We start from the raw sequence: 56,729 nt of genomic DNA, 5'->3' as shown, positions 1-56,729 counted from the left end.
GCCGCCGCTCTCGGCGAGCTGGCGGAGTCCCTGCGCGAGCTGGCGCGCGCCCGCCGGGACATCGAGGTGGCTCTGGCCGGTCCCTCCGCCACCGGGAGGGTCGTGAGCGCGCTGCCGCTGGCGGCGCTGGGTCTGGGGGCACTGCTGGGCTTCGACGTGGTCGGCGTGCTCCTCGGGACGGTGCCCGGTGCGGTCTGCCTGGTCGGGGGAGCCGGGTTGATGGCGGCCGCGCACGCGTGGGCGCGGCGCCTCGTCCGAAGCGCGGCCCCGGCCGATCCGGCGCCCGGGCTCGCGCTCGACCTCCTCTCGGTGGCGCTGGCCGGTGGCGGCTCGATCGAGTCGTCGCGCGCCCGGGTCGTGGCGGCGCTCGCCGAGTGCGGGCTCGACTCGGGCGAGCGCGTGCTCTCCGACGCGGACCCGGTGCTCGCCCTCTCCGCGGCGGCGGGTGTGCCGGCCGGACGCCTGCTCCGGAGCGAGGCGGCTCTGGTCCGGGCACGGGCGTCCTCCGGGGCGCGGGAGCGAGCCGCTCGGCTCGGCGTGACCCTGATGCTGCCGCTCGGGATCTGCGTGCTGCCGGCGTTCCTGCTGCTCGGAGTGGCTCCGATGGTCGTCTCGGTGCTGCTCTCGACGTTCTCGGTGGCGGCGTGACGCGGTCGACCGCTCCTCCACAGGGGCGGGATCGGGAGGCGTCTCCACGGATCGGCCGGAGGGTCGATCGGTGGGATCGGGAGTCAGCGATCCTCGGAGGAGGGGCACGGAGCGGGGCGGAACGGAGCAGGACGGATGAGAAGTGACACGGCGATCAGCGGCGGGGGAGGCTCCCGGAGTCGAGGACTCGGTAGGAGCAGGGATGCGGGAAGTGGTGTGCCCGGAACGAGCCGGGGCTCGAGGAGCGGCGGAGGTGCGGCGTCCGGCGGAGGAACGGGCATCGACGTCTCCGCGGGGCGCGTCGAGTGGCGCCGACCCGGGTGGGGAGGTCTCGGCGCTCTGGGCGACGAGGAGGGGTCGGCGACGGCGGAGTACGCGATCGCGACGATGGCCGCAGTCGGTTTCGCCGGGCTGCTGGTGGTCATCCTCAAGGGCGACGAGGTGCGGAGCATCCTGACCGACCTGGTGACCCGCGCGCTCACCGCGGCGGGATGAGAGGCCTTCCGCTGCTGCGCGGGCGGCTCGTCCAGGAGGAGGGCTCGGCCACTGCCGAGCTCGCGCTCGTGCTCCCGGCGGTGGTCGCGGTGCTGGCGCTGTGCCTGGGGTCGGTAGCGGCCTCGGCGCAGTACGTCCGGCTCGTCGACGCGGCCGCCGACGCGGCCCGGTCCGCGGCCCGGGGCGACGACCCCCGCGCGCCGCTCGCCCGGGTGACGGGGGCGTCGCTCACGGCGGGGGAGCAGGACGGACTGGTCTGCGTCGACGTCGCGGCCCGGCTGCGCCCGCTCCCGGCGGTCTCGCTCCCGGTCTCGGTCCGGTCCTGCGCGCTGGGCGGGGGCGGATGATCCGCCGGCTCCCCGGGGCTGTCCGCGACCGGGAGGAGGGATCGGCCGCGGTCGTGGCGATCGGAGTCGTCGCGGGCACGATCCTGGTGACGGCCGCCGTCCTCGCCGGCTGCGCAGGAGTCGTCGGGCACCAGCGAGCGGTCGCCGCCGCGGACGCCTCGTCCCTGGCAGCGGCCGACGTCGCCTCCGGCCTGCTGGCCGGGGATCCGTGCGGACGTGCCGCCGCCGTAGCCCGCGCGAACGGCGCCGAGCTCGTCCTCTGCGACGTCGACGGCGGCGTCGCGAGAACGGAGGCGGCCGTCACCGCGGGTCCGCTCTCCCTCACGGCGCGGTCGAGGGCCGGCCCGCCGCCCTGAGGGCGGGGGCAGCAGCGGGCGTCGTCCGGACCGAGGTCCGGACGACGCCGCGGGAGCGCGTCAGTCGGAGGAGAGTCGCTGGTACCGGTACGCGGCGGCGGTCGGCAGGGCGCCCGCGCCCTCGTCGTGCTCGAGGCCGCCGGCGAGGAGGTAGATGTAGCGGGAGCCCGCCCTCGCCCCGGGGATCTCGAGGCGTGCGGCGGGGGCCTGATCGTCGCCGTATCCCCGGCGGAGGGTCTTGCCCTCCAGCGGTCCGTCGAGGAGCTTGGCCGTGTAGGCGGAGGTCGTGGTGGTGTGCGTCGTTGCCATGCCTCATCATGCGCCGATCGGCGCCGCGCGTCACCCCCGTCGACGGCAGGCCGGGCAGGCGGCTCCGAGGCCGTGTCCAGCGTCCTCCCGAGGTCCCCGTGTCCTCGGGAGGGGGCAGCACGTCCGGGGTCAGTGTGTATGGTGTGCCTGTCGGGCGCCCCCGCCGATGGGGACGCGTCGCCGTTCCCCGCACCACGTCGCCGCGCACCGTCTCCCCGCAGCAGGGGACGTCGGACCACTGGTCGTCCGACCCGACAGCACCAATCGAGGAGAACTGTGTCCGGCACGAAGAAGCTGGTGATCGTCGAGTCGCCGGCGAAAGCCAAGACCATCGCCCAGTACCTGGGCGACGGCTACGAGGTGCTCGCCTCCGTCGGGCACATCCGCGATCTCATCGAGCCGAAGAACCTCCCCCCGGAGCTGAAGAAGGGCCCGCTGGGCAAGTTCTCCGTCGACGTCGACAACGGCTTCGAGCCCTATTACGTCGTGTCCGACCAGAAGAAGAAGACGGTCGCCGACCTCAAGCGCGCGCTGAAGAACGCCGACGAGCTCTACCTCGCCACTGATGAGGACCGCGAGGGCGAGGCCATCGCGTGGCACCTCCTCGAGGAGCTCAAGCCCAAGGTCCCCGTGCACCGCATGGTCTTCCACGAGATCACGAAGGACGCGATCCAGAAGGCGCGCGACAACACCCGGGACATCGACACCTCCCTGGTCGACGCCCAGGAGACCCGCCGCATCCTCGACCGCCTCTACGGCTACGAGATCTCGCCCGTGCTGTGGCGCAAGGTCGGCCCCGGGCTCTCGGCCGGCCGGGTGCAGTCGGCCGCGACCCGCCTGGTGGTCGACCGCGAGCGGGAGCGCCTGGCGTTCGTGTCGGCGAGCTACTGGGACCTCGCCACCGTGCTGGCGCCCGAGTCGGACGCCGCGGCGGGCTTCGACGCCCGCCTGGCCCGGCTCGACGGCAAGCGGATCGGAAGCGGCCGCGACTTCGACGACCGCGGTCAGCTGAAGGGCGACGTCACCGTCCTCGACGAGTCCACCGCCGGTGCCCTCGCCGAGGCGCTGCGCGACCCCGCCACCACGGTCCGGGTCTCGAACCTCGAGTCCAAGCCGTACTCGCGCCGCCCCGCCGCCCCGTTCACCACGTCCACGCTCCAGCAGGAGGCGGCGCGCAAGCTCCGCTTCTCGGCGCGCCAGACGATGAGCGTCGCGCAGTCGCTCTACGAGAACGGCTTCATCACCTACATGAGGACCGACTCGCCCGGGCTCTCGCAGCAGGCGCTGAACGCCGCACGCACTCAGGCCGCGTCCCTCTACGGAGCCGAGACCGTCCCGGACAAGCCCCGGCTGTACTCCGGCAAGAACAAGAACGCGCAGGAGGCGCACGAGGCCATCCGGCCAGCGGGCGAGACCTTCCGCACCCCGGACCAGCTCTCGGGCACCCTCCGCGGCAACGACCTCCGCCTCTACGAGCTCATCTGGAAGCGCACCGTCGCCTCGCAGATGGCCGACGCCAAGGGCTCGACCGCCACCGTGACGCTGCTCGCCGAGCCGGCCGGCGACGTCGCGAAGACCGCCGAGTTCACCGCCTCCGGAACCGTCATCACCTTCCGCGGATTCCTCCTCGCCTACGAGGAGGGGCGCGACGAGGAGCGTCACGGCGCCCGCGACGAGAAGGACGCCAAGCTGCCGGTGCTCGAGGTCGGCCAGAGCCTGGTCGTCGCCGCGGTCGAGGCCAAGGGCCACGAGACCTCGCCGCCCCCGCGCTACACGGAGGCGAGCCTGGTCAAGGCGCTCGAGGAGCTCGGCATCGGCCGGCCCTCCACCTACGCGTCGATCATCTCCACCATCGTCGACCGCGGCTACGTCACTCCGCGCGGCACCGCCCTCGTGCCCAACTGGATCGCCTTCTCGGTGGTCCGGCTGCTCGAGGACTTCTTCTCCGACCTGGTGGAGTACGACTTCACCGCCGAGATGGAGGGCGACCTCGACCGCATCGCCGGCGGCGAGGAGGACCGCGTCGCCTGGCTCAACCGCTTCTACTTCGGCGGAGGCACGCACCCCGGGCTCCGACACGTCGTGGACAACCTCGGCGAGATCGATGCGAAGAGCATCAACTCCGTCCGGATCACCGACGACATCACCCTGCGCATCGGCAAGTACGGCCCCTACCTCGAGGTGGCCCAGGAGGAGGGGCAGGAGACGCCGCGTCGCGTCAACCTGCCGCTCGAGCTGGCTCCCGACGAGCTCACGCCCGCCAAGGCGCAGGAGCTCGTCGACGCCCCGGTGCAGACCGACCGCGTGCTGGGAAGCAACCCCGACTCGGGCAAGACCGTCGTCGTCAAGGACGGGCGCTTCGGCCCCTACGTGACCGAGGTCGATCCGGAGCCGGAGACCGCGGCGGATCCCGCCACCGGGGAGGTCGTCGAGCCCGTGCCCGCGAAGCGCGGCGCGAAGAAGCCCGCTGTCGTGAAGCCGCGCACCTCCTCCCTCTTCAAATCCATGGACGTCGCGTCGATCGACCTGGCGACGGCGCTGCGCCTGCTCGACCTGCCGCGCACGGTCGGTGACGACCCCGAGAGCGGCGAGCCGATCACGGCTCAGAACGGCCGGTACGGCCCGTACATCAAGAAGGGCACCGACAGCCGGTCGCTCACCAGCGAGGACCAGATCTTCGAGGTCGACCTGCCGACGGCGCTCGAGATCTTCGCCCAGCCGAAGTACGGGGCGCGACGCGCGTCGAGCGCGCTGAAGGAGTTCGAGGCGGACCCCGTCAGCGGCAAGCCGATCCGGATCCGCGACGGACGCTTCGGCGCCTACGTGACCGACGGCGAGACCAACGTCACGATCTCCAAGGGCCTGACGATCGAGGAGATCGACTTCGAGCAGGCGGTCCAGATGCTCGCCGACAAGCGCGCGAAGGGCCCGGCCAAGAAGGCTCCGGCCAAGCGCGCGCCGGCCAGGAAGCCCGCGGCCAAGACCACGGCGGCCAAGACCACGGCGGCCAAGACGACCGCGGCGAAGACGACGGCGGCCGCCAAGAAGACGACCGCAGCGAAGAAGCCCGCCGCGCCCCGCGCCACCGCCGCCAGCCGCGCGGCCGCGGCGGCCGCCGCCGAGACGTCGGACGCGACGGAGTCGTGACCGGGCTGTTCGTCACCCTCGAGGGCGGGGACGGCGCGGGCAAGACCACGCAGGCCCGGCTGCTCGAGGAGTGGCTGGGCACGCGGGGCGAGACCGTCGTCCGCACCCGCGAGCCCGGAGGCACCGAGGTGGGCCTGCAGATCCGCGAGATCGTTCTGCACCACCGCGGCGAGATCGACCCGCGTGCCGAGGCCCTGCTCTACGCGGCGGACCGCGCCCAGCACATCGGCACGCTCGTGCGACCGGCGCTCGAGCGCGGAGAGGTCGTCGTGCAGGACCGCTACATCGACTCCTCCGTCGCCTACCAGGGAGCCGGGCGGGTCCTCGACGCCGTCGAGGTCCGGCGGCTCTCGGAGTGGGCCACCCACGACCTGAGGCCAGACCTCACCGTCCTGCTCGACCTCGACCCCGCCGTCGCGCGGGGCCGGCTCGACGCGGCCCGCACCCGCTTCGACCGGCTGGAGGCCGAGAAGGCGGAGTTCCACGGGCGCGTGCGCGAGGCGTTCCTGGCGATCGCCGAGACGGACGCCGAGCGCTTCCTCGTCGTGGACGCCGCTCTCCCCGTCGAGGAGATCGCGGCCGCGGTGCGGGAGCGGGTCGCCGTCCTCCTCGACGGCGCGTCGGCTGTCGGTGCTCGCGGTTAGCCTGGTTGCATGACCGTCTGGAGCCAGCTCGTCGGGCAGGAGCACGCCATCGGCGCCCTGCAGGACGCCTCGACGCCCCGGGACGACCGTGGCCGGGAGTCGTCGTCGATGACGCACTCCTGGCTCATCACCGGCCCTCCCGGGTCCGGCCGCTCGAACCTCGCCTACGCGTTCGCCTCCGCACTGCTCTGCCGCCACGGCGGCTGCGGGGAGTGCCCCGACTGCCGCCAGGTCGCCGCCCGCTCCCATCCCGACCTCGCCGTGCTGACCACCGAGCGCGTGATCATCTCGATCGACGAGGTGCGGCGGCTGGTCAGCAGCTCGCAGTACTCGCCCTCGGTGTCGCGCTACCGCGTCATGGTCATCGAGGACGCCGACCGGATGAGCGAGCGCACGTCCAACGTGCTGCTGAAGGCGCTCGAAGAGCCGCCGGAGCGCACTGTCTGGATCCTGTGCGCCCCGAGCGAGGCCGATCTGCTCCCCACCATCCGCTCCCGCGTCCGCTCCGTGCGGCTCCGCGTGCCGAGTGTCGAGGACGTCGCCGGTCTCCTCGAGCGCCGCGACGGGGTCGACCCCGAGACCGCCGAGCGCGCCGCCCGCCAGGCTCAGAGCCACATCGGGATGGCGCACCGCCTGGCGACCGACGCGAACGCGCGCGAGCGGCGCGAGGAGACGCTCCGCATCGCCCTGCGCCTCCGCGGCGTCTCGGACGCGGTGCTCGGCGCGGCGCGGATGATCGAGGTCGCGACCGAGGACGCCAAGGCGATCACCCTCGAGCGCGACGAGGCCGAGCGGCAGCAGGCGCTGCGCTCGCTCGGCGTCGAGCCCGGGGGCACCGTGCCCGCGCAGCTCCGCTCGCAGCTGCGGGCGCTCGAGGAGGACCAGAAGCGACGCGCGACGCGGAGCCTCCGCGACGGCCTCGACCGGATCCTCGTCGACCTGCTCTCCCTCTACCGCGACGTGGTGCGCCTCCAGCTCGGAGCGCCCGGAGGCGTCATCAACGAGGAGGTCCGGACCGAGATGACCGCGCTCGCCGACGCGACTCCGCCCGACCGCACGCTCGCCGTCCTCGACGCGATCGCGACCGCCCGGCAGCGGATCGACGCGAACGTCTCCCCGGTCCTCGCTCTCGAGGCGCTGCTCGTCGTCGCGGCGCGCCGTCCGGTGGCCGCGTGAGGCGGGGGCGCCGTTCGGCCGTCGTCGTCGCGCTCGTCGCGGCCGCGTCCCTCCTGACCGGCTGCTTCGCGCCCGGCCCGAGCGTCGACCGGACCTCCACCCCCTATCCGCAGACCGTCGACGACTCCCTGGAGCGCTACTACTCGCAGGTGCTGGTCTGGGACGACTGCGGCGACGGCGCTCTCTGCACCGACGCGACCGTCCCGCTCGACTGGGACGACCCCTCGGGGGAGATCGCGTCGATCGCTCTGGTGCGCCGACCCGCGACGAAGGGCCCGGCGATCGGGTCCCTGCTCGTGAATCCGGGCGGACCGGGAGCGTCGGGCGTCGACTTCGTCCGCGACAGCGCCGACTACGCGGTCGACTCCGCGCTCGCCGCCCGGTACGACGTCGTCGGCTTCGATCCGCGCGGGGTGGGCGCCTCCACCGCGGTCTCCTGCCTCGACGCCGCGGGGCTCGACTCCTACCTCTACGACATCACGCCGGGGGAGCGGGGCAGCGACGAGTGGATCCAGGCGCAGCGCACGACCGCTGCCGCGTTCGCCGCCGCTTGCGAGGAGCGTAGCGGGCCGCTGCTGCCCGAGGTCGGCACCCCGAGCGCCGCCCGTGATCTCGACGTGCTGCGCGCGGCGCTCGGCGACGAGACGCTGCACTACCTCGGCTACTCCTACGGCACGTTCCTCGGAGCGACCTACGCCGGGCTGTTCCCGGACCGGGTCGGCCGCCTCGTCCTCGACGGCGCGATCGACCCGGCGGCCACCTCGTTCGACGTGGTGCGCGAGCAGGCGAAGGGGTTCGAGAGCGCACTGCGCGCCTACCTCTCCGACTGCCTCCGCTCGGACGACTGCCCGTTCACCGGCACTGTCGACGCGGGGATGGCCCAGCTGAAGCGCATGCTCGAGGACGTGGACGCCTCGCCGATCCGGGCCGCCGACGGCCGTGAGCTCGGCGCGAGCACGCTGTTCACCGCGATCGTCTACCCGCTCTACGACGCCACGGCGTGGGGAGCGCTGAGCGAGATGCTGGCCGGCGTCCGCCGGGGCGACCCCGCGGTCGCGTTCCAGTACGCGGACGCCTACAACGGGCGCGACGCGGACGGCCGGTACGCGGACAACACCACCGAGGCGTTCCTCGCGATCAACTGCGTCGACTACTCCTACGACGCCGACACCGCCTCGATGCGCGCCGACGAGGCCGCTCTCGAGCAGGCCGCGCCGACGATCGGCCGCTACATGGCCTACGGCGACATCCTCTGCAGCGAGTGGCCGGCGGCGTTCGAGGGCTCCCGCGAGCCGATCACCGCGGAGGGCTCGGCGCCCATCCTGGTCGTGGGCACCACGAACGATCCCGCGACGCCCTACGTATGGGCGCAGGCGCTCGCGGGCGAGCTCTCCGCCGGTCACCTGGTCACCTACGACGGCGAGGGCCACACGGCCTACAACAAGTCGACGTCCTGCGTGAACGACGCGGTCGACGCGTACCTGCTCGAGGGGACCGTCCCGGAGGTGGATCCGCAGTGCTGACCGAGCAGGAGCGGTCCCGCGAGCAGCAGCCCGGGCTCCGCGAGCGCAAGCGCCTGGCCACGCGGCGGGCGATCGAGATCGCCGTCCTCCGCCTGGCGAGCGAGCGCGGGCCGGAGCGGGTGACCATCGACGACGTCTCGCGCGCCGCCGACGTCTCCACGCGCACCTTCTTCAACTACTTCGCCTCGAAGGAGGACGCGCTGGTCGGCGGGCTCCCGGTCATCGCCGACGAGACGGCGGCGGCGTTCGTCGCGGGCCGGGGCGCCGTGCTCGAGGACCTGCAGCGGGTCTTCGTCGCCGCGATGGAGGAGCCGCTCGAGGAGGATCGGGAGCTGCACGTCCTCCGCCGCGCGCTCTTCCGCGAGCACCCGCATCTGGTCGGTCTGAAGATCGCGGGCATGCGCGAGTTCGAGCTCGCGGTCGAGGGGCTCGTCGCCGAGCGTCTCGGCCAGGAGGACGACGACGCGGAGCGGGTGCGCAGCCGGGCGCGGATGCTGACGCTCCTCGGGCTCGCCGCCGTCCGCCACGCCTGGGCGGCCTGGGTCGATCACGACGGCCGGGAGGCCCTGCCCGGACGCATCGCCCGCTCCTTCGAGGAGCTCCGCGGCGCGCTCGCCTGAGCCGAGCGCGGCGGTCGCCGCCGCCGTCGCGGAGCCTCTGCTCGACCGCGCCGTCCTGATTCACGCCCGGGGGCGCGAGCAGGCTATGCTGTGTAATCGTGTCCGGGGCTCAGGCCCCGCGTGCACGCCGCCTTAGCTCAGTCGGCAGAGCGTCTCACTCGTAATGAGAAGGTCGTGGGTTCGATTCCCACAGGCGGCTCCCTCTCCCGTCATCCGCGACGTCCCGGCCGGATCCGCGAGTTCCCGGCCTCATCCGCGGCGTCCAGGTCGCGTCGAACTCGCGTCGCTACCCTGTTGCGGATGACCGACACGCCTCCTCCCCGCCGTCGCCGCACTCTCGTGGTCGCCGCGGTGCTCGTGGCCGCCGTGCTCGGTGGCGGCGCCTTCGGCGTGGGGACGGCCCTCGGCAGCGCCGCGGAGCCCGGGGCGCTGCCCGTCGCCTCGACCCCGACCGCCACCGCGACTCCCGCACCGACGCCGACGGCCACGGCGCGGCCCACCGCCGAAGCGGCGGCCGAGGCGCTCCGCACCTGCTCGGTGGCGGGGCTCGCCGCCGACCCGCGCCTGGGCTCGATGCAGGCGCGTGTGGTCGACGCCGCGACGGGCGAGGTCCTGTTCGACCGCGGGGGCGGGACCGCGTCCCGCACCGCCTCCGCCCTCAAGATCCTCACGGCCGCGTCGGCGCTCGCGGTCCTCGGCCCGGACACGCGCATCGCCACCACCGTGGTCCGCGGGAGCGAGCCCGGAAGCGTCGTCCTCGTCGGCGGGGGAGACCTCACCTTGACCCGGCTCCCGACCGGCCGGGAGTCGACCTACGCCGGAGCGGCCCACCTCGACGATCTCGCGGCGCAGGTCGAGAGCGCCTGGGAGGCCGACCCCTCCACCGCCGGGACGCCGATCACGTCGCTGGTGCTCGACTCCTCCCTGTACTCGGGCGAGACCTGGCAGCCGAGCTGGAACCGCAAGGAGCAGGTCGACGGCTACATGCCCGAGATCACGGCGCTCCAGGTGGACGGCGATCGCGAGGACCCCACGGCCTCGACCTCCGAGCGCGGCACGGATCCGGTCGGCCGGGCCGGAGAGGCGTTCGCCGACGAGCTGGACGGCTCGCCCGTGGTCTCCACCGGGACCGCTCCCGCGGGCGCCGCGGTTCTCGGCTCGGTCGAGTCGGCCCCGGTCGGCACGCTCGTGCAGCAGATGCTGCTCGTCTCCGACAATGCGATCGCCGAGATGCTCGCGCGGCTCGTCGCGATCCGCACCGGCGCGGGCAGCGACTTCGCTGCCGAGCAGGCCGGTGTGCTGCAGGGGCTCGCCGGTTACGGTGTCGACACGTCCGGGATCGCGATCGTCGACGGCTCCGGCCTGAGCGACGACAACGCGGTCGCGCCGGCGTACTTCACCGAGCTGCTCCGGAAGGTGCAGGCCCGCGAGGGGCAGCTGGGGATCCTCCTGGACGGCCTGCCGGTGTCGGGCCGGACGGGCTCGCTCTCATACTCCGACCGCTTCGCCGGCGACAACGCCGCGGCCGACGGCGCGGTGCGGGCGAAGACGGGCTGGATCGACACCGGCTACACCCTGGCCGGCGTGGTCACCGCGGCGGACGGCACCGAGCTGACCTTCGCGGTCTACGCTCTCGGCGACGTCTCCGACTCGGCGAAGACCGCGATCGACACTCTCGTGACGGGCGTCTACCGCTGCGGATCCTCGCTCTCCGACTCCTGACCCGGGCGGGTCGACCTCCCGCTCCTCCTCGCCACCTCCTCCCGGAAGGCCCACGATGACCACCGCACTCCTGATCGTCGACGTGCAGAACGACTTCACCGAGGGCGGCGCGCTCGCCGTCACAGGCGGCGCGGCCGTCGCCCGGGGAATCACCGAGCATCTGGCGGCGCACGCCGACCGCTACTCCGCGGTGCTGGCCTCCCGCGACTGGCACGAGGGCGATTCCGACAACGGCGGCCACTTCGCGGTGGAGCCGGACTTCGTCGACAGTTGGCCCGTCCACTGCGTCGCCGGCACGGACGGCGCGCGGTTCCACCCGGCCCTGGACACCGCTCTGATCGACGTGCAGATCCTCAAGGGGCAGGGCCGCCCCTCCTACTCGGCCTTCGAGGGCACGACGGAGGCGGGCGAGGAGCTCGGCGCCGTGCTCGCGGAGCGGGGCGTCACTGCGCTCGACGTCGTGGGACTCGCGACCGACCACTGCGTGCGCGCCTCGGCGCTCGACGCGCGACGGGCGGGGCTCGAGGTCCGCGTGCTCCAGGACCTGGTCGCAGGCGTCTCCGAGGAGGCGAGTGCCGCGGCGCTGCGCGAGCTGACGGAGGCGGGAGTCCGCGTCGAGCGGTCCGTCTGAGGGCTCGTCCCTCCACAGGGCTCACGGAGGCGCAGGTCCTCGCGGCTCCCGGCGACCCCGCCCCCGGAGCGATCGCCCGTCCTACACTGGGAGGACGAGAAGCTCCTCCCGGCGCGGTCTGCGCGCTCCGATCCGAAGAAGTGGTTCCCTCCTGTGACTGATTCCGTCGCGTCCCGCGCCGCCGAGACCGCTCTGCTCGCCCGCATCCCCACGCAGCTGCTGATCGGCGGTGAGTGGGTGGACGCCTCCGGCGGCGGCTCGATCGACGTCGAGGACCCGGCCACCGGAGCGGTCCTGGTCTCGATCGCCGACGCGACTCCGGAGGACGGGGTCCGGGCGCTCGACGCCGCCGTCGCCGCCGGTCCGTCGTGGGCCGCGACGGCGCCGCGGAAGCGGGGCGAGATCCTCCGGCGGGCGTTCGACCTCCTGCAGGAGCGCACCGAGGAGTTCGCGCTCCTGATGGCGCTCGAGATGGGCAAGCCGGTCGCGGAGGCGAGGGGCGAGGTCGTGTACGGCGGCGAGTTCCTCCGCTGGTTCAGCGAGGAGGCGGTGCGCATCAGCGGACGCTACGGTGTCTCGCCCGAGGGCAGCGGCCGGATGATCGTCTCGCAGCACCCGGTGGGCCCCTGCTACCTGATCACCCCCTGGAACTTCCCGCTCGCGATGGCGACGCGGAAGATCGCTCCGGCGCTGGCGGCGGGCTGCACCGTCGTCGTGAAGCCGGCCGAGCTCACTCCGCTCACCACGCTCGCCTTCGCGGCGCTGCTCGCCGAGGCGGGGCTCCCCGACGGCGTACTTAACGTGGTCACCACGTCCTCGGCGGGAGCCGTGTCGGCTCCGATCCTGTCGGATCCCCGCCTGCGGAAGGTGTCCTTCACCGGCTCCACTCCCGTCGGGCGCACGCTGCTGCAGCAGGCGTCCGAGAACGTGCTGCGGACCTCGATGGAGCTGGGCGGCAACGCGCCCTTCGTCGTGTTCGAGGACGCCGACCTCGACCGGGCGGTCGAGGGCGCGATGCTCGCGAAGTTCCGCAACATCGGCCAGGCCTGCACGGCCGCCAACCGCTTCTTCGTGCACGAGTCGATCGCCGAGGAGTTCGCCGCGCGGATCGTGGAGCGCGTGCGCGCTCTGCGCGTCGGCCGCGGCACCGAGGACGGGGTGACCATCGGCCCGCTGATCGACGAGCGCGCGGTCGAGAAGGCGTCCGCGCTGGTGGAGGACGCCGTCTCCCGCGGCGCGCGCCTGCTCACCGGCGGCGATCGGATCGAGGGGGCCGGCCACTTCTACCGGCCGACCGTGCTCGCGGGGGTCGACCGGGAGAGCGAGATCCTGCGCACGGAGATCTTCGGCCCGGTGCTCGCGATCGTGCCGTTCACCGACGAGGACGACGCCGTCGAGCTCGCCAACGACACCGAGTACGGACTGGTGTCCTACGTCTTCACGCGCGACCTCGCCCGCGGTCAGCGGATGATCGAGCGGCTCGCCACCGGGATGATGGGCCTCAACGTCGGCGTGGTGTCGAACGCGGCGGCGCCCTTCGGCGGGGTGAAGCAGTCGGGCCTCGGCCGCGAGGGCGGACTCGAGGGGATCCACGAGTACCTCAGCACCAAGTACACGCTCACCCCCGACCCCTTCGCCTGATCCGGTGGAGCGGATCGAGGTCACCGCGCTCGACGACCCGAGGCTGCGCGACTACGCCCACGCCACGGACGTCGCGCTGAAGAACGCCCGCGGCCCGCACGGCCTGTACATCGCGGAGTCGGCGCTCGTGCTCGAGCGTGCGCTCGCCGCCGGGCACCGGCCGCGCTCGGTGCTCGCCCTCGGCGGATCGGCAGGCGAGGCCGAGCGCCTGGTCGGCTGCTTCGACGTCCCCGTCTTCACGGGCCCGGGTGAGCTCCTGGCCGAGCTCACCGGGTACACCCTGCACCGCGGCCTGATCGCGGCGATGGACCGGCCCGTGCTGCCCGACCCGTCCGACCTGCTCGCGGGAGCGCGCCGCGTCGTCGTGCTCGAGGACGTGGTCGACCCGACGAACGTCGGCGCGATCTTCCGCTCCGTCGGGGCCATCGGAGCCGATGCCGTGCTGGTGACGCCGCGCTGCTCCGATCCGTACTACCGCCGCGCCATCCGCGTGAGCATGGGAACGGTCCTCCAGGTGCCCTGGACACGCGTCGGCGACTGGCCGTCGACGCAGCGGCTCCTGCACGGAGCGGGCTTCACGATCGCGGCGATGGCTCTGACCCCGGAGGCGGTGCCCCTGCGGGAATTCGCCGCCCGCGCTCCGGAGCGCGTCGCCCTCGTGCTCGGCACCGAGGGGCAGGGTCTCACCGCCGACGCGCTCGCCGCCGCCGATGTCGCCGTCCAGATCCCGATGCGGCACGGGATCGACTCGCTCAACGTCGCTGCGGCGTCGGCGGTCGCGATGTGGGCGCTCGCCGAGCCCTCCTGACAGGCGCGCCTGTGCCCCGTTGGGGGTGCCACTGGGGCGTGAGAGCGCGCCCAGCGCTCGCCGGAAGCATCGACTGCGCTACCGTGGCCGCACTCCTGCCCGCAGCCGTCACGAACGAGGTCGTCCATGCTCCTGCGCACGACGCTCCGCCCGCCCGTCGCGCTGCTCGTCGGAGTCGCGCTCGCACTGAGCCTCACCGCCTGCTCCGGTCCCGCCGCGGAGGTGCCGGACGGGTCCGTGCGCGACTCGGGCTCCGTCGCGACCGCCGCCCCGGCGCCCACCGGCACAGCCGATCCCGAGAGCGGCGCGCGCATGACCCGCCTGATCAGCGACTGCCTCGCCCGCTACGGCCTGAGCGACCGGCCGCCGCTCGCGAGCCCGCTCGCGGAGGAGGAGGTCCGCCTGGCGGCGCAGCGCGCCCGTGACGCCTACGACGCCACCCTGACCGACTGCTCGGCGCAGGCGCTCGCGTCCGGAGAGCCGAGCAGTGATCCGACGGGGGAGCCCGGCAGCGAGCCGACCGACGAGCCCGACGCCGACTCCACCCCCGCTCCGGCGGGCTGACCGTGCGACTCGAGGGGACGTCCGCGCTGATCGCGGGGGGAGCATCCGGACTGGGAGCCGCGACGGCGACGGCGCTCGACGCCGCAGGAGCGCACGTGGTCGTGCTCGACCTGCCGCACGCGGTGGAGGCCGCGCGTCTGCCCGCCTCCGTGCAGCTGATCGCCGGGGACGTCCTCGATCCGGACGCCGTCTCGCGCGCCGTGGAGGCGGCGGGGGAGCTGCGCGTCGCCGTGAGCTGTGCGGGCGTGGCCACGCCCGGGCGGCTGCTCGGACGCGACGGGCCGCTGCCGCTCGAGCAGTTCGAGCAGGTGCTGCGGATCAACACGACCGGGACGCTCAACGTGCTGCGCCTCGCCGCGGCGTCGATCGCCGAGCGGGAGCCGGTCGACGGTGAGCGGGGAGTCCTCGTCACGACCGCCTCCGTCGCCGCCTTCGAGGGGCAGATCGGGCAGGCGGCCTACGCCGCGTCGAAGGGAGCCGTGGCGGCGATGACCCTGCCGCTCGCGCGCGAGCTCGCGGCCCGGCTCGTGCGCGTGGTGTCGATCGCACCGGGCACGTTCGACACGCCCCTGCTCGCCGGGCTGCCGGACAGGGCCCGCGAGGCGCTCGGCTCGGCGACGCCGCATCCGGCCCGCCTCGGACGCCCCGAGGAGTTCGCGGCCCTGGTGCGGCACATCGTCGAGAACCCCATGATCAACGGCGAGACCATCCGGCTCGACGGGGCCCTGCGGCTGCCGCCGCGCTGAGGGACGAGCGGGCGCAGGCTGCTGGTCGAGACGTGCGGGCGTCTCGAGACGCCGCTGCGCGGCTGGTCGACCGGCATGAGGCAGCGGCGGTCGCGAGACGCCGCTGCGGCGTCCGTCAGACGAGCAGCTGGTGCTTGGCGAGGTCCCGGTAGAGCGGCGTCGACTCGACGAGCTCGGAGTGGGTGCCGACTCCCACGACCTCGCCCTTCTGCAGCACGACGATGCGGTCGGAATCGACCACCGTCGACAGGCGGTGCGCGATCACCAGCAGGGTCCGGTTCTCGGCGACCGCGTCGATCGCCAGGCGCAGGCGCTGCTCGTTGAGGCCGTCGAGGCTCGACGTGGACTCGTCCAGCAGCAGGATCGGCGGGGCCGCCAGGAGCGCGCGGCCGATCGCGAGGCGCTGACGCTCGCCGCCCGAGAGCATCACTCCGCTCTCGCCCACCGGCGCGTGCAGGCCGAGCGGGTTGCGCTCGAGCACGTCGGTCAGGTTCACCGCCTCGAGCACCCGGAGGCAGTCGGCGTCGTCGGCGTCGGGGCGGCCGAGGACGAGGTTCTCGCGGATGGTGCCGGCCAGGACGGGGGCGTCCTGCTCGACGTAGCCGATCTGCGCGCGGAGCGCGTCGCGGTCGATGGCCGTGATGTCGACGCCGCCGAGTCGGACGACGCCGGCCTCCGGGTCGTAGAACCGCTCGATGAGGGCGAGGATCGTGCTCTTGCCCGCTCCCGACGGTCCGACCAGGGCGGTGCGCTTGCCGCGCGGCACGGTGAAGGAGACGCCGCGCAGGACGGTGCGGTCGCGCTCGTCCGCTACGGCCGCCGCGTCGGGCACGGCGCCCTCCTCGTAGGAGAACACCACGTCCTCGAAGGAGATGGCCTCCTCCGCCACGCCGGCGCCGAGGCCGCCCGCGGAGGCGTCGCCGTCGCCCTCGATCGGCAGATCGATGATCTCCTGGATGCGGCCGAGGGCGCCCAGCGCCGAGTTCACCGAGGTGATGGCGCCGATGAAGTTGCCGAGCGGCATCACCATCATGAAGAGGAAGAGGATGAACGAGACCAGCTGGGCGATGTCGATCGCGCCGGACGCGACGCGGTAGCCGCCGACGCCGAGGACGGCGAGGAAGGCGACCTGCATGGCGATCCCCGCCACCGGCACCACGAGGGCCGAGACGTGCGCGACGCGGATCCCGAGGCGGTACGCCTCCGTCGCGTGCTGATCGACGACCGCGATCTCGCGATCGGTGGCTCCGGCGGCACGGATCGTCCGGACGGCGCTGATGGCGCGCTCGACGGCCGCGGCCAGATCGCCGACCTTCTCCTGCGCCTTGCGGCTGGCGGTGCGGATGCCGCGGCCGAGGGTCAGTGCGAGCCCGAGGGCCACCGCCACCACCGCCACGATGATCAGCAGCAGCACCCAGTCGATGACGGCCATCGCGATGATCGCGCCGACGAAGACGAGGGAGCCTGCGATCGAGTCGACGAGCCCCTGGGTCAGCACCGCGCGCAGGAGCGTGGAGTCGGAGCCGACGCGCGAGACGAGGTCGCCGGTGCGGCGCGCGTCGAACTCCCGGATGGGGAGGCGCAGCAGCCGCGCGACGAGGCGGCGGCGGCTCGAGAGCACGATCCCCTCGCCGGTGCGCTGGAGCAGGTAGTGCGCGAAGCCCGAGATCAGCCCGGAGGCCACGACCAGGCCGACGAGGGCCCACACCAGCGGGCCGAGATCGAGACCGGACTGGACCCGGGTGATGACCTGGCCGACGAGCAGGGGCTGGCCGAGGCTCGCCGCCGCTCCGAACAGGCTGAGGACCACGACGACCGAGAGGATGCCGCGGTGCTCGAGCAGGTAGGGCACGAGCTGCGAGAAGGAGGCGCGGGGTCCGTCGTCGCGGGAGGGTCGTCGTCCGCCGCGCCGGGAGGTGGTGGTGCTCATCGCCGTCCATTCTGCCCCGTCGTCGCTGCGAGCAGGCCGCCAGAGGGCGGGCCCGGTGCTCAGGGAGGGAGCGGAGACGCGGACGGCCCGCCGGGGGATCCCGTCGGGCCGTCCTCTGCAGGGAGTCCTACGAGACGTTGTCGTGGTACGACGCGTTCTTCGTCTCCTTGGAGAGCAGGAGCGCGATCAGCGTCAGCACGGCCGCGGCGCTGAGGTAGAGGCCGACCAGCACGGTGCTGCCGCCCGCCGCCCTCCAGAGCGCGACCGCGATGATCGGCGCGAGGGCCGCTCCGAGGATCGACGCGAGGTTGTACGCCATCGCCGAGCCGGTGTAGCGGACGTTGGTCGGGAACAGCTCGGGGAGGACGGCGCCCATCGGGCCGAAGGTCAGGCCCATCAGCGTGAAGCCGAGGATCAGGACGGCCATGACGCCCGCGAAGCCGGCGCTGAACAGGGGCACGAAGAGCAGGCCGAACACGAGGATCGCCGCGGTCACCACGAGCAGCGTCCGCCGGCGGCCGAAGCGCTCCGCGAGCGGGCCGGAGACGAGCGTGAAGATCCCGAAGAACACCACGCCGACGATCAGCATGACGAGGAAGTCGTTGCGCGTGTAGCCGAGGCCCGGAACCGCGCCGTCGACGGGTGAGGTGCCGTAGGTCAGCGTGAACGTGGTCATCAGGTAGAAGAGCACGTAGGTCGCCAGCATGATGAAGGTGCCCAGGATGAGCGGGCGCCAGCTGGTGACGAAGACGCGGGCGAGGGGCAGCTTGGCGACCTCGCCCTTCTCGACGACCTTCTGGAACGCGGGCGTCTCGACGAGCTTGAACCGCACGTAGAGCCCGATGATCACGAGCACGGCGCTCGCCAGGAACGGCACGCGCCAGCCCCAGGCCGCGAACGTCTCGTCGCTCATCGTGCTCGCGAGCACCAGGAACAGGACGTTGGCGACGATGAAGCCGATCGGTGCGCCCAGCTGCGGGAAGGTGCCGTAGATGGCGCGCTTGCCGGCCGGTGCGTTCTCGGTCGCGAGCAGCGCGGCTCCGGACCACTCGCCGCCGAGGCCGAGGCCCTGGCAGAAGCGCATCACCACGAGCAGGAACGGAGCGAGGAACTCCCAGCCGGGCGTGAGCGCGGTGGGCAGGCAGCCGATCAGGAAGGTCGCGACGCCCATGGTGAGCAGTGAGGCGACGAGGGTGCCCTTGCGGCCGACGCGGTCGCCGAAGTGGCCGAAGATGATCGACCCGATCGGGCGCGCGATGAACGCGACGCCGAAGACGGCGAAGGAGGCGAGGAGGGCCGTGGCCGGGTCCTCGTTGACGAAGAAGAGCGACGGGAAGACCAGGACGGCGGCGGTCGCGTAGGCGTAGAAGTCGTAGAACTCGATCGAGGTGCCGATGAGGCTGGCGAGGATGACGCGGCCGCGGGAGTTCTGCGGGGCGGCTGCTGGCGCGTCGGAGACGGCGGGAGAGGACATGAGGGAGGGGCTCCGTGTGGACGGCGACTCCCCCTGAGCCGGCGGGGCGGGGCGTCGATCGGGCGTCGCGGACCGCTGGGGCGAGGGGGAGGAGAGAGGGGTCGCTCGTGACGACCCGACCACTTTACTCCGTGTTCTCCCAGGTTCGTGTGCGGGCGGCCACAGGACGGGGGCCGCCCGCAGTGGTTCAGCTGCGCAGCGAGCGGAGGAGCAGAGCGGTCGAGACCGCCGCCTCGGCCGCCTCGCGCCCCTTGTCCTCCTTCGAGCCGGGAAGGCCCGCGCGATCGATGCCCTGCTGCTCGGTGTCGAGGGTGAGCACGCCGAAGCCGACCGGCTTGCCCGTCAGGATCGAGACGGTGGTGAGCCCGGAGGTGGCGGCGTCCGAGACGTACTCGAAGTGCGGGGTGCCGCCGCGGATGATCACGCCGAGGGCGACGACCGCGTCGGCCCCCGCCTCCAGGGCCGCCTTCGAGGCGACGGGCAGCTCGAACGAGCCGGGCACGCGCACGAGCGACCAGGATGCTCCGGCCTCGTCGAGGGCTCGGCCCGCTCCGGCGATCAGGCCGTCGCTGATCTGCTCGTGCCAGGTGCCCGCGATGACGACGACGCGCAGTCCCGCGCCGTCGAGAGGGGAGGTGGTGGGGGCGCCGCTACCGGCCATTGCTACTCCTTCGTGGTGGCGCCGGCGATCCCGGCGTCGAGGGCGAGGCCGGAGATCCCGGCGTCGAGGGGGTCGTGGTCGAGGACGCTGTCGAGGGTGTGGCCCATGCGGTCGCGCTTGGTCTCGAGGTAGCCCTCGTTGAAGGCGCCGACTCCGACGACGAGCGGCACGCGCTCGGCGACGACGATGCCGCGGTCGGTGAGCTGGCGGACCTTCTCGGGGTTGTTGGTGAGCAGGCGCACCTCGGTGAGGCCGAGGTCCTCGAGGATCCCGACCGCCGCTCCGTAGTCCCGCGCGTCGGCGGGGAGCCCGAGGGCGAGGTTCGCGTCGAGGGTGTCGAGGCCGTCCTCCTGCAGGCGGTAAGCGCGCAGCTTGTTGATCAGGCCGATGCCCCGGCCCTCGTGCCCGCGGAGGTAGACGACGACGCCGCCGTCCCGCTGGATCGTGTCGAGGGCGGCGTCGAGCTGGGGTCCGCACTCGCACTTCAGCGAGCCGAACGCCTCGCCGGTCAGGCACTCGGAGTGCACGCGCACCAGTGCGGGCCGCCCCGCGGCGACCTCTCCCGCGAGGATCGCGACGTGATCCGCTCCGGTCTGCCGGTCGCGGTAGGCGCGGATGCGGAACGGGCCGTGGGTGGTCGGCACCGTGGTCTCGACCTCGAAGCTCACCCGCGCGCTCTCCGGGACCGCGACCGTGACGGGCACCTCCGCGTCGCAGTGGAACTCCTGCAGGTACGCGATGAGGGCCGCGACCGTGGTCACCGGCACGCCCTCGCGCTCGCCGAGAGCGATCAGCCCGGGCAGCCGCATCATCTCGCCGTCCTCGGCGACGATCTCGGAGATCGCGCCCACGGGGTACAGGCCGGCGAGCTTCATCAGGTCGACCGCCGCCTCCGTGTGCCCGTCGCGCTCGCGCACGCCGCCGTCGACGGCGCGCAGCGGCAGGATGTGGCCGGGGCGGTTCAGGCGGGACGGGGTCGCCTCGGGGTCGGCCAGCACGCGGAGGGTGTGCGCGCGGTCGGAGGCGCTGATGCCGGTGGAGAGCCGGTCGGCCGCGTCGACGGACAGCGTGTAGGCGGTGCCGCGCGGGTCCTCGTTCTCGACCACCATCAGCGGCAGGGCGAGGCGGTCGGCGATCTCGTTGGTCATCGGCGCGCAGATGAACCCGGAGGAGTGGCGGACCATCCAGGCGATCGTCTCCTGGCTGGCGAGCTGGGCCGAGACGATGACGTCGCCCTCGTTCTCGCGGCCCTCGTCGTCCGCGACGATGATCGGGCGCCCGGCGCGCAGCGCCTCGACGGCCTCGGGGATGGTGGCGAGGCTCATGAGCGGGCCTCCGCGATCGAGCGCAGTGCGAGCATCCGCTCGACGTGGCGGGCCAGGACGTCGGTCTCGATGTTGACCTGATCGCCGATCGCGCGCGCGCCGAGCGTGGTGACGGCGAGCGTCTCGGGGATCAGCGAGACCTCGAACCACTGCTCCGGCTCGGCGGCGGGGCTGATCGCCGAGACGGTCAGCGAGACGCCGTCGACCGCGATCGAGCCCTTGTCGACGACGAGCGGAGCGATCTCCGCCGGCAGCGAGAACCGCAGCACCCGCCAGGCCTCGCCCGGTGCGATCGCGAGCAGCGTCGCCGTGCCGTCGATGTGGCCCTGGACGATGTGGCCGCCGAGCCGGTCGCCGACCAGCGCGGCGCGCTCGAGGTTCACGGGGTCGCCGACGCCCACGGTGTCGAGGGTCGACATCCGCAGGGTCTGCGCCATGACGTCGGCGGTGAAGCCCTGGTCGGTGTGCTCGACCACGGTGAGGCAGACGCCCGAGACCGCGATCGAGTCGCCGTGCCGCACGCCCTCGACGGCGAGGGGCCCGCGGATGCTGAGGCGGATCGCGTCGGCGCCCGCCTCGACAGCGGTCACGACGCCCTTCTCCTCGATGATTCCGGTGAACATCAGTGGGTCTCCATCTGCAGGGCGTGGGGGAGGCGGGCCGGGGTGCCGGCACCGCCCGCGGGGAGGACGTCGGGGCGCGCGGTCACGAAGAGGTCGTCGCCGAGGATCTCGACCGAGCGGAGGGAGAGGCGCCGGGCCCCGCCGATGCTCTCCACGCCGAGGTCGCCGAGCGCGAGGCGGGGGCCGCCGAGGAGCGCGGGCGCGAGGAACACGAGGTACTCGTCGACCAGTCCGGCGGCGACGAGCGCGGAGGCGAGGGTCGGTCCGGCCTCGACGTAGACGCTGCGGATCTCGGCGGAGTAGAGGTGCGCGAGGACCGCGGCGAGGTCGCGGGTGCGCTCGACCACGACGGCGCGGGGGTGCTCGTGCAGGCGGGCGCCCGGCGGCACGGGGCGCGTGCCGACGACGACGGGCACCGGCTGGTGGGCGAGGAGCTCGCCTCCGTCGCCGCGGGCGGTGAGCGCGGGATCGTCGGCGAGGACGGTCCCGGTGCCGACGAGGATCGCGTCGTGCGCGGCACGCTGCTCGTGCACGCGCTGCCGGGCCGCCGCTCCGGTGATCCAGCGGCTGCTGCCGTCCGCCGCCGCGGTGCGGCCGTCGAGGGTCGAGGCCCACTTGAGCGTGACGAAGGGGCGGTGCAGGCGGGTCGCGGTGAGCCACGGGTGGAGGAACTGCTCTCCCTCCTCGGCGAGCACGCCCTCGATCACCTCGACGCCGGCCTCGCGGAGGGTGCGACCGCCGCCGGCCGAGCGCTCGCCCGGGTCCGGCACGGCGTAGACGACGCGGGAGACGCCCGCCTCGATCAGGGCGCGGCTGCAGGGACCCGTGCGCCCGGTGTGGTCGCACGGCTCGAGCGAGACGACGGCCGTCGCGCCCTCGGCGGCGCCCGCCGCGACGTGCGACAGGGCGTCGACCTCGGCGTGCGCGGTGCCGGCTCCGTGGTGCCAGCCCTCGCCGAGGACGGTGCCGTCGGGCGCGAGGATCACGCAGCCCACGCGCGGGTTGGGTCCGCGGGCGGGCCCGCGCTCGGCGAGCGCCAGCGCCCGGCGCATCGCGTGCTCGTAGTCGATCGTCATTCCCGGTTCTTCCGTTCGTCGCCGAACTCCGGGGTCTCGATCGACGGTGCGCGGGCACCGTCGCTCAGCATCGCGCGGTGATGCGCGACGCTCGTGCTGCCTCTCCTCCGGACTTTCACCGTCGGTCCTGGAGTTCCACCAGGTCAACCGCCGCCCCTCTCGAGGGGCTGCGGCTCGCGGACTGTGACCGCCGGTTCGGAATTCCCACCGACCCCGGAGCACGTGCTGTCCGGTCAGCCTACCCACCCGCCGCCCGGCGGGAGCCTCCGCGCGTCACACTCCCGGCGCACGGTCGGCTGGCGCGGGGCGGGCGGCGCTCGGACGCAGGGGCCGGGTCGCGCTCGTCGAGTCCCGCGCGACGGAGGGCGCTCGGTTCAGTTCCGGTGCTCGTCCACCCAGCGCGGGAAGGGGTCCGCGTACTCCGCCCAGGCGGCGGGGCCGGCCAGCAGCTCCTCGGGGGTGAGCAGGCAGCTCTGCAGGACGGCGGTCAGCCTCCCGGTGTCCAGGCCCGTCCCGAAGAAGGCGAGCTCCTGGCCGAGAGGCGCGTCCTCGTCCCAGCTGAGCAGGCTGGTCGGGTCCAGCGTCAGCACGTCGCCGGCGACCGACCACGAGCCGACCCGGTCGGCGCGCGTCGCCAGGCGCACCAGGCCGCGGGAGCGGAGGATGCGGCCCACCTTCTCCGCCACCAGCTCCCCGTGGACCGCCGTGCTCAGGCGGCCGGGGTGGAAGGGCAGCGGATCGCGGAACACGAACTCCTCGACGGTCGTGCCCGAGGCGCGGCGCCGCGAGGTCCCGTTGAGGGCGCACTGCCAGCCCATCGAGGAGGCGATCGCGTGCGCGCGCCGGGGGTGGAGCCTCCGTGGCGCCGCCGGGAGCTCACCGGCGGGGAGGAGATCGGCGGTGGGGGCGAGTGCTCGCAGGAGGTCGCGGACGAGTGCGGTCCGCTCGGGGTCGCTCTCGGAGAGGGGCTCGGCGAGGGCGACGAGGCTCGAGAACTCCAGGCGGGCGGCGAGGCGCTCCGCCGAGTCGAAGGAGGGGCCCGCGCCGCCGCAGAGCACGCGCAGGATCTCCTCCGTCGACGTCACGGCGACCACGTCGAGGATCGCGATGCGGGTGTCGGCGGGATGCCGCTGCGCGCAGAGGTGCTCGAGCACGAGTCCGATCTCGAGCGGGTCGGCCTGGCCATCGAGGGCGACGACCGTGTGACCGCGGTGGCCGTCGTCGGCGTCGGCCGCGAGGCGCCGGTGGAGCTCCTCGGCGAGAGCGGGACCGTCGGCGCCGGGCGGATCGACCTCGAAGGCGATCCGGGACTCGGGCCTGCCGGCGAGGAGCGCGGCGGTCCGCCCGGCGTCCTGGGGGTCGGTCGCGCTGACGAGGGTGACGGCGAGGACGGGGGGTGCGGGGTGGTGGGGCTCCATGGACCGCTACTCTATCGATAACAGTTCTCATTAACGACAGGAGCATCCGTGAAGGTCCGCAACTCCCTCAGGTCGATGAAGGCGCAGCCCGGCTCGCAGGTGGTCCGCCGCCGGGGCCGCGTCTTCGTGATCAACAAGCTGAACCCGCGCTTCAAGGCCCGTCAGGGCTGAGCGCCGACGGGAGGGTGCGAGCCCTCCCGTCGCGCACGGCCTCAGTGCTCGTCGTAGTGGCCGGCGTGAGCGGCGTGCTTGTGGCCGTCGTGGACGAAGTCCACGTGGTCGTCGTGCTGCACGGTCTCGTGGCCGCAGGCGTCGCCGTGCTCGTGGTCGGCGGTCGAGTGCTCGGCCTCCGACTCGTGCTCGTCGTAGTGGTCGCCGTGCAGGGCGTGGTGGTGCGTGCCGTGGACGTAGTCGACGTGGTCCTCGTGCTGCACGGCCGGATGGCCGCAGCCCTCGCCGTGCTCGTGCTCGGTGACGGGGTGCTCGGCGTGGAGATCGGTGGTGCTCATGGTGCTGCCTTTCCGGATGCGGGGGCCGCGGACGCGACGGGCTCGAGTCGACCAGATCCATAAACGCATTGCAATGGATGCGCCTAATCGAGAGCGATCATCGTTCCCGACAGGGACGGAGGTCACCCCTCCAGGGCGTGCCGGACAGCGTCGTCGACGATGTGCGTGACGTGGGTGTCGGCGACGGAGTAGTGCGCCTCGCGGCCCACGCGCTCGACCGCGACCAGCCCGGCGGTGCGGAGCATCCGCAGGTGCTGCGAGACCAGCGGCTGCGAGAGCCCGGTCACCTCGGCCAGCCGCCCGACCGTCGACGTCTCCTCGGCGAGGGCCCGGAGCAGGCGCAGCCGGGAGGAGGAGGACAGCACCTTGAAGAGCTCGGCGGCGGGTTCGAGGTCCTCGGTCATCTGCTCATGTAAGCAGAGGTGCATGCGCCGTGTCCGCGCGGCGCCCCGCGCGCCTCCGGCTACCCTCGGTGCGATGGACGAGGACAGGTACGGGCAGGACGTGCTCGCCGGCGACTGGCGCGCCCGCGGCAGGGTCGAGGTGGCGGTGGTCGAGGCCGAGCGCGATCTGGTGGTCGAGGAGGTCGCCTCCGGCTTCGTGGGTGCCGTGCTCGGCGTGGAGCTGCGGATGGTGCGGCTGGAGGACCGGTTCGGCAAGGTCCGCGTGTTCCCGCTGGGGCCCGGGTTCCTCCTCGAGGGGAAGCCCGTGTCGCTGAAGGCGCCCGGGCTGAAGCGCGACGCCGGCCTCGGTCGCGCGCGCTCCGCCTCCGGCTCCTTCCACGTCGCCGACGCGAAGGCGCGGGTCGCCCTGCCCAGCCGCATCTACGTCGAGGGACGGCACGACGCCGAGCTGGTCGAGAAGGTCTGGGGCCACGACCTGCGGGTCGAGGGCGTCGTCGTCGAGTACATCGAGGGCGTCGACAACCTCGACGAGCTGGTGCGCGAGTTCCGGCCCGGTCCGGGGCGCCGCATCGGCGTGCTCGTCGACCACCTGGTGCGCGGCTCGAAGGAGTCGCGGATCGCCGAGCAGGTCGCCGCCGGTCCGCACGGCGCCCACGTCCTCGTCGTCGGCCACCCCTACATCGACGTCTGGCAGGCCGTGAAGCCCGGCCGGATCGGCCTGGAGCGCTGGCCCGAGATCCCTCGCGGAACCGAGTGGAAGCACGGGATCTGCGAGGCGCTCGGCTGGCCGCACGAGGAGCAGGCCGACATCGCGCGCGCCTGGCAGCGCATCCTCGGCCGGGTGCGCACCTTCCAGGACCTGGAGCCGGCGCTGCTGGGCCGGGTCGAGCAGCTCATCGACTTCGTGACGGAGCCCGCATGACCCGGCACGCGGGCCTCGGCCTCGCCCTCGACGCCGTGCTCGTCCTGGTCTTCGTGCTGATCGGCCGCGGGAGCCACGACGAGGGGTCGGCGCTGATCGGCCTGCTCACCACGCTCTGGCCGTTCCTGGCGGCGCTCCTGCTCGGCTGGGTCGTCACGCGCTCGTGGCGCTCCCCGGACCGGATCGTGCCCGCCGGGCTCGTCGTCTGGGCGGTGACCGTCGCGGGCGGGATGCTCCTGCGGATCGCCTCCGGGCAGGGCGTGCAGTGGAGCTTCGTGATCGTGACGGCCGTCGTGCTGGCCGTGTTCCTCCTCGGCCGCCGCGCTCTGACGCGGCTGATCGCCCGCCGGCGCTAGGCGGACCGGCGGCTCAGCCCACCCGCACCCCGAAGTGCTCCGCGAACAGCGGCAGCAGCAGGCTGAGCTGCAGCTCGGAGAGGGTGGCGCCGCGGAGGCCGTCCAGCCCGGTGAGCACGTGCAGCTCGGCGCCGCGCAGATCGAGGTGCTCGATCCGGGCCCGGGAGAGATCGAGGGAGCGGACGTCGCAGTCGACCAGGCGCAGCCGCGTGCCGGTCGCACCCGCCAGGTCGAGCTCGTCGATCGTGCAGCGCTCGAGCAGCACGTCGCGCACCGCGGCTCCGCGGAGGTTCAGGTAGCCGAGCTTGCAGTCGGCCACGCGCACCTGCTCCCAGGTGCTCTCGTAGAGCTCGGCCGAGCCCAGCCGCGAGGCGAGCAGCTCGACGGATCGGAGCCGGCTCCGCGGCGCCGAGAGTCCGGGGACGTCCAGCCGCTCGAGCCGCGACTCCGCGATCGACGCGGCCCGCAGCTGGGCGCCGTCCAGGACCACTCCCTCCAGCACGCACTCGCTGAAGGAGGCCGCGGTGAGATCGGCGCCGGTGAGGTCGGTGCCGGCGAAGCGCAGTCCTTCGGCGTGCTCCCGGGCGCCCGTGTCCCCGGCGTACCCCTCGGCGAGGCCGTCGAGGAGGAGGGGGTCGAGCCGGGGAGGAGCGGTCGCGTCGCGCACGCGGCGAGCCTAGTGCTGGCACCATGGCGGCATGCCCCGCCTGCTCGCCGTGTGCCGCGTCGCCCGCCTCCTGCCCGACTCCGGCACGGTCGGCGTGACCGCGATCGACAAGCGGCCGGTCGAGGGTCCCGTCGGAGTGCGCGACTTAGGCCTCTACGGCGACGTGCAGGCCGATCGCGCGCACCACGGCGGCCTCGACAAGGCGCTCTACGCCTACTCCGACGAGGACGCGGTCTGGTGGGCGGAGCGCCTGGGGCGGCCGGTGGCCGCGGGGATGTTCGGCGAGAACCTGCGGATCGCGGGCCTCGACGTGAGCGGAGCCGTGATCGGCGAGCGCTGGCGGATCGGCGAGGCGGTCGAGGTCGAGGTGACGATGCCGCGGACGCCGTGCGCGACGTTCCAACGGGCCCTCGGAGAGCCCCAGTGGGTGAAGCGCTTCGCCGACGAGGGGCGCACCGGCGCGTACCTGCGGGTGCTGCACCGCGGATCGGTGGAGGCGGGCGACGCCGTCGAGGTGCTGAGCCGGCCCGGGCACGGCGTCCCGGTCGACCGCTGGTACCGCGAGCACAGCCCGGCGGACGCGCAGGCGCTCCTCGAAGCGGAGGAGGCGGGCGCGCTCCGGCCGGCTCCGGCGCTGCGGGCGTCGATCGAGCGGGCGCTCGCCTGACCCGGTCTACTCCCCGCGCGCCTCGCGCTTGAGGCGGCGCTTGACCGCTCGCTCCGTGAGCACCGTCAGGTAGTCCTGCACGGGCCGGTCCTGCAGGTCCGCGAGCTCCTCGCGCACGAGCGGCGCGACCTGCTCCTCGGAGTGGTCGGGGAACTTCTTGCGCACGTTCGCGGTCACGTCGCGCACCACCTGGTCGAGATCGAAGTCGGTCGTCATGCGGAGATCCTGGCCCCTCGAGGTGAACAGGAGGGGCGCGGAGCCCGCGGCCCCGCGCCCCTCCTCCGTGCCGATGGTCAGCTCGCGGCGACGGCGATCTCGTTCGGCGTGACGTCGAGCTCGCCCGTGGCGACGACCTCTCCCGTGGTGAGGTCGACGGCGTGGATGCTGTCGGCGGCCGGGTCGGTCACGTAGGCGATGTCCCCGGCGACCGTGATCGCGGGGTGCGGGTCCTGCCACTCGACCGGGCTCTCCCAGGCGTCGACGACGGGGTAGGAGGCGGTCAGCTCGCCGGTCTCGGGGTCGAGGACGTGGATCGCGCCGTCCGAGGCGATCATGTACGCCAGGTCGTCGGGGCCGCGGGCGACGCCGCGGAAGGTGTACTCGACGCCCTCGGGCAGGTCGACGACGTCGAGGGTCTTCGCCTCGGTGTCGATCAGCGCCACGCGGTGCAGGAGGTAGCCCTCGGCGTCGCGGTCTTCCTTGTAGTCGCCGACGATGATCGGGCTGGTCTCGCTGACCCAGGCGTTGCCCATGCGGCCGTACGGCTGGTCCGGAGCCTCGAGCTTCGTGATCTCGCCGCCGTCGTAGACCAGGGCGCCGTTCTCGCAGCCGAAGACGACGACCTCGTTCTCGGCCGTGCCCTCTCCGTGGACTCCGGGGCACTGGTCGTTCGTGGCCGTCACGGCGCCGGAGGCGTCGCGCACCTCGATGCCGTTGCGCCCGTCGGCATCACCGACCGTGGTGAGGAAGGTGCCGTCCTCGAGGACGATCGAGACGCCGTGGTGCGCCTCGACTCCCGGGATGGTCTCGGTCTCGGGCATCCCGTCCGAGGACGCCAGGTCGGCGGTCTCGAGGACGGTCGTGTCGCTCGTGCCGTCGGCGTAGAGGACGGTCTTCCCGGCGTGCCGGACGACGTGGCCCGGGGTGTCCGCGGGGAAGACGATGTCCGTCAGCTCCGGCTCGCCGCCGGTGCCGGCGGCGGTGTCGAGGAGCTGGAACCCCTCGCTCATGGTGACCATGACGTGGCGGTCGTCGCCGGCGGGGTTGAGGCGGGTGAACTCCTCGGAGTCCATGTCCGCGACGGTCTCGAGGGTCTCGCCGTCGAGGACGAGGATGCCGCCCTCGTAGGCGACGGCGACGCGGGCGCCGGCGGCCGCCGCGGCCTCGGTGGCCGGTGCGGTGGACGCCGAGGACTCGGCGGCCGGGGTCGAGCTCGACGAGCAGGCCGCGAGGACCGTGATCGAGCAGGCGGCGATCAGGCCGAGGCCCGCCCGCCGGACGTGCGGATTCTGCATGGGTGCTTCTTCTTCCTGGTGGTGGATCGGAGGGCTCACGGGGAGAGCCCGGTGGCGATGCGCTGCGTGTTGACGCGCATCATGGCGAGGTAGTCGGGAGCGCCGCCCTCGGGCCCCGTCAGGGACTCCGTGAACAGCTCGACCACCTCCACGCGGATGTCGGCCTCGCTCGCGAGCGCCTGGACCAGGCGGTCGGGAGACGAGGACTCCGCGAAGATCGTGGGGACGCCGGTCTGCTCGACCGCGTCGACGAGATCGGCGAGGTCGGAGGCGGACGGCGCCGCGAGGGTCGTGCCTCCCGGGATGACGGCGCCGACGACGTCGAAGTCGAAGCGGTCGGCGAGGTACCCGAAGACGTGGTGGTTGGTGACGAGGGCGCGGCGCTCGGCGGGGATCGCGGCGAACGCCGCGGCCATCTCGGAGTCGAGCCGCTCGAGCTCGGCGCGGTAGCCGGCCGTCCGGTCCCGGACGGCGGCCGGATCGACGCCGTCGAGCGCGGCGAGCACGGGCCCGAGGGAGTCGACGACGTCGATCATCCGGCCGGGGTCCGTCCAGAAGTGCGAGTCCGGGCTCCCCTCCGCGTCGCCCTCGCTGTAGTCGAGGACGTCGACGGCGTCGCCGGCGACGAACGCGGGGACGTCCTCACCGGAGGCCTCGTCGAGGTGCTGCTGCAGGCCCTCTTCGAGTCCGAGCCCGTTCGAGACGACGAGGTCGGCGGAGCGCAGGCGCGCCGCCTCCTGCGCCGAGATCTCGAAGGAGTGCGGGTCGGCGTCGGGCTTCATCAGCGTGACGACCTGCGCCTCGTCGCCGACGAGCTCGCCCACGACGTCGCCGAGGATGTTGGTGGAGACGATGACGAGGGGCCTCTCGTCCTCCTCCGCGGACGTGCAGCCCGACAGGAGCAGGACCGCCGCGGCGGACGCGAGGGCCCAGCGGCGCCTCATCGGCCCGTCTCCGCCGTGAAGGCCGGCTCGGTGGCGGTCTCGAAGGTGCGGGCGAGGCGCGCGCCGTCCGCGTAGTCGATCTCGTGCAGCTTCCGCTCGGCGGGCGCGCTGAGGTAGGCCCGCTGCTGGTCGGCGATCAGGACGGGCCGCGAGCCGTCCGCGGTCGTGTCCGCGACGAGGGGCGCGGTCTCGGAGAGGACCGCACCGTCGGAGCCGTCGAGAACCAGCACGCGGCCGTCGGCGGCGAGGGCGAGGACGGTCTCGTCCGCGTCGTCCACCGCGGTGACCTGCGCCAGCGGGGCGGGAGAGGGGAGGAGGCTCCAGGAGCGCTCCCGGGTGTCGAGGAGCCAGATGCCCGCGTCCCCGGCGAGGCCGGCGACCGTGGGGCGGCCCTCGCGGTTGTCGAAGGAGGCGGCGGGTGGCGCGGTGGTGCCGGCGGGGTAGGGGATCCGCTCGACGACGAGCTCCTCGTCCTCGATCGACGCCAGGAGTGCGCCGTCGGAGCAGCCGATGACGGCGCCGACGCGGGTGGTGATCGTCCCGGCGGGGTCGGGGCAGGCCTCGCGGAGGCCCGTCGGCTCGCCGTCCGAGTCGTAGCCGGCGACGGCCGCTCCGGATCCGGACCCCTCGGTCACCAGTGCGGACGAGCCGACGGGCACGACCATCCCGGGTCCGGGCTCGACGTCCTTCCGGAACCGCTCGACGATCGCCCCCTTCGACAGCGCCTCGGTGTCGAGGAGGACCGCCTCGCCGGAGTCGGGGAAGAAGAGTCCGGTTCCGCCGGTGGTCGAGAGGTTCGTCGTGGCGACGACGGCCGTCCCGGAGCCCTCGACCGTGCCGATCAGGCGGGGGTCCGCGCGGTAGTAGTGGAAGTGGTCCACGTGGTCCCAGGTCCACACGCCGCTGTCGACCATCTCGACGCCCGCATCGGTCTGGGCGAAGAGGTAGCGGCCGTCGGTCGTCATCGCGCTCGGTGCGCCGATGGTGCCGAGGCCGGTGACCGTCTCGTCGAGGAGGTCGAGGTGCGACACGGCGCCCGACGGGTCGATCGACGTCAGCCCCAGGCGCGGCTCGGCGAGCTCGGCGGCGTTCGCGACGGCGCCGTGGCCGGAGCCCGTGTCGTCCGCGGCCGGCGCGGAGGCATCGGTCGAGCAGGCGGCCAGGCCCAGCGCGAGAGCGCCCAGGAGGACGGTGGAGGCGGTGGTTCGGGAGTGCACGGAGTCCTTTCGAGGGTGAGCGGGGGGAGGAGCGGTGCCGGCAGGGCCTCATGCGGCGACCGGCTGAGGGCCCGACCGGGACGCGAGGGCCGACGCGGCCGAGCGGACCGCCCAGGACACCGCGGCGACCGCGATGGCCGTGCCGGCGACCGAGGCGCCCGCGGCCGTGGCCGCGTGCCAGGAGACGAGCAGGCCGACGAGCACGGAGGCCGCGCCGAGGATCGACGCGAGCAGCATCCGGGTCGGGATGCGGGTGGTCCAGTGCCCGGCGGCCACCGCGGGAGCCACAAGGAGCCCGACGACGAGGAGCGAGCCGACCGCCTGGTAGGAGGCGACGACGGCGAGGGTCACCAGGCCGACCAGCGCGGCCTGAGCCGAGCGCGGACCGAGCCCGAGCACCGCGGCGATGCGCGGATCCAGCGCCAGGGCGACGAGCGGGCGGTGGAAGGCCGCTGCGACGAGGAGGCCGGTTCCGGCGGCGGCGGCGAGCAGCCCGATGTCGACAAGGGTGATCGCGAGGATGTCGCCGAAGAGGATCGAGGTCGCGTCCGTGGCGAAGCTGCCCGAGTGCGAGATCACGATGACCCCCAGCGCCAGCATGGCGACGAAGAGCAGGCCGATGCTGGTGTCGTAGGACAGTCGTCCGCGCCGCTGCAGGGCCGCGATGCCGAGGCTCATCAGCACCGCGCTGGCTGCGCCGCCCACGAGGACGGGCGCGCCGAGCACCGTCGCGAGGGCGACGCCGGGGAGCATCCCGTGGGCGAGCGCCTCACCGAGGAAGGCCATCCCGCGGAGGACCACCCAGGTGCCGACGACGCCGCAGAGGACCGCGACGAGGACGCCGCCGAGGAGGGCGCGCTGGAGGAAGTCGAGAGCGAACGGCTCGAGGATTCCGGCGAGGAGGCTGGGCATGGTGCCCGACCGTACACGATAATGAGAACAGTTATCACTCCTGTACGCTCGTCGGGATGGACGTCTCACCCCTGCCCGAGCCCCCGGTCCGCCTCCGAGGCGCTCACGTCGACTTCGGCTCCCGCCGCGCTCTCGCGGGGGTCGATCTCGACGTCGCCGCGCGCTCGCTGACCGTGATCGCCGGGCCGAACGGCGCCGGCAAGTCGACGCTTCTGGAGGTGATCGCGGGAGTGCGTCCACTGACGTCCGGCACGCGGGACGTCACCGGAGCGATCGCCTTCGTGCCGCAGCGGGCGTCGATCCCGGACCGCCTCCCGGTGACGGTGCGCGACGTGGTCGCGGTGGGCACCTGGGGTCGGCTCGGCCGCCTCCGCCGCAGCGACGCGCGCGCGGCGGACGCGATCGCCACCGCGCTCGAGCGGATGGAGATCGCCGCGCTCGCCCGGGAGCCCTTCGCGGTGCTCTCCGGTGGTCAGCGGCAGCGGGCGCTCCTCGCCCAGGGGCTCGCCCGCGGGGCCGGCCTGCTGCTCCTGGACGAGCCCACCACCGGCCTCGACTCGGCGAGTGCGGAGCGGATCCGGTCGGTCCTGCGCGCGGAGGCGGACCGCGGCGCGACGGTGGTCTGCGTCTCGCACGACCCCGCCGTGCTGGCCGACGCCGACCGCGTCGTCGGACTCGTCGACGGGGCCCTCGCTCCGGCGGACCGATCCGTCACCCGGGGCCCGTGAGGCGGGGGCACACGGGCCGTCCGTGACGGATCGCACCCGAGCGACGGGCCGCGGGCTGGGAGGATGGGGGGATGACCTCGACGCTGCTCGACCGGATGCCGACGCCCGACGCGGACGGGCGCGTCGACGACGACGCGGTCTACCTGGCCTTCACCGAGTGGGCGGAGTCGCGCGGCCTCCCGCTCTACCCGGCGCAGGACGAGTCCATGCTCGAGATCGCCTCCGGCTCCAACCTGATCCTCTCGACGCCCACCGGCACCGGCAAGTCGCTCGTCGCGATCGGCGCGCACGCCGCGGCGCTCGCCTCCGGGCGCCGCAGCTTCTACACGGCGCCGATCAAGGCGCTCGTCTCCGAGAAGTTCTTCGCGCTGGTCGACGTCTTCGGCGCCTCCAACGTCGGGATGGTCACCGGCGACTCCTCGGTGAACGCCGACGCGCCGATCATCTGCTGCACGGCCGAGATCCTCGCGAACCTCGCGCTCCGGCACGGCGAGGACACCCCGGTCGACCAGGTCGTGATGGACGAGTTCCACTTCTACGCGGACCCGGCGCGCGGCTGGGCCTGGCAGGTGCCGCTGCTCACCCTCCCTCACGTGCAGTTCGTGCTGATGTCGGCCACCCTCGGCGACGTGACGGCGCTCGCCGCCGACCTCAGCCGCCGCACGGGCCGGGAGACCGCCCGGGTCACCGGCGTGGAGCGCCCGGTGCCGCTGCACTACTTCTACGAGATCGCTCCGATCCACGACTCCATCGAGGAGCTGCTCTCGACGAACCAGTCGCCGGTCTACGTCGTGCACTTCTCGCAGGCGGCCGCTCTCGAGCGCGCGCAGGCGCTCACCAGCGCGAACATCGCCACCCGCGAGCACCGCGACCGCATCGCCGAGGTGATCGGCGGCTTCCGCTTCACCACCGCGTTCGGCAAGACCCTCTCCCGGCTGCTCCGGCTGGGGATCGGCGTCCACCACGCGGGCATGCTGCCGAAGTACCGCCGCCTGGTCGAGCAGCTCGCCCAGCAGGGCATGCTGCGCGTGATCTGCGGCACGGACACCCTCGGCGTCGGCATCAACGTCCCGATCCGCACCGTGCTGCTCACCGCGCTGACCAAGTACGACGGCACCCGGACCCGCCAGCTCTCGGCCCGCGAGTTCCACCAGATCGCCGGCCGCGCCGGTCGCGCGGGGTACGACACCGCCGGGACCGTGGTCGTGCAGGCCCCCGAGCACGAGTCCGAGAACCGGAAGGCTCTCGACAAGATGGGCGACGACCCGAAGAAGCGGAGGAAGTGGGTCGCCAAGCGCGCGCCGCAGGGCTTCGTCAGCTGGGGCGAGCCGAGCTTCCGCAAGCTCGTCGACGCCGAGCCCGAGACGCTGACCTCGCACATGACGATCACGTCGGCGATGCTGCTGAACGTGATCGCCCGCGGCGGCGACGCCTACGCGAACGTGCACGCCCTGATCTTCGACAACCACGAGCCGTGGAAGCGGCAGCTGCAGCTCGCCCGCCGGGCGCTCGGCATCTACCGGACGCTGCGGGAGGCGGGCGTGGTCGAGCAGAGCGTCGGAGCCGACGGCGTGACCCGTATCCGCCTGACCGTCGACCTGCAGCCGAACTTCGCGCTCAACCAGCCGCTCTCGCCGTTCGCGCTTGCCGTGTTCGACGTTCTCGACCCGGAGTCGCCGAGCTTCGCGCTCGACGTGATCTCGGTGCTCGAGGCGACCCTCGACGACCCGCGCCCGATCCTGGGGGCCCAGCAGTTCCAGGCCCGCGGCGAGGCCGTCGCCGCGATGAAGGCCGAGGGGATCGAGTACGAGGAGCGGATGGAGCTGCTCGAGTCCGTCACGCACCCCAAGCCGCTCGAGGAGCTCCTCGAGGCGACCTTCGAGACCTACACCGCCGCGCAGCCGTGGGTGAAGGACTTCGAGCTCTCGCCGAAGTCGGTCGTGCGCGACATGTACGAGCGGGCGATGTCCTTCGGCGAGTACACCGCGTTCTACAAGCTCTCCCGCTCGGAGGGACTGGTGCTGCGCTACCTGTCCGACGCGTTCCGCGCGGCCCGGCAGACCATCCCCGACGAGCTGAAGAACGAGGAGCTGCACGACCTGATCGAGTGGCTGGGCGAGCTCGTGCGCCAGGTCGACTCCTCGCTGGTCGACGAGTGGGAGGAGCTGGTCAATCCGGCGCTCCACGCGGCGGACCAGGCGATCGTGCCGCCCGCTCCGCGCCGCCTCACCGCGAACCACCGCGCCTTCCGCGTGCTGGTGCGCAACGAGATGTTCCGCCGGGTGACCCTCGCCGCCCTCGACGACCACGAGGCGCTCGGCGAGCTCGACGCCGCCGCCGGCTTCGACGCCGACGCGTGGGGCGCCGCGCTGGACGACTACTACGACGAGCACGACAGCATCGGCATCGGGCCCGACGCCCGGGGGCCGAAGATGCTGCTCGTCACGGAGGAGCCGACGCAGTGGCTCGTGCGGCAGATCCTCGACGATCCGGCCGGCGACCACGACTGGGGGATCTCGGCGACCGTCGACCTCGCCGAGTCGGACGAGCAGGGTGCGGCCGTCGTCCGCGTCACCTCGGTCGGCCGCCTGGACTGATCAGCGGCGGCGCTTCTCCCGGCGCTGCATCTCGGCGGCGATGTCCGCCTCGGTGATCTCCTTGCGGGCGGGACCCCAGATCGACGCGGCCTGGCCGACGACGCCGATCCCGATCCCGATCATCGGCCAGATCGGCCAGAAGTAGCCGTCGGCCCCTGTGCCGACCCAGACGGCGGTCGTGATCGCCGAGACGCTCGCCCATCCGCCGACCGATCCCAGGAAGTCGCGGCGCCGCTTGACCTCGCGCACGGCGAGCGCGCGCTCGGCGTCCTCGACGCGGGCGGTCTCCACCTCCTCGCCGGAGGCGGCCGCCGGGACGACCTCCGCGGACCGGTCTCGCCGGGCGGACGGATCCGGAGTTCCCCACTCGTTCGTCATGCGGCCAGCCTACGCACGGGCCGTCGGCAGCGGTACGCGGGCTTGAGGCGGCGGTACGCGGGCTCAGGGGGCGGCCGCCTGCTCCGGCTGGCAGTGCGGGCACCACCAGGTGCGGCGCTGCTCGGGGTCGTCGCGGACCTCGTCGCGGACGAGCACCGTCGTGCCGCAGCGCAGGCACGGGCGCCCGGCGCGCCCCGCGACCCAGTGCCGCTCGCCGCGGCGGGTGTCACCGGTGGTGGTCTGGAACATCCCCGGGATCGTGACGGAGGCGCGGAGGCCTCTCGCCGCGGTCGCCACGAGGGCGCGGACGTCGAGGGAGCCGATCGGCCGCCAGGGCCAGACCCCGCGGAGGAAGCAGACCTCGTTGGCCCAGAGGTTGCCGAGACCCGCGAGGCAGCGCTGGTCGAGGAGTGCGGCGACGACGGGCCGGTCCGGGAGGCGGGAGAGGCGCCGGACGGCCTCGTCGGCGTCCCAGTCCGCGCGGAGCGGGTCGGGCCCGAGGTGCCCGACGGCGCGCGGCTCGTCGCGGGTGGCGAGGAGCTCGACGACCGGGAGGTCGATGCCCCACACGGTCGAGTCGTCGTCGAGGCGGAGGCGGACGCGGACGTCCTTCTGCACCGAGCGGGGGACCGCTCGGCCGGGAGCGGTCACGGTCCAGGAGCCCTGCATCCGCAGGTGGGTGTGCAGGGTCGTTCCGCCGGAGAAGCGGGTGAGGAGGTGCTTGCCGTGGGTGTCGTGCTCGAGGATCCTCAGCCCGGCGAGGGAGGTGCCGGCCGCGTCCCCGCAGCGCAGCTCGCCCTCGAGGACGGTGCGACCGTCCGCCGCCCGCCTGAGGCGGGCGGCGAGACGGTGCACACTGTCTCCCTCGGGCATCCCCGAACTCTAGGAGCCGGAGCTCGTCGAGGTCAGGGGTCGCGCGGGATCAGGCGCCGCGGTACGCCTGCTTGTAGACGCGCTCGGTGCCGTCGGGCGCGGTGACCTCGATGGTCGCCGTGCCGGCCTTGATGGGCTTGAAGACGGTCACGGTCTTCACCGTGAACGACTGGCCGGGCTTGACCGTCTTCTTCGTCTTGCTGCCGTACGCCGTCGTGATCTCGATCGAGACCGTCTCGTCGCCGTTGTTCACCGCCGACACCGTCAGCGTCCGCACGACGGCGAGGCGCCTGGTGGAGGCGGTGGTCGCGACGTCGATGACCGTGACGGGCTCGGGCTCCGGGTCCGTCCGGGTCTCGGGCAGGTCGAGGCCGACGACGACCGGGTCGTGGTCGCTGGAGCGGTACGCCGAGGTGTCGTAGAAGATCGTCGCGTTGTAGTCGTAGCGGCTGTACTCCAGTGCCACGGACTCGCCGCTGTTGATGTTCCAGGTGTCGACACCGGTGACCGTCCTGTCGGCCGCGGGCGAGGCGAAGACGTGGTCCAGCGAGCCGACCGCGCCGTCGAACGAGTACGAGTACTTGCCGTCCTTCGCACCCTGGTCGATGTAGCCGGCGTCGGTGATCACCTTCACCGGGTCCTCCTTCGAGTAGGCGTTGAAGTCGCCCAGCAGGTAGACGAGCTCGGTGGCCTTCTCGGTGCGGAGGCGGTCGGCGAACGCGACGAGCGCGGTGGCCTGGTTGACGCGGGAGGCGTTCGAGGCGCCCTGGCCGTCGCCCTGATCCGCGTCGACTCCGGAGCCGGAGCCCTTCGACTTGAAGTGGTTCACGATCGCGACGAACTCGCTGGCGCTGTCGCCGATCAGGCGGAACTCCTGGGCGAGGGGCTTGCGGGCGTTGGAGAAGGCGACGCCGTCGTTCAGGATGACGGACTCGCCGACCGGCTCGATGACGGCCTTCTTGTAGATGAACGCGGTGCGGATGACGTCCTCGTTCGCGAGCGCGGGGAGGGCGGCGGGTGAGGGCACGTACGCCCACAGCTCCGAGCCGGCGGCGGTGTTCAGCGCGGCGGTCAGCGTGGCGAGGGCCTCGTCGCGCGGCTTGCCGAACTTGGCCGAGTTCTCGATCTCCTCGAGCGAGACGACGCCGGCGCCGAGGCTGTTGATCGCGGTGACGATCTTGGCCTGCTGGCGCTCGAGGTCGTCCGCGTTCGCGGCGCCGCGGGCGTCGCAGCCGCTGTTGACCGTGACGGGGTCGCCGTCGCGGTCGGTGTAGAAGGTGCAGCCGGTGATCGAGTCGCCCGTGGTGGAGAAGTAGTTCAGCACGTTGAAGGACGCGATCGAGAGGTCGCCGCCGACGGCCTCGGGGGCCGCCTCGCGGGTGTTCGCGAAGGTCGCGGGCTGGACGGTCGCGGCGTTCTCGACGGTCAGCTGCGTCGTCGGCTGGAAGGACCAGCCGCCGTTGCGGTAGTCGAGGACGACCGGGGTCGTGAAGGTCGCCGGGGCGCCCACGCGGATCGGCTCGGCCGGGGTGAGGTAGGGCAGCGGGATCGCCTTGTTCGCCGCGGCGCCGAGGAAGTTGATCGAGGCGCCGTCGTCGAGCACGATCGCGCGCGCGGCGTTGTCGGCGACGACCGCGGCCAGCTCCGGCGTTCCGGGGCGGGCGACCTCGGTCGGGGTCAGCAGCGGCGAGTCGCCGGCGGTGAGGCCGACGGAGCCGAAGCTGTTGAGGTCGAAGGTGTCGGTCACGGTGAACGCGCCCTGCGGGGCGATCAGCATGCTCTCGAGCGTCTCGCGCTCCTCGACGGTGCGGGGGAGGCCGACGGCGGCCGCGATCGGCGCGACGGCCGGGGTGCCGAGCTTCTCGACGGTCGCGGCCGAGGTCGGGGTGAGCTCGGTGAGGCCGTTGAACTCGCTGACGGCGCCGGTGATGCGCAGGTTGTCGCCGATCGCGACCGCGCCGACCGAGGCGGAGGAGTAGACGAAGACGGCGTCGGAGGCGGTGCGGCCGGTGGTCTGCGCGCCGGTGCCGGCGGTCTGGATCACGTAGCCGTTGTAGCCGCCGGTGGCGTAGCGCGCGGTGACGACGCCGGTGGTGGTGACGGTCTGCCCGACGAGCGGGGACGCGGCTCCGGTGCCCTGGATCTCGGCGATCGAGACGGTCGGCGCGGTGGTCGGCGGCGTCGTCGGCGGGGCGGTCGGGGTCGCCGTGGGGGTCGCCGTCCCGGTCGGCGCCGGCGTCGGCTCCGGGGTGCTGCCGCCGGCGGACTCGGGGGTCATCGCGCCGACGGTGAAGTCGGCGGCGTTGGAGTCGGTATCGCCGGTCGCGGAGTCGGCGCGCGCGATCGACTCGGTCAGCGTCGGCGCGGTGGCGGCCGCCGACTCGAAGGTGTTGGAGGTGCCGTAGCCGAGCAGGTCGAGGACCGCGTCGGGCTGCTCGGCGGTGCCGGTCGGCGGGGCGACGAGGGTCGCGGTGCCCTCGACCAGGAAGAGCGTGCCGCCGGCGGCCGCGATGTTGAGGCCGTTCGCGGTCTGGTCGGCGGCGGGGAGCGGCGCGCCGTTGCTGCCGTTGCTCGCACCGGCGATCAGGAAGTGGCCCTCGGCGGGGACGGTGCCGGTGAGCGCGACGGTCGTCGTCGGGTTCGCCGTGCCGGTGGCCGAGCGGTACTGCAGCGAGAGGCCCGAGAGCGCGACGTCGGCGCCGGTCGGGTTGTAGAGCTCGACGAAGCGGTTGCTGTAGGTCGCGCCGGCCGAGCCGCCGCGGGCGAAGATCTCGCTGATGACCAGCTCGTCACCGCTCGGAGCCGCGGTGGCGGGGGTCGCGACCAGCGGCGTGGCGACCAGGGCGAGACCGGCGAGGGCCGCGAGGGCGAGGCGCCTCCTCGGTGTGCGGGCGCGAGGCCTGTCCGCGAGGGGTGCGGGGGAGTCGGGCATGGTGGTCCTCTCGATCGCCGCTCCGGAGAGCGGTGGTGCGTCACCGCACGGCGACGGCGACCCTTCGCCCCTGAAAGGGGCACAGTGAGCCACGCTATGCAGTGCGGGTGCCCGGCCTGTGAACCGGACGTTTCATGAACGTAAACTCACCCACCGACATCGGGGCCGCGGTCCCGTCTTCGCGGCCTCCGTCCGGGAACGCGGGCCATGATCGGGAGATGATCTCCTTCGAATTGGCCAGGGCGCTGCGGACCGCGGGTCTGCGCTGGGCACCGGTCACCGGCGACCGCTTCCGCATCGAGCGCGAGGGGTTCGACGGCGACGTCTTCACCGTGAGCGACATGACGATCGAAGCGCACGAGTACGAGACCGGCACGGTGCTCGGCTTCAACGGCACGACCGAGTGGGCGCTCGACTCCGTGGCGCTCGACGACTCGCTCTGGCTGCCGCGCGAGGACCAGCTGCGCGAGCTGCTCCGCGGTACGTTCCGCTCGCTGCGCCGCGTCGCGGCCGGCGGGCCGGTGCGCTTCGCCGTGACCGTCGAGCTCGCCGGCGAGCAGCGCGACTTCGAGGACGAGATCGCCGAGAACGCCTACGCGGAGGCGCTGCTCGCGCTGGTCAGCTCGGTCGCGGTCGACCTCGACGACGTGGACGAGCTCGCCTGAGCCGACGGGCACCTCTGCCCGTGGGGAGACGTCCCCATTCTTCGCGGCCCGCCCGCTCTCCACGATCGGTCTCGTCGGAACAGACGCTTCCGAGTCGAGGAGAACCCCATGCGAGACCTGCAGCAGCGACCGTCGTCCGGCACCACCGGGCGGACCACCGGACTGATCGCCTCGGGCGGCGTCCCCGTCCCAGGGGCCGAGGAGGCCTACCGCCGCTTCCTCGAGCTGCGGCGCGAGATCTACGTCGACGAGGCCGGCTTCCTCTCCGCCGAGCACGGGAGCGACGGCCGGGAGACCGACGAGGACGATGCTCGCTCGCTCGCCTTCGCGGTCGTCGAGGAGTGTGCGGGCGAGCTGCGGATCCGCGCCGCTCTCCGCCTGATCGTCAAGGGTCGCGCGACCCGCGCGGTGACCGACGACCGCCTCCCCGTCGAGCGGTACTGGCCGGAGGTCTTCGGCTCGAGCCCCGCACCGGAGCCCTCCGTCGAGGTCTCGCGCCTCGTCGCGCGGCACGAGAACCGGGCCGCGCAGCACGCGTGCGTGCTGGAGCTGTACGCCGCAGTCCTCGCCTTCCTCGACGAGGCCGGGATGCGCTCCGCCTACGGGCTGATCGATCCGGTGCTCGAGCGGTTGCTGCGCCTCTCGCTCACCGCCACGAGGATCGGCGAGCGGCGGTGGATCGGCGCGTACCGGAGTCACAACGTCGCGATCGCGATCGAGGTGCCGCCGATCAGGCGGCTCAGCCGCTGGCTGCCCGGCCGCCTCCTCACGGCGCGCGACATCCTCGTCGGGATCGACGACGAGCAGGAGCTGGCGGCGTGAGCACGGACGTGACGGCCCCCCGGTTCGCCAGGAACCTCGGCTTCTGGAGCGAGGCGGAGCAGGAGGCGCTGTGCTCGGCGCGGATCGCGCTCGCGGGCGTCGGCGGGGACGGGTTCCAGCTCGGGCTTAAGCTCGCGCAGATGGGCGTGCGCTCGTTCGCGGTCGCCGACCCGGAGGTCTTCGAGCCGGAGAACGCGAACCGGGTGCCCGGGGCGACGCTGGCGGCGGTGGGCCGGAACAAGGCCGAGGTGTTCCGCGAGTCGGTGCTCGCGCTCGACGCCGACGCGACGGTCGACGTCTTCCCCGCGGGCGTGCTCCCGGAGACGGCGCTCGGCTTCGCGCGCGGCGCGGACCTGGTCGTCGACGAGACGGAGGTGACGACCCCGGAGGTGGGCGTGCTGCTGGCGCGGACCGCCCGCGCGCTCGATCTGCCGGTGCTGTGGGTGATGAACGTCGGCTGGGCCGCGCAGGCGACGTCGTTCCACCCGAGGTCGCGGCACACCGTGGAGCGCATGCTCGGCTTCACGGAGGATCTGCCGCTCGAGGAGATCGCGCGGCGCCCGGCGGTGCTGGGAAGGACGCTGCCCGTGATCCCGCCCTACACCGACCTCCGGGTGCTGCGGGCCGTCACGTCGGCCGCTCCGGCGCCGCTGCCCTCGATCGCCCCGGGGGTCGACGCGGCCTCGGCGCTCGGCTCCGCACAGGCGTTCCTGCATCTCACGGCCGCCGTCGGCAACCGCCGGCCCCGCCCGACCTGGGCGCCGGCGTTCGCGCACGTCGACGTCTACGGGCGCACCGCCGGCACGGTCCGCAGGCCCCGGTTCTCGGCGGCCCTCACCCTCGCGCGCGCGGCGGCCCGGGACGCGCTCGCGCTCAACCCGCGGGTGCAGTACTCGGACGAGGACCGCGAGCGGCGTGCCGCCTAGCGGACCTCGAGGTGCAGGCCCGGCTCGGTATCGGCGACGACGGTCGCGACCGCGCCCCGGCCGGGCGGCAGCAGCCTCACGGTGACGCGCCCGAAGCCGATCTGCTCGAAGGCGCGCGCGGCGGTCGCGGCCACGCGGTCGAGGGTGGACTCGTCGAGGTCGCCGTCGGAGTCGTCGAGGAGCACCACCTGGACCCCGCGCAGCCGCGCGGCGCGGACGCTCGCGACCAGCGGGTCGCGCACGAGGCCGAAGGCGCGGAGCCCGTCGCGGATGCCGGCCTCGACGTTGGCCGCGTCTCGTGCGAGGGCGGGGGAGTAGGGCTCGCCGGCGGCCGCTCGCGCGAGGAGCGGCTCCGCGAGGTCCGCGACCAGCCGCACGCGCTTCTCCCGCTCGGCGAAGCGGCCGTCGGCCTCCGCCGTCTCGGTGGCGAGGCGCTCGAGCTCGGCCCGCACCTCGCCCATCCGGCCGATGGCGTAGCGCAGGCCGAGGCGGAACAGGACGCCGCAGACGAGCAGGATCGCGTAGCGCGACATCGCCTCGAGGGCGAAGAGCGCGCTGTGGCCGCTGCCGAGGACGCAGGCGAGCGTCACGGCTCCGACCGCGAAGTGGCCCGCGACCGCCGCGAGGATCCGACCGCGGAGGCAGAGGGCGAAGAGCGGGAACGCGGTGCCGCCGAGGAACCAGGTGGCGAAGCTCCCCTCCCAGCCGGTGGGCTCGAGGGCCCACCAGCCCAGGGCCGCGGCGACCGGTGCGCCGGCCGCGACCAGGAGGGTGCCGGGGAGCGGGAGCGGATCGCGGGGGCGCCGGACGACCAGCGCGACGAGGAGGGCGACGATCAGCACCGCCGCCGCCGTGAGCGCGGGGCGGCGGGACCAGTCGAGGTTCAGCGTCGCGAGGAGGACGTTGGCGCCGACGAAGAGGAGCCCGATCACCCGGACGTGGCCGCCGCCGAAGCCGAGCAGGTCGGAGACGTCGGCGCTCTGCTCGAGACGGCGCGGGCGGGTCACCGGCGCCACTCCAACCGCACCACGGTGCCCGCCTCGGAGGCGATCTGCGCGGTCGCCCCGGCGATCTGGGTCACCCGGCCGAGGATGCTCGTGGTCAGTCCCATCCGGTTCTGCGGCACGGCGGCGGCGACGAACCCGCCGCCGTCGTCGCCGACCTCGATCGAGAGCCCGCGCTCGTCGACGGCGAGGGACGCGCGGACGGCGGCGGGGGCGCCGTCTGTCGAGCGGGCGTGCTGCACGGCGTTCCGCGCGGCCTGCACGGTCGCGTCGATGAGCGCGTCGGCGACGGGGGAGGGGACGGCCACGGCGCCCGCCGCGATCCGGGTGCTGAGGACGGCGAGCGGCGCGGCCTCGGTGATCCGGACGGAGGCGGCGCGCACGAACTCGCCCGCGGTCAGCATCGCCCGGCTCGGGGTCGGGCCCGTCGGATCCGTCCGCCGGAGCTCCGCGAGGTGCGCGAGGGCGATCCGCGCCGCGGCTCGGGAGCGCTCGGCGGAGTGGCTGATCTGCTCCACGTTGAGCAGGAAGGAGAGGATCTCGTCGTGCACGAGCGCGCCGACCCGGATGCGCTCGCTCCGCCGCCCCGCTCGGCCGGCGGCACGGGCGGCCGCGAGCACCGACTCGCGCGTCGCGCGCTCGAGCGACCGGCCGGCGCCGAGGACCGCCTGGGCGAGCCCCGCGAAGACCGTGCCGATCATCGCCATGTCGACCGCCTCCTCGATCGCCACGACGGGCGATCCCGAGGTGGCGGCGCGGACGGCGAAGAGCAGGAGGCAGACGCCGGCCACGGCGAGCGGCACGAGGCGCGCGGGGAAGGCGACGGCCGCGGCGGTCATCGCCACGGGCACGGCGTCGATCAGCCAGGAGGTGGCGGCGGGGCCGCTCCCGGGCGGCACGGCCGGGATCAGCGCGAGAGCGAGGACGGCGAACAGGACGACGTGCGCGCGGAGCACGGTCCGCACCGCGTCGAGGCTGCCGCGCATCGCGACGAGCAGGGTGACCAGCGGGGCGGGCAGCACCAGAACGGATGCGGCGACGGCCCAGAGCGGGGAGATCCCGAGAGCGGTGGCCGCGTAGCCGAGCGCCGCGACGGCGTGGAACGCGATGCCGCCGATGCTGAATGCGACGACGAAGATCCGCTCGAACCGGTCGCCGATGCCGAAGCTCGGCTCCTCCGCCGCCGCGGCTCCGGATCTCACATCGGGCCTTCGAGCAGGCCGTCCTCGATCGCGCGGATGTAGAGCTCGACCTTGGTCCCCGCATGGCGGCCGACCCGCGCGTACTTGGCGCGGATCCGCCCGACGTAGTGGGTGACGGTGTCGCGGGACAGACCGGTGAGGGAGGCGACGCGCTGCGCCTTCTCGCCCGCGGCGTAGAGTGCCAGCACCTCGCGCTCGCGGGCGCTGAGTCCGGCGTCGGCGAGCTCGACGTCCGCGTCGAGGGCCGCGGCCCAGTCGGTCGAGGCGACCGCGACGCCGTGCGCCGCCGAGCGGATCGTCTCGAGGAGCACGGAGTCCTCCTCGGACTTGCGCACCATGCCGAGCGCGCCGGCCCTGGCCGCAGCGCGGACGGAGTCGGGGTCGTCGCCGGCCGAGAAGATCAGGACGCGGGTGCCGCGGCGCATCAGCCGGGAGACGTTCTCGCCGGCGTCGCTGCCGTCGCCGAGTCGCAGATCGAGGATGACGAGGTCGAAGTCCGCGGCGTCCTCCTCGATCTCGGCGACGGTGGCGGCGACGGCGTCGGCACGCAGGTCGTCGGTCCCGCGCAGCAGCTCGGCGATGCCGGACCGGACGATGGCGTGGTCGTCGATCACGCAGATCGAGCGCACGGGGTCGACGGCGAGGGGAGCGGCCGGCTCGAGGGGAGCGAGGGGCTCGGGAGAAGCGAGGGGCTCGAGGGGAGGTGCTGACTCGAGGGGTCGGGAAAGGGTGCTCACGGCGGCGGGCATCGGCGTCCTGGATCGTCAGGGGAGAGGCGAGCCGTCGGGTGGTCGGCATCGATGGCTGAAGTGTGCGATGCGCGCCGGGACGTCGCAAGGCGAAGCGACACCGCGTCCCAATCCGTGGTCTCGCGGTCCTGGAGTGCTAAGGATCGGCGCGATTCCGCGGGACCCGGCCCGGCGGTGCCGTCGGCGGACGCTCGCCACCGGTCCTCGGCGGGCACCCGCCGTGACCCCCGGACGGGTGCCGCGACAACTGACGGCTGGTGGCCGGAGTGGCCGGCGGACACGATGAGCACGTTCCGCCGGACGGCCCGCCGCCGACCGGACGACCCCGCCCCCCACTCCCGAGAGGAACGGTCCGAGCGTGTTCTCACGGCTGTCCCGCCGCACCCGTTCCGCCGCCTCCGTCGCGTCGGTGACCGCCGCCGCGCTCGTCGTCTCGACGATGGCCGTGCTCTACCAGGGGGTGACCACCCAGGACGTGGATCTCAACGACGCCGGGGTCTGGGTGACCAAGCCGACCGCGCTGCTCGCGGGCCGGCTCAACTACCCCTCCGAGGTCCTCGACGCGGCCCTGCGCACCCAGGGGACGAGCTTCGACGTCGCGCAGGAGGCGGGCACCGTCGTCGTCCACGACCAGAGCAACGCGACCGTCTCGCTCGTGGACACCTCGTCGGTCGCACTCGGCGAGGCGGTCGCCGTGCCCGCCGACTCCTCGGTCGTGCTCGGCGGCGGCGTGCTGGCGATCCTCGACGCCGCCACCGGCGCGCTCTGGGTGCGGGCCGTCGACGCGCTCGCCTCGTTCAGCGTCGAGGCCGACGAGCCCACGGCCGAGCTCGGCGCGGATGCGGCGGCCACAGTCGCGGCCGACGGCACGGTCTTCGCCTACTCGCCCAGCGAGCAGGAGCTCGTCACGGTCCGCACCGGCGGCGCCCCCTCGACCTCCGCCGTCTCCGGCTTCGCCGAGGGAGCGACGCCGGCGATCACCGCCGTCGGCTCCACCCCGGTCCTCCTCGACGCGGGGAGCGGCGCGGTGTCGATCGACGGGGACGACCCGGTGCAGCTCGGAGTCGCGGACGAGCTGACGCTGCAGCAGCCGAGCACGGGCGGCGAGGACGTCGCGATCTCGACCGGTGCCGCCCTGCTCCTGCAGCCGCTGGACGGCTCGGCCGCACGGACGGTGGACTCCGGCGGGACCGGAACCGCCGTCGCGCCGGTCCGGGTCAACGGCTGCACCTACGCCGCCTGGTCCGGCTCGGGGCGGTACCTGCGCGACTGCGGCGGAACCGCGGACGACGTCGCGAAGGAGGTGCCGGACCTCGGCGCCGACCGGCAGGCGGTCTTCCGCGTCAATCGCAGCGCGGTCGTGCTGAACGAGCTGACCGTGGGCTCCGTCTGGCTGGTGAACCAGGACATGAAGGAGGTCTCCGACTGGGAGGACGTCACGCCGCCGGAGGACGACGCCACCAAGGACGACGACAACACCAGCACCCAGCAGCAGGTGCAGGACACGATCCCGGAGCGGTCGGAGGAGAACACTCCGCCGGTCGCCGTGGACGACGAGTTCGGCGTGCGCGCCGGGCGCAGCGTCATCCTGCCGGTGCTCGACAACGACAGCGACCCGGACGGGGACGTGCTCACCGCGTCCGTGACCGGGGCGCAGCCCGCACTGGGCGCGGTGTCGCCGATCTACGGCGGCAGCGCCCTGCAGATCACCCTGCCCCCGGAGGCGAGCGGGTCTGCGACGTTCGCGTACACCGCCGACGACGGACGCGGGCAGACCGCGGACGCCGTCGTCACGCTGACCGTGACGCCGGCGGGCAGCAACGCGCCTCCTGAGCAGAAGCGCGAGGGGCGGATCCTCCTGGAGCAGGGCGCCTCGGTCTCCTACAACGTGCTGCCGGACTGGATCGATCCGGACGGCGACGAGCTCTTCCTCCGCGCTGCGACATCGACCAGCGACGACCAGGTGCGCTCGACCGCCGACGGACTCGTCACCTTCGACGCGATCGGCGCCGAGCTCGGCCGGAAGGACGTCGACCTGCTCGTCTCGGACGGCACCGACGAGATCGCGGGGGTGCTGCACGTGGACGTCCGCGCGCCCGGCTCGACCGTCCCCGTGACCAATCCGGACCACGTGACGACCCTTGCGGATCAGACCGCGACGGTCGCGCCGCTCGGCAACGACCTCAGCCCGTCCGGCGCGCCCCTGCTGCTCGCCGAGGTCGAGCAGCCCGCCGGCGCGACCGTCACCCCCGACTACACGGCGGGGACCTTCACCTTCACGTCGCCGACACCCGGCAGCTACTACCTGCAGTACCGCGCGAGCGACGGACCGGACTCGACCCCGGGACTCGTCCGCGTCGACGTCCTCCCGGCGACCAGTGAGGCGAAGGACCCGGTCGCCGTGCGCGACGTCGCGCTCCTGCCCTCGGGCGGCACCGCGCTCGTCGACGTGCTGCAGAACGATTCCGACCCCAACGGCGGGCTGCTCGTCGTCTCCTCGGTGAAGGTGGACGCCGGCGCCGGTGTCGCGGTGGCGATCCTCGAGCACGAGGTGCTCCGCGTCACGGATCAGCCGGGGATCACCGAGCCGGTGACCTTCCGCTACGTCGTCTCGAACGGCACCGGGACCACGACCGGCGAGGTGCTGGTGGTGCCGACACCCGCTCCGGCGACCCTCGAGCCGCCGATCGCGACCGACGACTCGGCAGCCGTGCGCGTCGGCGACACCGTCACGATCGACGTGCTCGCCAACGACGTCTCGCCCGGCGGCCGGCTGCTGACGGTGGTGCCCGACCTCGTGGCACCGCTGCCCGACGCCGCCGACGGCGTCGCGTTCGTCTCGGAGGACCGGCTGCGGTTCCGGGCGGGCGACACCGCGAAGACGGTCTACGTCACCTACGAGGCGATCGACGCCTCGGGCCAGAAGGACGCAGGCTACGTCAGCATCCAGATCCTGCCGATGAACCGCGAGGCGAACTCGCCGCCGCGGCCCGAGAACCTCGAGGCGCGCACGCTCTCGGGGACGACCGTCTCGATCCCGATCCCGCTGGACGGCACCGATCCGGACGGCGACAGCGTGACGCTCGTCGGTCAGGCGAGCGCTCCCGGCAAGGGGCGGATCGACGAGGTCGGGGCGGATCACCTCACCTACACGGCCTTCGACGATTCCGTCGGCACCGACACCTTCCGCTACGAGGTGAGCGACGCTCTCGGCAAGCGGGGCACGGCGACGATCCAGGTCGGCATCGCGCCTGCGTCGACGGAGAACCAGGCGCCGGACGCCGTCAAGGACGTCGTGACCGCGCAGCCCGCGCGCAGCATCGCCGTCGACGTGCTCGCGAACGACACCGACCCCGACGGCGACACGCTCTCGCTGGTCGCGGACGGCCTCACCGCTCCGGAGGGAGTGACGGCACGGCTGTCGGCCGGCCGCGTGCTGGTGACGACTCCCGAGGCGGAGGGCGACTACGCCGTCCAGTACACGGTCGGCGATCCGCGTGGCGCGACCGCCGTCGGAAGCCTGCTCGTGACGGTGGCGGAGGAGGCGGCGCTGCTGCCGCCGATCGCCCGCGACGACACGGTCACGACCGCGCAGATCACGACGGCACAGACCGTCGAGGTGCCCGTGCTGAAGAACGACGAGGATCCGGACGGCGTCGCGAGCGAGCTCCGGGTGGCGCTGCTCGGCGAGCCGGCGGGAGCCGAGGTCGGGACCGGCGGAGTCGTGACCGTGACCCCCGGCGAGGAGGCGCAGCTCCTCACGTACACGGCGACCGATGCCGACTCGCAGGTGGCGACCGCCTTCATCCGGGTGCCGGCGCTCAGCTCGACCGGCCCTTCGCTCAAGCCCGGTGTCGAGCCGCTCGAGGTGAAGGCCGGCGAGCAGGCGACGATCCCGCTGACCGACTGGGTTGTGGCTCCCGAGGGGAAGACCGCTCGTCTCACGCAGGCCGACCGGGTGTCGGCGCTGCACTCGGCCGACGGGGTGCTCGTCCGGGACGAGTCGACCCTGCTCTACACCGCGGCCCCCGACTACTTCGGCTCGGACGCCCTGACCTTCGAGGTCACCGACGGCACCGGGCCCGACGACCCCGCCGGGGTGAAGGCGACGCTGAGCATCCCGATCACGGTGCTGCCGCCGGAGAACCAGCCGCCGACGTTCGCCGGGGGAGCGATGGAGGTCGCGGCCGGCGAGGACGCGTCGACGCTGGATCTGCGGGCGCTCTCGAGTGACCCGGACAAGGGCGACCTGGCGAAGCTGAGCTACAGCGTCACGGGCGCGCCCACCGGGATGACCGCCTCCGTGTCGGGCTCGGTGCTCTCCGTCGCAGCCGACGAGTCGGTCGCGAAGGGGACGCAGGAGACGCTGGCGATCACCGTGACCGACGGCACCACGCAGCCCGTGCAGGGCTCAGTGGTCGTGCGGGTGACCGCGTCGACCCGGCCGCTGACCGTCGCGAACGACGACGTCGTCGCGAAGGCGCCCCAGGGCCGGCCGACCACGGTCGACGTGCTCTCGAACGACGTGAATCCGTTCCCCGAGACGCCGCTGACGCTGGTCGGCGATCCGATCGTGGACTCCGGGGCCGACACCGGCACGGCGAGCGCCCAGGGCGGCTCCGTCGTCGTCACGCCGAACGCGGACTTCGTGGGCACCATGACGGTGCGCTACCAGGTGGCGGACGCCACCGGCGACGCCGAGCGCCGGGTGTTCGGCACTATCCGCGTCACGGTGCAGGGCAAGCCCGCCGCGCCGGGGACGCCGTCGGTCAGCTCGGTGCAGGACCGGACCGTAGTGCTCAGCTGGTCCGACGGCGCCAGCAACGGCGCCGAGATCACCAGCCACACGGTGAAGTGGTCGGGGGGCAGCCAGGACTGCGCGGCGACCACCTGCACGATCGCGAACCTCACCAACGACCGCGAGTACACCTTCACGGTCACCGCGACCAACGAGATCGGCGAGTCCGACGCGTCGCCCGCGTCGGCCGTGGCGCGGCCGGACGCCCGCCCGGGCGCCCCGACGATCACGAGCCTGGACTACGGCGACGGCTCGCTCACGGTGACGTGGGCGGACGGCGCGAACCCGGGGTCCGCGGTGACGGGGTACGAGGTGCAGCTCAGCGGGGCCGGCAACGACCTGTTCGAGGTGCCCGGCGGCACCCGGACCACGCAGCTCACCGGGCTGACGAACGGCTCGAACTACACGGTCGCCGTGCGGGCGTCGAACCGCTCGCCGGAGCCCTCCGACTGGTCGGGCCCGATGTCGATGAGCCCGGCGGGCTCGCCGAGCGCGCCGGCGGCGCCGCAGGTCGGCCCCTCGACGCAGTTGGGCACGCAGACGCAGCTCCCGGTGTCTTGGAGCCCGCCGGCGACACCGAATGCGGAGGCGCTGACCGGCTATGTGCTGCAGGTGAAGACGAACGGTGCCGTCGACCGGACCATCACTACCGGTGATCTCACCGTCAATGTCACCTTGGATAACTCTGAGTCGGGTTACACCTTCTCGGTCGCGGCCACGAACAAGTCGACGGACGCGAAGAAGACCGCGCCTCAGTTCAGTGTGGACTCGTCGAAGAGACGGGCTGTCGGCACGCCGGGCACTCCGACGATCACGGCAGCGGGTGAGGGCGACAACTCGATCACGGGCTTCGCCTGGAATACCGGCGGCGGCAACGGGGCCAGTGCCGGAGAGATCGTCTACTACTACGACTTGAACGGGGATGAAATCGACCGTCCGGCATCGCCGACGCTCACGCAGGGGATCTCGAACAACAATTCCTATCAGGTCCGAGTCCGCGCTATTGCGACAGTCGACGGCAATTCCTATCCGGGCGAGTGGAGCAGTCCTACCGCGAGGCTCGCGCCCTATGGTCTGCCCGGAATGCCGACCATCGTCGCGACTGTCAACGGGACGTCGATCGATTACGTCGTGACCCCTCCCTCGCCGAACGGACGCCGCATCACCGATCTCTGGATCGATACCGACGGAAAACAGCAATACAAGCGCTACGACCCGACCGTGCAGACGATCCGGCTCGGCGACGGTTACGACCAGTACCACGCGGTCGACGCGTACGTCGTCGACGAGAAGGGTCAGCAGTCCGCCATCGAGCGACGAGGCGCTTACACCGCAGCGGCGCCGCCGCCGCCACCGCCGCCCGCGCAGACCAGCTGGGTCGTGAACGCCCCCGTCAACTCGTGCCTCGAGGACAGCGACAACAGCAAGTTGCACTACAGCCCGGACGGCCCGTCGTGCAGCAGCCGCTGGGTGAAGGGCGACCTGACCGTCTACTGCTATGCCGACTGGCGGAACAAGACGGCGGGCGGCGACAACCGCTGGTACCGGCTGGACGACGGCTGGTATGTCGCCCGCGGAACCGTCAACGGCAGCGAAGCAGGAATGGGACCGTGCTGACCCCGCGTCGGCACCGAGAAGAGGGATCGCACTGATGACCATGACACCCGACCAGGCCGGCTGGTTCGCCGCCACGTTCGAGAAGCTCGTGCAGAACGTCGGGCAGGCCGTGCTCGGCAAGTCCGAGGTGGTCTCGCTCGTGCTCACGGCGATGCTCGCCGAGGGGCACGTGCTGCTCGAGGACGCACCGGGGACCGGCAAGACCAGCCTCGCGAAGGCGATCGCGGCGACGGTGCAGGGCACCAGCAACCGGATCCAGTTCACGCCCGACCTGCTGCCCAGCGATGTCACCGGAGTGACCATCTACGACCAGAAGTCGAGCCGTTTCGACTTCCACCGCGGCCCGATCTTCGCGTCGATCGTGCTCGCCGACGAGATCAACCGCGCCTCGCCGAAGACGCAGTCGGCGCTGCTCGAGGTGATGGAGGAGTCGCGGGTCACGGTCGACGGCGTCGGCCACGAGGTCGGGCGGCCCTTCCTCGTCATCGCCACGCAGAACCCGATCGAGCAGGCCGGCACCTACCGCCTGCCCGAGGCGCAGCTGGACCGCTTCCTGATCAAGACCTCGATCGGCTACCCCGACGCGGCGTCCGCCGAGCGGATCCTGGCGGGTGCGGGGGAGCGCAACCCCTCCGCCGGGCTGCGCGCGATCATCACGACCCAGGCCGTCGCCGACATGGCCGACCTCGCGGCGACCGTGCACGTCGACGGCGCCGTGCTGCGCTACGTCGTGCAGCTCGCCGAGGCCACCCGCTCGGCGCCGGAGACGCGGATCGGCGTCTCGGTCCGCGGCTCGATGGCGCTGATCCGCGCCTGCAAGGTCTGGGCGGCGGCGAACGGCCGGCACTACGTGCTGCCGGACGACGTCAAGCAGCTGGTCGCCTCGGTCTGGCTGCACCGCTTCGTCCTCGATCCCGAGGCCGAGTTCGCCGGCGCCACGGCCGACGGCGTGCTCGGGCGCGTGCTCGCCGAGGTCGCCGCGCCGCAGGAGCGTCAAGCGGCATGACCGGGATCGGAGTGCTCCGGAGGGAGGGGCTCGCGCGACGCGCGGGCGCCGCCGTCGAGCGGTCGCGCCACGTGGTCGAGACGGCCGGCGTGCTGCTCGCGCCCGTCCGCGCCCGCGCCGTGCCCGTGGTCGCGGTGGCGACCTCGTTCGCCTGGGTCCTCCTCGCGCTGGCCGGCCTCGCCTGGATCGTCGGCGCGGTGCAGGGCTGGAGCGAGCTGGTCCTGCTCGCGGTCCTGGCGCTGGCGGTGCTGGTCGCCGCCGCTCCGTTCATGATCGGGCGCTCCGCCTACTCCGTCGACCTCGATCTCGCGGCCACCCGGGTGGTCGCGGGGGAGCGGGCGGTCGGCCGCGTCGAGGTGCGCAACGCCTCGGCCCGCTCGCTCCTGCCCGCGCGGGTCGAGCTGCCGGTCGGCGGCGGCCTGGCGGTGTTCCCGCTCCCGCGGCTGGAGGCGGCGGCCGTGCACGAGGAGCTGTTCACCATCCCGACGGCGCGGCGCGGCGTGATCCGCGTCGGACCCGTCCGCTCGGTCCGCGGCGACGGCCTCGGGCTCTTCCGCCGCGTCGTGCCGCACACCGTGCCCGGCGACCTCTTCGTGCACCCGCGCACCGTCGCCGTCGGCGGCTCGTCCTCGGGCTTCCTCAAGGACCTCGAGGGCCGGCCGGCCCCGGAGCTCTCCAACAACGACGTCTCCTTCCACGCCCTCCGCGCCTACGCGCCCGGCGACGACCGCCGCTACGTGCACTGGAAGACGACGGCGCGCACCGGCACGCTGATGGTGCGCCAGTTCGAGGAGACGCGCCGCTCGCACCTCGCGATCGGCCTCTCCCTCGATCCCGCCGACTACCGCGACGACGACCAGTTCGAGCTCGCTGTCTCCAGCTGCGCCTCCCTCGGCCTCCAGGCGCTGCGCGACGGGCAGCAGCTCAGCGTGCTCGTGCAGGGCCGGTCGCTGCACGCGGGCCTGGGCAAGCGTCTGCTCGACGACCTCTCCGGGGTGGAGCTCGGGCAAAGCAGGGGCGACCTCGTCGGCCTGTCGCGCTCGCTCGTCCGCTCGGTGCCGCAGGCGTCGGTCGTGATCCTCGTCGTCGGCTCGGAGGTGACGGCACCGCGGTTCCGCTCGGCGGCCCGGCAGCTGCCTCCCGACGCGCGCGTGATCGGCGTGAGCTGCGACGAGGATCGGCCCGCCGCCCGCCGCAGCATCGGGGAGCTCGCGCTGCTCAGCGTCCCGGCTCTCGAGGAGCTGCCGGCGGCCGTGCGGCGAGGTGCCGCGTGAGGGGCCGGGCACCGGCGGCCGTCGCCGTCGATCTGGTCGCCCTCGCGGTGCTGCTCGCCGTCGGCGCGGTCGGCTTCGGCCGGGTCTTCGCCGGCGCGGACCACCTCGTCGCGGGCGGCCTCGGGATCGTCGCCGGTCTCGCGGTCGGCGCCCTCGCGGCGCGAGCCCGCTGGGGCCTGCTGACGACGACCGCGGTGACCGCCGCCGCCTACTCCCTCGTCGGCACCGCGGCGGCGTTCCGCTCCGCGGGCCTCCTCGGCGGCATCCCGAGCCCGGAGAGCCTCCTGGGCCTCGCGACCGCGCTGGTCACCTCGTGGAAGAGCCTGCTCACCGTCGAGCCGCCGGCGAACGGCTTCCCGGAGCTGCTCGTCGTGCCGTTCTGCGCCGCGCTGGTCTGCGCCGTCGTCGCGGCGACGATCGCCCTGCGCGCCCCGCGCCCGGTCTGGGCGCTCGTGCCGGCCGCGGCTCTGGTGCTCGTCTCGATCCTCTTCGGCACCGCGGACGCCGTCGCGCCCCTCGCCCAGGCGATCGCCTTCGGCGTCGTCGGGCTGGCCTGGGCGGCCTGGCGCCGCCAGTCGGCGCAGACCTCCGCCGCCGGCGGCGACGGGGCGGTCGACCCCTCCGCGGTCCGTCAGCTGCGGCTGCGCCGGATCGGCTCCGGCGCCCTCGTCCTGGCGCTCGCGGCCGCAGTCGTCGGCGTCTCCGCCGGCGCCGTCGCCCCGGCCGGGTCGCGCTCGACTCTCCGCGAGGACATCGTGCCGCCGTTCGACCTCGACGACTACCCGACGCCGCTCGCCTCCTTCCGCAAGACCGTCCGCGATCAGAAGGACGCGACCCTGTTCACGGTGTCGGGCCTGCAGGAGGGCGTGCGGGTGCGCCTCGCGACCATGGACGCGTACACCGGGACCGTCTTCGACGTGACCGGCGGCGGGGGCGGCTCCGGCAGCTTCGCCCGCGTCGGCAGCACCATCGCCGGCGAGCACGAGGGCACGCCGGCCGTGCTCCGCTTCACCGCGGCGGACCTCGGCGGAGTCTGGCTGCCAGACGCGGGCTACCCGTCGTCGATCGAGTTCGCCGGGCCGCGGGCCGAGGCGCTGAGCGGATCGCTGCACTACAACGACGAGACCGGCGTCGCGGTCGTGACCTCGCGGCTCGCGGCCGGCGACTCCTACACGCTGACCACGACCCTCCCCCCGGTGCCGAGCGACGAGGAGCTCGCCGACGCCGTCGCGGCACCCGTCACCGTGCCGACGCCGGTCGACGTCCCGGAGGCGCTCACCGACGCGACGCTCGCCTCGGTGGGTGAGGCGACCACCGCGCTCAGCCAGGTGCGGGCGATCGCGACCACGCTCTCGACGCAGGGCTACTTCAGCCACGGCCTCGAGGGCGAGGCGGAGTCCCGCCCCGGTCACGGCTCGGAGCGGCTGCAGCTGCTGCTCACGGACGAGAGGGGGATGGTCGGCGACGACGAGCACTACGCGACCACGATGGCGCTGATGGTCGACGAGCTCGGTCTCCCGGCCCGCGTGGTGATGGGCTACTACCCGGCGGCCGGGTCGGATCTCTCCGGCGACGTCGCGATCACCGGCGACGACCTGCACGCGTGGGTCGAGGTCGCGTTCGCGGAGCACGGCTGGGTGGCCTTCGATCCCACGCCGCCGAAGGAGCAGATCCTGCAGGATCAGCAGCCCGAGCCGGCGGCCCAGCCGAAGGCCCAGGTCCTCCAGCCGCCGCCGCCCCCGCAGGAGCCGGCCGTCGTGCCGCCGGACGTGGTCCAGGAGGACGAGACCGAGGACGACCGGGGCCCGGACCTGGGCTGGATCGGCGTCGTGCTCGCGGTCGCCGGCGGAGCCGTCGGCCTGGCGGCGCTGCTCTTCGGCCCCGCGCTGCTCATCGCGGCCCTCAAGCGCCGACGCCGCCGGGCGCGGGTGGGCGCCGAGCATGCGGCCGACCGGATCAGCGGCGGCTGGGACGAGGTGCTCGACCGCGCCGCCGACCTGGGGACCGTCGTCCCGGCCGGAGCCACCCGCCTCGAGGACGCGGCTCTGCTGCACTCCGAGTACCCGAGCGCAGGGGTGGCGGTCCTGGCCCGGCGGGCCGATGCCGCGGTCTTCGGGCCGCTGGATCCGGTCGACGCCGAGGTCGCCGCCTTCTGGGAGCAGACCGACGCGCTCGTCGCGGAGCTGCACGCCACCGTCTCGCCCTGGCGGCGGCTCCGGGCGCGCCTGTCCCTGCGCTCCCTGCGGCCGGCCTGGCTGACTCGCGCCACCACCGCCGCCCGCGGCGCCCGGACGAACACGACGGGGCGACCCGCGAGGAACGAGGATCTCCATGACTGACACGACGACGTCCGGCTGGGTGTGCTCGCGCTGCTCGACGACGATGGACGCGAGCGCGGCGTTCTGCCGCGGCTGCGGGGCGGCGGCCCTCAGCGCCGGGACTCCGCGCCGGACGGCGGCCGTGCCGTTCGGCGTTCCGGCCGCGCTCGGCCCCCGGGTCGGGGCCTACCTGCTGGACAGTGTCATCGTCGGCGTCTGGTTCTTCCTCTCCTACGTGATCGTCTGGCTCCTCACCTGGGCGCTCTGGCAGACGGCCTCCACGACCGGCGCCTACAGCGCGATCGCGTACTTCGGAGCGTTCGGGCCGACCGTTCTGATCCTCGCCTTCGGCCTCTTCTACACGAAGGCGCAGGGCGGGCGGGGCACCCCGGGGATGCGGATGCTCGGTCTGCGCCTCGTGCGCTACGACAGCGGGGAACCGCTCGGATTCTGGAAGGCGGCCGGCCGGAACGTCGTCTTCAACCTCTGCGCCGCGATCATCGTCGGCTACTTCTCGCCGCTGTTCGACACCTCGGGGGAGAACCGCGGCTGGCACGACCAGGCCACGGGCACCTGGATGATCGACACCCGCTCGGCGGGCGCCCTGCGTCCCGTCTCGTCCGTGCGGGAGGCGCCGGTGCCGACCTCGTCGGTGGCCGTGGTGGCCGACCTCGACGAGCCGGTCGTTCCGCGTGCGACAGCGGAGTCGTCCGTCGCCGCTGCCACTCCCGCTGCGTACTCCGCGCCCCTCGCCTCCGCGCCCGCGACCGCCGCGCCCGCCGTGTACTCCGCGCCGGCCGCCGCGCCGGCGAGCTTCGCGGGACCGCCCGCAGGCGGCGTGATC

The 56,729-nt window shown here is 73.5% G+C and carries 51 protein-coding genes, 1 tRNA gene and 1 riboswitch (2 of these 53 running past the window's edge); of the genes, 30 read left to right on the top strand and 22 right to left on the bottom strand.

The genetic code is table 11. From position 1 onward, the window contains the following. The 4 genes from C5C37_RS01570 to C5C37_RS01555 all read left to right on the top strand — a co-directional run. Positions 1-648, top strand: partial view of a type II secretion system F family protein gene (locus C5C37_RS01570; protein ID WP_104338307.1) — the 3' portion only. 345 nt of this gene lie to the left of the window's left edge; the window shows 648 of its 993 coding nt (coding positions 346-993); its start codon lies beyond the left edge, outside the window; its stop codon occupies positions 646-648. Positions 649-864: 216 nt separating this feature from the next. After that, entirely contained in the window at positions 865-1,143 is a 279-nt protein-coding gene (locus tag C5C37_RS01565; RefSeq protein ID WP_244229600.1) for a DUF4244 domain-containing protein, read from the top strand. Further along, complete coding sequence (locus C5C37_RS01560; RefSeq protein ID WP_104222193.1) at positions 1,140-1,490, top strand: TadE family type IV pilus minor pilin; 351 nt, start codon at positions 1,140-1,142, stop codon at positions 1,488-1,490. Before C5C37_RS01565 ends, C5C37_RS01560 begins: the two co-directional genes overlap by 4 nt. Beyond that, positions 1,487-1,846, top strand: a complete 360-nt coding sequence (locus C5C37_RS01555) for an Rv3654c family TadE-like protein (protein ID WP_104272867.1) — start codon at positions 1,487-1,489, stop codon at positions 1,844-1,846. The genes C5C37_RS01560 and C5C37_RS01555 overlap by 4 nt, the downstream gene beginning before the upstream one ends. Positions 1,847-1,906: 60 nt before the next feature. Here the strand turns inward: C5C37_RS01555 and C5C37_RS01550 are convergent, their stop codons facing one another. Then, complete coding sequence (locus C5C37_RS01550; protein ID WP_104222197.1) at positions 1,907-2,155, bottom strand: hypothetical protein; 249 nt, start codon at positions 2,153-2,155, stop codon at positions 1,907-1,909. A 276-nt stretch (positions 2,156-2,431) separates the two neighbouring features. Between C5C37_RS01550 and topA the strand changes: the two genes are divergently transcribed. The 12 genes from topA (at position 2,432) to C5C37_RS01490 (ending at position 15,377) form a co-directional block, all read left to right on the top strand. After that, complete coding sequence (gene topA / locus C5C37_RS01545; protein ID WP_104338305.1) at positions 2,432-5,302, top strand: type I DNA topoisomerase; 2,871 nt, start codon at positions 2,432-2,434, stop codon at positions 5,300-5,302. Continuing rightward, positions 5,299-5,946 (top strand): dTMP kinase, encoded by a 648-nt coding sequence (gene tmk / locus C5C37_RS01540; RefSeq protein ID WP_104267511.1) that lies wholly within the window; start codon positions 5,299-5,301, stop codon positions 5,944-5,946. The genes topA and tmk overlap by 4 nt, the downstream gene beginning before the upstream one ends. A 9-nt stretch (positions 5,947-5,955) precedes the next feature. Next, the gene (locus C5C37_RS01535; RefSeq protein WP_104222203.1) at positions 5,956-7,122 is read left to right on the top strand and encodes a DNA polymerase III subunit delta'; all 1,167 of its coding nucleotides are present in this window, start codon (positions 5,956-5,958) and stop codon (positions 7,120-7,122) included. Then, a complete protein-coding gene (locus C5C37_RS01530) occupies positions 7,119-8,645 on the top strand; it encodes an alpha/beta hydrolase (RefSeq protein ID WP_104338304.1) in 1,527 nt (508 codons plus the stop codon). The genes C5C37_RS01535 and C5C37_RS01530 overlap by 4 nt, the downstream gene beginning before the upstream one ends. Further along, positions 8,639-9,265 (top strand): TetR/AcrR family transcriptional regulator, encoded by a 627-nt coding sequence (locus C5C37_RS17315; protein WP_181027157.1) that lies wholly within the window; start codon positions 8,639-8,641, stop codon positions 9,263-9,265. The genes C5C37_RS01530 and C5C37_RS17315 overlap by 7 nt, the downstream gene beginning before the upstream one ends. Before the next feature lie 126 nt (positions 9,266-9,391). Continuing rightward, positions 9,392-9,464 (top strand) — tRNA-Thr (locus C5C37_RS01520). 101 nt (positions 9,465-9,565) lie between these two features. Further along, entirely contained in the window at positions 9,566-10,987 is a 1,422-nt protein-coding gene (gene dacB, locus C5C37_RS01515; RefSeq protein ID WP_104309684.1) for a D-alanyl-D-alanine carboxypeptidase/D-alanyl-D-alanine-endopeptidase, read from the top strand. Between the two features lie 55 nt (positions 10,988-11,042). After that, entirely contained in the window at positions 11,043-11,618 is a 576-nt protein-coding gene (locus C5C37_RS01510; protein ID WP_104262888.1) for an isochorismatase family protein, read from the top strand. 153 nt (positions 11,619-11,771) lie between these two features. Next, the gene (locus C5C37_RS01505) at positions 11,772-13,259 is read left to right on the top strand and encodes an NAD-dependent succinate-semialdehyde dehydrogenase (RefSeq protein WP_104260349.1); all 1,488 of its coding nucleotides are present in this window, start codon (positions 11,772-11,774) and stop codon (positions 13,257-13,259) included. Positions 13,260-13,263: 4 nt separating this feature from the next. Next, positions 13,264-14,067: an RNA methyltransferase gene (locus C5C37_RS01500; protein ID WP_104338303.1), complete on the top strand. Its 804-nt coding sequence runs from the start codon at positions 13,264-13,266 to the stop codon at positions 14,065-14,067. 126 nt (positions 14,068-14,193) lie between these two features. Next, a complete protein-coding gene (locus C5C37_RS01495; protein ID WP_104233723.1) occupies positions 14,194-14,631 on the top strand; it encodes a hypothetical protein in 438 nt (145 codons plus the stop codon). 2 nt (positions 14,632-14,633) lie between these two features. Beyond that, positions 14,634-15,377 carry an SDR family NAD(P)-dependent oxidoreductase gene (locus tag C5C37_RS01490; RefSeq protein WP_104247335.1) on the top strand — a complete coding sequence of 248 codons (744 nt, stop codon included), beginning with the start codon at positions 14,634-14,636 and terminating at the stop codon, positions 15,375-15,377. Positions 15,378-15,492: 115 nt separating this feature from the next. Here C5C37_RS01490 and C5C37_RS01485 read toward each other — a convergent pair whose 3' ends face one another. The 7 genes from C5C37_RS01485 to C5C37_RS01455 form a co-directional block, all read right to left on the bottom strand. Continuing rightward, entirely contained in the window at positions 15,493-17,307 is a 1,815-nt protein-coding gene (locus C5C37_RS01485) for an ABC transporter ATP-binding protein (RefSeq protein WP_104233721.1), read from the bottom strand. 127 nt (positions 17,308-17,434) lie between these two features. After that, positions 17,435-18,781, bottom strand: a complete 1,347-nt coding sequence (locus tag C5C37_RS01480) for an MFS transporter (protein ID WP_104222221.1) — start codon at positions 18,779-18,781, stop codon at positions 17,435-17,437. A gap of 187 nt (positions 18,782-18,968) precedes the next feature. Beyond that, on the bottom strand, positions 18,969-19,442 hold the full coding sequence (ribH, locus tag C5C37_RS01475) for a 6,7-dimethyl-8-ribityllumazine synthase (RefSeq protein WP_104222223.1): 474 nt from the start codon (positions 19,440-19,442) through the stop codon (positions 18,969-18,971). 2 nt (positions 19,443-19,444) lie between these two features. Further along, complete coding sequence (gene ribA / locus C5C37_RS01470; protein ID WP_104222225.1) at positions 19,445-20,767, bottom strand: GTP cyclohydrolase II; 1,323 nt, start codon at positions 20,765-20,767, stop codon at positions 19,445-19,447. Beyond that, positions 20,764-21,390, bottom strand: a complete 627-nt coding sequence (locus C5C37_RS01465; RefSeq protein ID WP_104268884.1) for a riboflavin synthase — start codon at positions 21,388-21,390, stop codon at positions 20,764-20,766. Before C5C37_RS01465 ends, ribA begins: the two co-directional genes overlap by 4 nt. Further along, complete coding sequence (ribD, locus tag C5C37_RS01460; protein ID WP_258072387.1) at positions 21,390-22,466, bottom strand: bifunctional diaminohydroxyphosphoribosylaminopyrimidine deaminase/5-amino-6-(5-phosphoribosylamino)uracil reductase RibD; 1,077 nt, start codon at positions 22,464-22,466, stop codon at positions 21,390-21,392. The genes C5C37_RS01465 and ribD overlap by 1 nt, the downstream gene beginning before the upstream one ends. 91 nt (positions 22,467-22,557) lie before the next feature. Beyond that, positions 22,558-22,690: riboswitch (FMN riboswitch) on the bottom strand. A 150-nt stretch (positions 22,691-22,840) separates the two neighbouring features. After that, positions 22,841-23,884: a GTP-binding protein gene (locus C5C37_RS01455; protein WP_104247338.1), complete on the bottom strand. Its 1,044-nt coding sequence runs from the start codon at positions 23,882-23,884 to the stop codon at positions 22,841-22,843. Between the two features lie 48 nt (positions 23,885-23,932). Between C5C37_RS01455 and ykgO the strand changes: the two genes are divergently transcribed. Next, positions 23,933-24,055: a type B 50S ribosomal protein L36 gene (gene ykgO, locus C5C37_RS01450; protein ID WP_104226896.1), complete on the top strand. Its 123-nt coding sequence runs from the start codon at positions 23,933-23,935 to the stop codon at positions 24,053-24,055. 41 nt (positions 24,056-24,096) lie between these two features. Here the strand turns inward: ykgO and C5C37_RS17790 are convergent, their stop codons facing one another. Together C5C37_RS17790 and C5C37_RS01440 are read right to left on the bottom strand one after the other, a co-directional pair. After that, positions 24,097-24,393, bottom strand: coding sequence for a hypothetical protein (locus C5C37_RS17790; RefSeq protein ID WP_104222233.1), 297 nt, complete (start codon positions 24,391-24,393; stop codon positions 24,097-24,099). A gap of 122 nt (positions 24,394-24,515) precedes the next feature. Beyond that, a complete protein-coding gene (locus C5C37_RS01440) occupies positions 24,516-24,797 on the bottom strand; it encodes a helix-turn-helix transcriptional regulator (protein ID WP_104222235.1) in 282 nt (93 codons plus the stop codon). Between the two features lie 73 nt (positions 24,798-24,870). On the opposite strand from C5C37_RS01440, the gene C5C37_RS01435 reads away from it, so the two are divergent. Continuing rightward, a complete protein-coding gene (locus C5C37_RS01435) occupies positions 24,871-25,719 on the top strand; it encodes a DUF3097 domain-containing protein (RefSeq protein WP_104226898.1) in 849 nt (282 codons plus the stop codon). Beyond that, on the top strand, positions 25,716-26,075 hold the full coding sequence (locus C5C37_RS01430; protein ID WP_104233715.1) for a DUF3054 domain-containing protein: 360 nt from the start codon (positions 25,716-25,718) through the stop codon (positions 26,073-26,075). The genes C5C37_RS01435 and C5C37_RS01430 overlap by 4 nt, the downstream gene beginning before the upstream one ends. Positions 26,076-26,088: 13 nt before the next feature. On the opposite strand, the gene C5C37_RS01425 is transcribed toward C5C37_RS01430, so the two are convergent. After that, positions 26,089-26,742, bottom strand: coding sequence for a pentapeptide repeat-containing protein (locus C5C37_RS01425; RefSeq protein ID WP_104233714.1), 654 nt, complete (start codon positions 26,740-26,742; stop codon positions 26,089-26,091). 31 nt (positions 26,743-26,773) lie between these two features. On the opposite strand from C5C37_RS01425, the gene C5C37_RS01420 reads away from it, so the two are divergent. Continuing rightward, a complete protein-coding gene (locus tag C5C37_RS01420; RefSeq protein ID WP_104255826.1) occupies positions 26,774-27,409 on the top strand; it encodes an MOSC domain-containing protein in 636 nt (211 codons plus the stop codon). Between the two features lie 6 nt (positions 27,410-27,415). Here C5C37_RS01420 and C5C37_RS01415 read toward each other — a convergent pair whose 3' ends face one another. From C5C37_RS01415 to aztB, 5 genes are all read right to left on the bottom strand, one after another. Beyond that, entirely contained in the window at positions 27,416-27,625 is a 210-nt protein-coding gene (locus C5C37_RS01415; RefSeq protein ID WP_104262881.1) for a three-helix bundle dimerization domain-containing protein, read from the bottom strand. A gap of 77 nt (positions 27,626-27,702) precedes the next feature. Further along, positions 27,703-28,923: a zinc metallochaperone AztD gene (gene aztD / locus C5C37_RS01410; protein ID WP_104338302.1), complete on the bottom strand. Its 1,221-nt coding sequence runs from the start codon at positions 28,921-28,923 to the stop codon at positions 27,703-27,705. Positions 28,924-28,958: 35 nt separating this feature from the next. After that, entirely contained in the window at positions 28,959-29,867 is a 909-nt protein-coding gene (gene aztC, locus C5C37_RS01405) for a zinc ABC transporter substrate-binding protein AztC (RefSeq protein WP_104250617.1), read from the bottom strand. Beyond that, entirely contained in the window at positions 29,864-31,084 is a 1,221-nt protein-coding gene (locus C5C37_RS01400) for an ABC transporter (RefSeq protein WP_104262879.1), read from the bottom strand. The genes aztC and C5C37_RS01400 overlap by 4 nt, the downstream gene beginning before the upstream one ends. Positions 31,085-31,132: 48 nt before the next feature. Then, positions 31,133-31,996, bottom strand: a complete 864-nt coding sequence (gene aztB, locus C5C37_RS01395; RefSeq protein WP_104262878.1) for a zinc ABC transporter permease AztB — start codon at positions 31,994-31,996, stop codon at positions 31,133-31,135. 56 nt (positions 31,997-32,052) lie between these two features. Between aztB and aztA the strand changes: the two genes are divergently transcribed. Together aztA and C5C37_RS01385 are read left to right on the top strand one after the other, a co-directional pair. Next, on the top strand, positions 32,053-32,724 hold the full coding sequence (aztA, locus tag C5C37_RS01390; RefSeq protein WP_104262877.1) for a zinc ABC transporter ATP-binding protein AztA: 672 nt from the start codon (positions 32,053-32,055) through the stop codon (positions 32,722-32,724). A gap of 71 nt (positions 32,725-32,795) precedes the next feature. Further along, positions 32,796-35,321 carry an RNA helicase gene (locus C5C37_RS01385; protein ID WP_104247346.1) on the top strand — a complete coding sequence of 842 codons (2,526 nt, stop codon included), beginning with the start codon at positions 32,796-32,798 and terminating at the stop codon, positions 35,319-35,321. Here the strand turns inward: C5C37_RS01385 and C5C37_RS01380 are convergent, their stop codons facing one another. The 3 genes from C5C37_RS01380 to C5C37_RS01370 all read right to left on the bottom strand — a co-directional run bounded on the left by C5C37_RS01380 (position 35,322) and on the right by C5C37_RS01370 (position 39,504). Then, on the bottom strand, positions 35,322-35,699 hold the full coding sequence (locus C5C37_RS01380) for a 2TM domain-containing protein (protein ID WP_104338301.1): 378 nt from the start codon (positions 35,697-35,699) through the stop codon (positions 35,322-35,324). Positions 35,700-35,762: 63 nt separating this feature from the next. Beyond that, positions 35,763-36,572, bottom strand: a complete 810-nt coding sequence (locus C5C37_RS01375; RefSeq protein ID WP_104338300.1) for a DNA-formamidopyrimidine glycosylase family protein — start codon at positions 36,570-36,572, stop codon at positions 35,763-35,765. A gap of 49 nt (positions 36,573-36,621) precedes the next feature. Then, positions 36,622-39,504: an ExeM/NucH family extracellular endonuclease gene (locus C5C37_RS01370; RefSeq protein WP_104338299.1), complete on the bottom strand. Its 2,883-nt coding sequence runs from the start codon at positions 39,502-39,504 to the stop codon at positions 36,622-36,624. A gap of 218 nt (positions 39,505-39,722) precedes the next feature. Here C5C37_RS01370 and C5C37_RS01365 point away from each other — a divergent pair, with 218 nt between their 5' ends. From C5C37_RS01365 to C5C37_RS01355, 3 genes are all read left to right on the top strand, one after another. After that, positions 39,723-40,169 (top strand): hypothetical protein, encoded by a 447-nt coding sequence (locus tag C5C37_RS01365; protein ID WP_104222265.1) that lies wholly within the window; start codon positions 39,723-39,725, stop codon positions 40,167-40,169. A gap of 108 nt (positions 40,170-40,277) precedes the next feature. Continuing rightward, positions 40,278-40,991 (top strand): hypothetical protein, encoded by a 714-nt coding sequence (locus tag C5C37_RS01360; protein WP_104262874.1) that lies wholly within the window; start codon positions 40,278-40,280, stop codon positions 40,989-40,991. After that, positions 40,988-41,917: a ThiF family adenylyltransferase gene (locus tag C5C37_RS01355; RefSeq protein ID WP_104222269.1), complete on the top strand. Its 930-nt coding sequence runs from the start codon at positions 40,988-40,990 to the stop codon at positions 41,915-41,917. The genes C5C37_RS01360 and C5C37_RS01355 overlap by 4 nt, the downstream gene beginning before the upstream one ends. On the opposite strand, the gene C5C37_RS17310 is transcribed toward C5C37_RS01355, so the two are convergent. The 3 genes from C5C37_RS17310 to C5C37_RS01340 are packed head-to-tail and all read right to left on the bottom strand — an operon-like array spanning position 41,914 to position 44,872. Further along, positions 41,914-42,924, bottom strand: a complete 1,011-nt coding sequence (locus tag C5C37_RS17310) for a hypothetical protein (protein WP_146082206.1) — start codon at positions 42,922-42,924, stop codon at positions 41,914-41,916. The two genes, C5C37_RS01355 and C5C37_RS17310, sit on opposite strands and share 4 nt — an antisense overlap. Further along, complete coding sequence (locus C5C37_RS01345) at positions 42,921-44,123, bottom strand: hypothetical protein (RefSeq protein WP_104262873.1); 1,203 nt, start codon at positions 44,121-44,123, stop codon at positions 42,921-42,923. Before C5C37_RS01345 ends, C5C37_RS17310 begins: the two co-directional genes overlap by 4 nt. Then, entirely contained in the window at positions 44,120-44,872 is a 753-nt protein-coding gene (locus C5C37_RS01340; RefSeq protein WP_104222275.1) for a response regulator transcription factor, read from the bottom strand. Before C5C37_RS01340 ends, C5C37_RS01345 begins: the two co-directional genes overlap by 4 nt. 358 nt (positions 44,873-45,230) lie before the next feature. Between C5C37_RS01340 and C5C37_RS01330 the strand changes: the two genes are divergently transcribed. The 5 genes in view from C5C37_RS01330 to C5C37_RS01310 are tightly spaced (at most 34 nt apart) and all read left to right on the top strand, a layout consistent with a single transcriptional unit that may run on beyond the window. Then, positions 45,231-51,287, top strand: coding sequence for an Ig-like domain-containing protein (locus C5C37_RS01330; protein ID WP_104346659.1), 6,057 nt, complete (start codon positions 45,231-45,233; stop codon positions 51,285-51,287). 34 nt (positions 51,288-51,321) lie between these two features. Next, positions 51,322-52,293 (top strand): MoxR family ATPase, encoded by a 972-nt coding sequence (locus tag C5C37_RS01325; protein ID WP_181074885.1) that lies wholly within the window; start codon positions 51,322-51,324, stop codon positions 52,291-52,293. Then, positions 52,290-53,567 (top strand): DUF58 domain-containing protein, encoded by a 1,278-nt coding sequence (locus C5C37_RS01320; protein ID WP_104262871.1) that lies wholly within the window; start codon positions 52,290-52,292, stop codon positions 53,565-53,567. The genes C5C37_RS01325 and C5C37_RS01320 overlap by 4 nt, the downstream gene beginning before the upstream one ends. Continuing rightward, the gene (locus C5C37_RS01315; RefSeq protein WP_104338298.1) at positions 53,564-55,906 is read left to right on the top strand and encodes a transglutaminase-like domain-containing protein; all 2,343 of its coding nucleotides are present in this window, start codon (positions 53,564-53,566) and stop codon (positions 55,904-55,906) included. The genes C5C37_RS01320 and C5C37_RS01315 overlap by 4 nt, the downstream gene beginning before the upstream one ends. Then, on the top strand, positions 55,899-56,729 hold the 5' portion of the coding sequence (locus tag C5C37_RS01310) for an RDD family protein (protein WP_104338297.1). It continues 444 nt past the right edge of the window; 831 of the gene's 1,275 nt are visible here — the first part of the coding sequence; it begins with the start codon at positions 55,899-55,901; the stop codon falls past the right edge of the window. Before C5C37_RS01315 ends, C5C37_RS01310 begins: the two co-directional genes overlap by 8 nt.

The sequence above is a fragment of the Rathayibacter sp. AY1F9 genome, assembly GCF_002932155.1.
In the GTDB taxonomy this organism is placed as follows: domain Bacteria; phylum Actinomycetota; class Actinomycetes; order Actinomycetales; family Microbacteriaceae; genus Rathayibacter.
The sequence above is the reverse complement of the archived record's forward strand: the minus strand, read 5'-3'. Positions and strand labels throughout refer to the sequence as shown.

Bases quoted from the DNA above. Each gene is read 5' to 3' on its own strand.
- C5C37_RS01560 (WP_104222193.1), top strand. From the start codon at position 1,140: ATGAGAGGCCTTCCGCTGCTGCGCGGGCGGCTCGTCCAGGAGGAGGGC.
- C5C37_RS01555 (WP_104272867.1), top strand. From the start codon at position 1,487: ATGATCCGCCGGCTCCCCGGGGCTGTCCGCGACCGGGAGGAGGGATCG.
- C5C37_RS01550 (WP_104222197.1), bottom strand. From the start codon at position 2,155: ATGGCAACGACGCACACCACCACGACCTCCGCCTACACGGCCAAGCTC.
- C5C37_RS01535 (WP_104222203.1), top strand. From the start codon at position 5,956: ATGACCGTCTGGAGCCAGCTCGTCGGGCAGGAGCACGCCATCGGCGCC.
- dacB (WP_104309684.1), top strand. From the start codon at position 9,566: ATGACCGACACGCCTCCTCCCCGCCGTCGCCGCACTCTCGTGGTCGCC.
- C5C37_RS01510 (WP_104262888.1), top strand. From the start codon at position 11,043: ATGACCACCGCACTCCTGATCGTCGACGTGCAGAACGACTTCACCGAG.
- C5C37_RS01495 (WP_104233723.1), top strand. From the start codon at position 14,194: ATGCTCCTGCGCACGACGCTCCGCCCGCCCGTCGCGCTGCTCGTCGGA.
- C5C37_RS01485 (WP_104233721.1), bottom strand. From the start codon at position 17,307: ATGAGCACCACCACCTCCCGGCGCGGCGGACGACGACCCTCCCGCGAC.
- C5C37_RS01480 (WP_104222221.1), bottom strand. From the start codon at position 18,781: ATGTCCTCTCCCGCCGTCTCCGACGCGCCAGCAGCCGCCCCGCAGAAC.
- ribH (WP_104222223.1), bottom strand. From the start codon at position 19,442: ATGGCCGGTAGCGGCGCCCCCACCACCTCCCCTCTCGACGGCGCGGGA.
- ribA (WP_104222225.1), bottom strand. From the start codon at position 20,767: ATGAGCCTCGCCACCATCCCCGAGGCCGTCGAGGCGCTGCGCGCCGGG.
- C5C37_RS01465 (WP_104268884.1), bottom strand. From the start codon at position 21,390: ATGTTCACCGGAATCATCGAGGAGAAGGGCGTCGTGACCGCTGTCGAG.
- ribD (WP_258072387.1), bottom strand. From the start codon at position 22,466: ATGACGATCGACTACGAGCACGCGATGCGCCGGGCGCTGGCGCTCGCC.
- C5C37_RS01455 (WP_104247338.1), bottom strand. From the start codon at position 23,884: ATGGAGCCCCACCACCCCGCACCCCCCGTCCTCGCCGTCACCCTCGTC.
- C5C37_RS17790 (WP_104222233.1), bottom strand. From the start codon at position 24,393: ATGAGCACCACCGATCTCCACGCCGAGCACCCCGTCACCGAGCACGAG.
- C5C37_RS01440 (WP_104222235.1), bottom strand. From the start codon at position 24,797: ATGACCGAGGACCTCGAACCCGCCGCCGAGCTCTTCAAGGTGCTGTCC.
- C5C37_RS01435 (WP_104226898.1), top strand. From the start codon at position 24,871: ATGGACGAGGACAGGTACGGGCAGGACGTGCTCGCCGGCGACTGGCGC.
- C5C37_RS01430 (WP_104233715.1), top strand. From the start codon at position 25,716: ATGACCCGGCACGCGGGCCTCGGCCTCGCCCTCGACGCCGTGCTCGTC.
- C5C37_RS01420 (WP_104255826.1), top strand. From the start codon at position 26,774: ATGCCCCGCCTGCTCGCCGTGTGCCGCGTCGCCCGCCTCCTGCCCGAC.
- C5C37_RS01415 (WP_104262881.1), bottom strand. From the start codon at position 27,625: ATGACGACCGACTTCGATCTCGACCAGGTGGTGCGCGACGTGACCGCG.
- aztD (WP_104338302.1), bottom strand. From the start codon at position 28,923: ATGCAGAATCCGCACGTCCGGCGGGCGGGCCTCGGCCTGATCGCCGCC.
- aztC (WP_104250617.1), bottom strand. From the start codon at position 29,867: ATGAGGCGCCGCTGGGCCCTCGCGTCCGCCGCGGCGGTCCTGCTCCTG.
- aztB (WP_104262878.1), bottom strand. From the start codon at position 31,996: ATGCCCAGCCTCCTCGCCGGAATCCTCGAGCCGTTCGCTCTCGACTTC.
- aztA (WP_104262877.1), top strand. From the start codon at position 32,053: ATGGACGTCTCACCCCTGCCCGAGCCCCCGGTCCGCCTCCGAGGCGCT.
- C5C37_RS01385 (WP_104247346.1), top strand. From the start codon at position 32,796: ATGACCTCGACGCTGCTCGACCGGATGCCGACGCCCGACGCGGACGGG.
- C5C37_RS01380 (WP_104338301.1), bottom strand. From the start codon at position 35,699: ATGACGAACGAGTGGGGAACTCCGGATCCGTCCGCCCGGCGAGACCGG.
- C5C37_RS01375 (WP_104338300.1), bottom strand. From the start codon at position 36,572: ATGCCCGAGGGAGACAGTGTGCACCGTCTCGCCGCCCGCCTCAGGCGG.
- C5C37_RS01370 (WP_104338299.1), bottom strand. From the start codon at position 39,504: ATGCCCGACTCCCCCGCACCCCTCGCGGACAGGCCTCGCGCCCGCACA.
- C5C37_RS01365 (WP_104222265.1), top strand. From the start codon at position 39,723: ATGATCTCCTTCGAATTGGCCAGGGCGCTGCGGACCGCGGGTCTGCGC.
- C5C37_RS01360 (WP_104262874.1), top strand. From the start codon at position 40,278: ATGCGAGACCTGCAGCAGCGACCGTCGTCCGGCACCACCGGGCGGACC.
- C5C37_RS01340 (WP_104222275.1), bottom strand. From the start codon at position 44,872: ATGCCCGCCGCCGTGAGCACCCTTTCCCGACCCCTCGAGTCAGCACCT.
- C5C37_RS01325 (WP_181074885.1), top strand. From the start codon at position 51,322: ATGACCATGACACCCGACCAGGCCGGCTGGTTCGCCGCCACGTTCGAG.
- C5C37_RS01320 (WP_104262871.1), top strand. From the start codon at position 52,290: ATGACCGGGATCGGAGTGCTCCGGAGGGAGGGGCTCGCGCGACGCGCG.